The 45,805-nt window shown below is 72.8% G+C and carries 39 protein-coding genes and 2 pseudogenes; 23 read left to right on the top strand and 18 right to left on the bottom strand.

Annotation, left to right across the window (positions count from 1 at the left end):
- Window positions 1-71: 71 nt before the first annotated feature.
- Window positions 72-1,214: an NADH-quinone oxidoreductase subunit D gene (locus EAO76_RS37570; RefSeq protein ID WP_148840700.1), complete on the top strand. Its 1,143-nt coding sequence runs from the start codon at window positions 72-74 to the stop codon at window positions 1,212-1,214.
- A 32-nt stretch (window positions 1,215-1,246) separates the two neighbouring features.
- On the opposite strand, the pseudogene EAO76_RS37575 reads toward EAO76_RS37570, so the two are convergent.
- Together EAO76_RS37575 and EAO76_RS37580 are read right to left on the bottom strand one after the other, a co-directional pair.
- Window positions 1,247-1,555 (bottom strand): annotated as a pseudogene (locus EAO76_RS37575) (hypothetical protein); the annotation flags it as partial.
- A 172-nt stretch (window positions 1,556-1,727) separates the two neighbouring features.
- Window positions 1,728-2,711: an SAM-dependent methyltransferase gene (locus EAO76_RS37580; protein ID WP_148840701.1), complete on the bottom strand. Its 984-nt coding sequence runs from the start codon at window positions 2,709-2,711 to the stop codon at window positions 1,728-1,730.
- A 96-nt stretch (window positions 2,712-2,807) separates the two neighbouring features.
- Between EAO76_RS37580 and EAO76_RS37585 the strand changes: the two genes are divergently transcribed.
- Both EAO76_RS37585 and EAO76_RS37590 read left to right on the top strand, forming a co-directional pair.
- A complete protein-coding gene (locus tag EAO76_RS37585; protein ID WP_148840702.1) occupies window positions 2,808-4,010 on the top strand; it encodes a sensor histidine kinase in 1,203 nt (400 codons plus the stop codon).
- An 89-nt stretch (window positions 4,011-4,099) separates the two neighbouring features.
- Window positions 4,100-4,774 (top strand): response regulator transcription factor, encoded by a 675-nt coding sequence (locus tag EAO76_RS37590; protein ID WP_148840703.1) that lies wholly within the window; start codon window positions 4,100-4,102, stop codon window positions 4,772-4,774.
- Between the two features lie 103 nt (window positions 4,775-4,877).
- On the opposite strand, the gene EAO76_RS37595 is transcribed toward EAO76_RS37590, so the two are convergent.
- On the bottom strand, window positions 4,878-5,990 hold the full coding sequence (locus tag EAO76_RS37595; protein ID WP_148840852.1) for a DUF5937 family protein: 1,113 nt from the start codon (window positions 5,988-5,990) through the stop codon (window positions 4,878-4,880).
- Between the two features lie 104 nt (window positions 5,991-6,094).
- Here EAO76_RS37595 and EAO76_RS37600 point away from each other — a divergent pair, with 104 nt between their 5' ends.
- Complete coding sequence (locus EAO76_RS37600; protein WP_148840704.1) at window positions 6,095-6,388, top strand: hypothetical protein; 294 nt, start codon at window positions 6,095-6,097, stop codon at window positions 6,386-6,388.
- 62 nt (window positions 6,389-6,450) lie between these two features.
- Here the strand turns inward: EAO76_RS37600 and EAO76_RS37605 are convergent, their stop codons facing one another.
- Window positions 6,451-7,707: a low specificity L-threonine aldolase gene (locus EAO76_RS37605; protein ID WP_148840705.1), complete on the bottom strand. Its 1,257-nt coding sequence runs from the start codon at window positions 7,705-7,707 to the stop codon at window positions 6,451-6,453.
- A 193-nt stretch (window positions 7,708-7,900) separates the two neighbouring features.
- On the opposite strand from EAO76_RS37605, the gene EAO76_RS37610 reads away from it, so the two are divergent.
- The 10 genes from EAO76_RS37610 (at window position 7,901) to EAO76_RS37655 (ending at window position 16,240) form a co-directional block, all read left to right on the top strand.
- Window positions 7,901-8,845: a Rossmann-like and DUF2520 domain-containing protein gene (locus EAO76_RS37610; RefSeq protein ID WP_148840706.1), complete on the top strand. Its 945-nt coding sequence runs from the start codon at window positions 7,901-7,903 to the stop codon at window positions 8,843-8,845.
- The gene (gene panC, locus EAO76_RS37615; RefSeq protein ID WP_148840707.1) at window positions 8,842-9,885 is read left to right on the top strand and encodes a pantoate--beta-alanine ligase; all 1,044 of its coding nucleotides are present in this window, start codon (window positions 8,842-8,844) and stop codon (window positions 9,883-9,885) included. The genes EAO76_RS37610 and panC overlap by 4 nt, the downstream gene beginning before the upstream one ends.
- A complete protein-coding gene (locus tag EAO76_RS37620) occupies window positions 9,882-11,624 on the top strand; it encodes an L-aspartate oxidase (protein WP_148840708.1) in 1,743 nt (580 codons plus the stop codon). The genes panC and EAO76_RS37620 overlap by 4 nt, the downstream gene beginning before the upstream one ends.
- Before the next feature lie 2 nt (window positions 11,625-11,626).
- Entirely contained in the window at window positions 11,627-12,694 is a 1,068-nt protein-coding gene (gene nadC, locus EAO76_RS37625) for a carboxylating nicotinate-nucleotide diphosphorylase (RefSeq protein WP_148840709.1), read from the top strand.
- The gene (locus EAO76_RS37630; protein ID WP_148840710.1) at window positions 12,694-13,491 is read left to right on the top strand and encodes a type III pantothenate kinase; all 798 of its coding nucleotides are present in this window, start codon (window positions 12,694-12,696) and stop codon (window positions 13,489-13,491) included. The genes nadC and EAO76_RS37630 overlap by 1 nt, the downstream gene beginning before the upstream one ends.
- A 138-nt stretch (window positions 13,492-13,629) precedes the next feature.
- Window positions 13,630-14,214, top strand: coding sequence for a hypothetical protein (locus EAO76_RS37635; RefSeq protein WP_148840853.1), 585 nt, complete (start codon window positions 13,630-13,632; stop codon window positions 14,212-14,214).
- Between the two features lie 81 nt (window positions 14,215-14,295).
- Window positions 14,296-14,478, top strand: coding sequence for a hypothetical protein (locus EAO76_RS37640; RefSeq protein WP_148840711.1), 183 nt, complete (start codon window positions 14,296-14,298; stop codon window positions 14,476-14,478).
- A 146-nt stretch (window positions 14,479-14,624) separates the two neighbouring features.
- A complete protein-coding gene (locus EAO76_RS46925) occupies window positions 14,625-15,167 on the top strand; it encodes a BlaI/MecI/CopY family transcriptional regulator (protein WP_376038951.1) in 543 nt (180 codons plus the stop codon).
- Between the two features lie 9 nt (window positions 15,168-15,176).
- Window positions 15,177-15,734 carry an amino-acid N-acetyltransferase gene (locus EAO76_RS37650; protein ID WP_148840712.1) on the top strand — a complete coding sequence of 186 codons (558 nt, stop codon included), beginning with the start codon at window positions 15,177-15,179 and terminating at the stop codon, window positions 15,732-15,734.
- A 170-nt stretch (window positions 15,735-15,904) separates the two neighbouring features.
- A complete protein-coding gene (locus tag EAO76_RS37655; RefSeq protein ID WP_093894032.1) occupies window positions 15,905-16,240 on the top strand; it encodes an Lsr2 family protein in 336 nt (111 codons plus the stop codon).
- Here EAO76_RS37655 and EAO76_RS37660 read toward each other — a convergent pair.
- Window positions 16,219-16,827, bottom strand: coding sequence for an SCO3374 family protein (locus tag EAO76_RS37660; protein WP_148840713.1), 609 nt, complete (start codon window positions 16,825-16,827; stop codon window positions 16,219-16,221). The genes EAO76_RS37655 and EAO76_RS37660 overlap by 22 nt on opposite strands.
- A 428-nt stretch (window positions 16,828-17,255) precedes the next feature.
- Here EAO76_RS37660 and EAO76_RS37670 point away from each other — a divergent pair, with 428 nt between their 5' ends.
- Window positions 17,256-19,784, top strand: a complete 2,529-nt coding sequence (locus EAO76_RS37670; protein ID WP_148840714.1) for an ATP-dependent Clp protease ATP-binding subunit — start codon at window positions 17,256-17,258, stop codon at window positions 19,782-19,784.
- A 91-nt stretch (window positions 19,785-19,875) separates the two neighbouring features.
- Here EAO76_RS37670 and EAO76_RS37675 read toward each other — a convergent pair whose 3' ends face one another.
- Window positions 19,876-23,088 (bottom strand): serine protease, encoded by a 3,213-nt coding sequence (locus tag EAO76_RS37675; protein ID WP_262376085.1) that lies wholly within the window; start codon window positions 23,086-23,088, stop codon window positions 19,876-19,878.
- The gene (locus EAO76_RS37680) at window positions 23,085-23,447 is read right to left on the bottom strand and encodes a trypco2 family protein (protein WP_148840715.1); all 363 of its coding nucleotides are present in this window, start codon (window positions 23,445-23,447) and stop codon (window positions 23,085-23,087) included. Before EAO76_RS37680 ends, EAO76_RS37675 begins: the two co-directional genes overlap by 4 nt.
- 458 nt (window positions 23,448-23,905) lie before the next feature.
- Here EAO76_RS37680 and EAO76_RS37685 point away from each other — a divergent pair, with 458 nt between their 5' ends.
- Window positions 23,906-24,622 (top strand): M23 family metallopeptidase, encoded by a 717-nt coding sequence (locus EAO76_RS37685; RefSeq protein WP_148840716.1) that lies wholly within the window; start codon window positions 23,906-23,908, stop codon window positions 24,620-24,622.
- Window positions 24,623-24,781: 159 nt separating this feature from the next.
- Here EAO76_RS37685 and EAO76_RS37690 read toward each other — a convergent pair whose 3' ends face one another.
- A complete protein-coding gene (locus EAO76_RS37690) occupies window positions 24,782-25,372 on the bottom strand; it encodes a TetR/AcrR family transcriptional regulator (RefSeq protein ID WP_148840717.1) in 591 nt (196 codons plus the stop codon).
- Window positions 25,373-25,500: 128 nt separating this feature from the next.
- Here EAO76_RS37690 and EAO76_RS37695 point away from each other — a divergent pair, with 128 nt between their 5' ends.
- Window positions 25,501-27,105, top strand: coding sequence for an MDR family MFS transporter (locus EAO76_RS37695; protein WP_148840718.1), 1,605 nt, complete (start codon window positions 25,501-25,503; stop codon window positions 27,103-27,105).
- Window positions 27,106-27,268: 163 nt separating this feature from the next.
- Here EAO76_RS37695 and cseC read toward each other — a convergent pair whose 3' ends face one another.
- From cseC to EAO76_RS37730, 6 genes are all read right to left on the bottom strand, one after another.
- Complete coding sequence (gene cseC / locus EAO76_RS37705; RefSeq protein ID WP_148840719.1) at window positions 27,269-28,741, bottom strand: two-component system sensor histidine kinase CseC; 1,473 nt, start codon at window positions 28,739-28,741, stop codon at window positions 27,269-27,271.
- Complete coding sequence (gene cseB / locus EAO76_RS37710) at window positions 28,738-29,442, bottom strand: two-component system response regulator CseB (RefSeq protein ID WP_148840720.1); 705 nt, start codon at window positions 29,440-29,442, stop codon at window positions 28,738-28,740. Before cseB ends, cseC begins: the two co-directional genes overlap by 4 nt.
- Before the next feature lie 10 nt (window positions 29,443-29,452).
- Window positions 29,453-30,187: a hypothetical protein gene (locus tag EAO76_RS37715; protein ID WP_376038963.1), complete on the bottom strand. Its 735-nt coding sequence runs from the start codon at window positions 30,185-30,187 to the stop codon at window positions 29,453-29,455.
- Window positions 30,175-30,822 carry a SigE family RNA polymerase sigma factor gene (locus EAO76_RS37720; protein ID WP_148840721.1) on the bottom strand — a complete coding sequence of 216 codons (648 nt, stop codon included), beginning with the start codon at window positions 30,820-30,822 and terminating at the stop codon, window positions 30,175-30,177. Before EAO76_RS37720 ends, EAO76_RS37715 begins: the two co-directional genes overlap by 13 nt.
- A 288-nt stretch (window positions 30,823-31,110) precedes the next feature.
- Entirely contained in the window at window positions 31,111-32,013 is a 903-nt protein-coding gene (locus tag EAO76_RS37725; RefSeq protein ID WP_148840722.1) for an A/G-specific adenine glycosylase, read from the bottom strand.
- Between the two features lie 278 nt (window positions 32,014-32,291).
- Window positions 32,292-32,942: a phosphatase PAP2 family protein gene (locus tag EAO76_RS37730; protein ID WP_148840723.1), complete on the bottom strand. Its 651-nt coding sequence runs from the start codon at window positions 32,940-32,942 to the stop codon at window positions 32,292-32,294.
- Between the two features lie 239 nt (window positions 32,943-33,181).
- Here EAO76_RS37730 and EAO76_RS37735 point away from each other — a divergent pair, with 239 nt between their 5' ends.
- Window positions 33,182-34,003 (top strand): hypothetical protein, encoded by an 822-nt coding sequence (locus EAO76_RS37735; protein ID WP_262376086.1) that lies wholly within the window; start codon window positions 33,182-33,184, stop codon window positions 34,001-34,003.
- Between the two features lie 182 nt (window positions 34,004-34,185).
- Here EAO76_RS37735 and disA read toward each other — a convergent pair whose 3' ends face one another.
- Both disA and radA read right to left on the bottom strand, forming a co-directional pair.
- Window positions 34,186-35,310, bottom strand: a complete 1,125-nt coding sequence (gene disA, locus EAO76_RS37740) for a DNA integrity scanning diadenylate cyclase DisA (RefSeq protein ID WP_148840724.1) — start codon at window positions 35,308-35,310, stop codon at window positions 34,186-34,188.
- Between the two features lie 80 nt (window positions 35,311-35,390).
- On the bottom strand, window positions 35,391-36,803 hold the full coding sequence (gene radA / locus EAO76_RS37745; RefSeq protein ID WP_148840725.1) for a DNA repair protein RadA: 1,413 nt from the start codon (window positions 36,801-36,803) through the stop codon (window positions 35,391-35,393).
- 295 nt (window positions 36,804-37,098) lie between these two features.
- On the opposite strand from radA, the pseudogene EAO76_RS47825 reads away from it, so the two are divergent.
- A pseudogene (locus EAO76_RS47825) lies at window positions 37,099-38,940 on the top strand (hypothetical protein); the annotation flags it as partial.
- Between the two features lie 5 nt (window positions 38,941-38,945).
- Here EAO76_RS47825 and EAO76_RS37755 read toward each other — a convergent pair.
- Window positions 38,946-39,794 (bottom strand): hypothetical protein, encoded by an 849-nt coding sequence (locus tag EAO76_RS37755; RefSeq protein WP_148840726.1) that lies wholly within the window; start codon window positions 39,792-39,794, stop codon window positions 38,946-38,948.
- Window positions 39,795-39,995: 201 nt separating this feature from the next.
- On the opposite strand from EAO76_RS37755, the gene EAO76_RS37760 reads away from it, so the two are divergent.
- The 4 genes from EAO76_RS37760 to ilvD all read left to right on the top strand — a co-directional run bounded on the left by EAO76_RS37760 (window position 39,996) and on the right by ilvD (window position 44,674).
- Window positions 39,996-40,961, top strand: coding sequence for a Ppx/GppA phosphatase family protein (locus tag EAO76_RS37760; protein ID WP_148840727.1), 966 nt, complete (start codon window positions 39,996-39,998; stop codon window positions 40,959-40,961).
- 237 nt (window positions 40,962-41,198) lie between these two features.
- The gene (locus EAO76_RS37765) at window positions 41,199-42,026 is read left to right on the top strand and encodes a sugar phosphate isomerase/epimerase (protein ID WP_148840728.1); all 828 of its coding nucleotides are present in this window, start codon (window positions 41,199-41,201) and stop codon (window positions 42,024-42,026) included.
- Complete coding sequence (locus EAO76_RS37770) at window positions 42,023-42,622, top strand: TetR family transcriptional regulator (protein ID WP_148840729.1); 600 nt, start codon at window positions 42,023-42,025, stop codon at window positions 42,620-42,622. Before EAO76_RS37765 ends, EAO76_RS37770 begins: the two co-directional genes overlap by 4 nt.
- 201 nt (window positions 42,623-42,823) lie before the next feature.
- Window positions 42,824-44,674, top strand: coding sequence for a dihydroxy-acid dehydratase (gene ilvD, locus EAO76_RS37775; RefSeq protein ID WP_148840730.1), 1,851 nt, complete (start codon window positions 42,824-42,826; stop codon window positions 44,672-44,674).
- 118 nt (window positions 44,675-44,792) lie between these two features.
- Here the strand turns inward: ilvD and EAO76_RS46930 are convergent.
- On the bottom strand, window positions 44,793-45,805 hold a 1,013-nt coding region (locus tag EAO76_RS46930), incomplete at its 5' end, for a PQQ-like beta-propeller repeat protein (protein ID WP_262376088.1).

The raw sequence follows: 45,805 nt of genomic DNA on the forward strand, positions 1-45,805 counted from the left end.
GAGGGGGGAACGGGGCCGGGAACGGACGCCCCGGACCCGTGGTCCCGGCCCGTTCACGCGATACTGGCCGCATGACGGAGACGACAGTCGGCATCGGCGGCGCGGCGGAGAGCACCGACATGGTGCTCAACATCGGCCCCCAGCACCCTTCCACCCACGGCGTGCTCCGTCTGCGCATCGTCCTCGACGGCGAACGCGTCCAGCACGCCGAACCGGTCATCGGCTACATGCACCGGGGCGCGGAGAAGCTGTTCGAGGCCCGCGACTACCGGCAGATCGTGATGCTCGCCAACCGCCACGACTGGCTGTCGGCGTTCTCCAACGAACTGGGCGTCGTGATGGCCGTGGAGCGGATGCTCGGCATGGAGGTCCCCGAACGCGCGGTCTGGACCCGCACCCTGCTCGCCGAGCTGAACCGGGTCCTGAACCACCTGATGTTCCTCGGCTCGTACCCGCTCGAACTCGGCGGCATCACCCCGATGTTCCACGCGTTCCGGGAGCGCGAGGACCTCCAGGCCGTGATGGAGGAGATCTCCGGCGGCCGGATGCACTACATGTTCAACCGCGTCGGCGGCCTCAAGGAGGACCTCCCGGCGGGGTGGCTCGGCCGGGTGCGGGACGCCGTCGCCGCGGTCCGGTCCCGGATGGGCGTGTACGACGACCTGGTGCTCGGCAACGAGATCTTCCGGGGCCGCACCCGCGGCGTGGGGGTGCTGTCCGCCGCGGCCGTGCACGCGTACGGGGTGTCCGGGCCGATCGCCCGCGCCTCGGGCGTCGACTTCGACCTGCGGCGCGACGAGCCGTACCTCGCGTACGGGGAGCTCCGGGACACCCTGAGGGTGGTCACCCGCGACGCGGGCGACTGCCTGGCCCGCTTCGAGTGCCTGCTGGAGCAGACGCACAACTCCCTGGCCCTGGCGGACGCCTGCCTGGACCGGATGGCGGAGCTGCCGCCCGGCCCGATCAACCAGCGGCTGCCCAAGGTGCTGAAGGCCCCCGAGGGCCACACCTACGCCTGGACCGAGAACCCGCTCGGCATCAACGGCTACTACCTGGTGTCCAAGGGCGAGAAGACCCCGTACCGGCTGAAGCTCCGCTCCGCCTCGTACAACAACATCCAGGCGCTCACCGAGCTGCTGCCGGGCACGCTGGTCGCCGACATGGTGGCGATCCTGGGCTCGCTCTTCTTCGTCGTGGGCGACATCGACAAGTAGCCGACGGCCCCGGGTCCGGTGCCCGGTGGCCGCTACGAGATCGCGCTGCGCAGCTCCACCACGTCGAGCTGCTCGGTCTCGTCGTGCGCGGTGAGGTCGATGACCTTGCCGACGGCCCGGTTCGCGGCCGTGCCCGTGCGGTGCGCGGCCAGGGCCTCCTCGCCGACCACGTCCGCGAGGTCCTCGTCCTGCACGGACTCGATCGCGGCCTTCGCCGCCTTCTGCGTGCCGAAGAAGTCGAAGCTGCCCTGCGGCACCGGCTGGCGGCGGGAGGCCGCCTGCGGGGCCACGGGGCTCGCGGCCGGCACGGTGCGCGCCGCGGGGAGCGCAGCTGGGACCGGGAGGCGGGGCGTCAGGTCGCGGAGCTGACCCGGGCCCGTGCCGGTGACGAGTGGCGGGCCGAGGAGCGGCTGGCCGAGCTGGAGTCCGACCTGGAGGAGTCGCGGGAACTGCGCGCCCGGCTGGAGACGAAGCGTCCCGGCGCTTGCCCCTGCCCCTGCCCCTGCCCCTGCCTCAGCCCCTGCGCTGCATCAGCCAGCCGAAGTCGCCCAGGCCGCCCCGGGCCGTCAGCTCCGCCGCCTCGCCCGCCGAGGCGAGGGCCCGCACGTAACCGGCCGGATCGCTCGACGCCAGCGCCAGGGGCGGGCGCCCGCCGTCGACGCCGAGCCCGCGCAGCGCCTCGCGCTGGGTCAGGATCTCGGGCGGCACACCGGCCGCCTCCCCGCCCGCCGCCGCGCACGCGTCCAGGGCCACGTGCGAGGTGAGGTCGCAGCGGCCGTCCGGCACCGGCCGGACCTCGCGCCCGGCCCGGAAGCCGGTGAGCGTGCCGAAAGGGGGCCGGGCCTCCCGCCGGTGCGCGTAGTCCACCGCCACCGCGAGCCCCGCGGCCAGCGTGGACACCGCCGCCGCCCACGCCTCGTCCCGGGGGCGGCCGATCTCCGCCCGGCCGCCGGGACCGGCCGACGGCCACCAGCGGCGCAGCCACTCGGCGTCCGCCCCGGTCACCGGTTCGCCCAGCCGCTCCGCGCCGTCCGCCGTCCGCACGAGGACGTACCGCTCGACGCCGTCCGCGTCGGTCCCGGCCACCTCCGTCGGGACGTTGTCCAGCCACTCGTTGGCGAACAGCAGGCCGCGGGTCCCCGGCGGCGGCGCGGCGCGCCACTCGATCCGCGGGTCCAGGCCGGGCGGCCGGTCGGCCAGCTCCACGGCGTACGCCCGTACGGCGAGGTCCCCGGCGCCCGCGGCCGGCAACGCGGCCAGCACCCCGGTCAACAGCTCGCCCCGCCCGGCCCCCACATCCACCAGGTCGACCTCGTCGGTGCCCAGCTCCCGCGCCGTCCGGACCAGCAGCGCGGCCACGGCCGAGGCGAAGAGCGGACCTGTGTGGACGGAGGTGCGGAAATGGCCCGCGGGCCCCTCGGGGCTCCGGTAGAAACCCCCGTCCCCGTACAGGGCGGTCTCCGCCGCCGCACGCCACCCACGCCACTCATCCGTCACGGGGCCAAGTCTCCACCTTGGGGAGTACGGCCCCGGAAACCGGATCGACCCTCCGACTGACCCCGGCACCCATCGCCTGTCCCTACGCTGGGTCACGTGCAGCGTCTCTACGATTTTCTCCGCAGACACCCGCTGGGCGTCGACTGCTTCTGGGCCGTCGTCCTTCTCGGGGTCTCCGGCATGTCCATGGTGGCCATGCCGGAGAGCGGTATGGCGCGGGCCGCTGCCCTCCCGATCATCCTCGGCCTCTGCGTCGTCGTCGCGCTGCGCAGGCGCATGCCGGAGAAGATGCTGCTGCTCGCCATCGCGATGGGGATGGCGCAGCTGGTCACGGGGTTCGGACCCGGCCTCCAGAACTTCGCCATGCTGGTCATCGTCTTCACCGTGGCCACCGTGGGGGAGCGCTGGGCGTCCCGGCTCGCGCTGGTCTGCAGCCTGTGCGCGGCGGGCCTGGCCAAGCTGCGTTGGCAGGACGAGGTGCAGCAGAACAGCTGGGCCGAGGCGGTCTTCGTCGTCATCGTGCTGACCGTGCCGTTCGTGCTCGCCTGGGTGCTCGGCGACTCGATGCGGACCCGGCGCGCCTACTTCGACCAGCTGGAGGAGCGGGCCGCCCGGCTGGAGCGGGAGCGCGAGGCGCAGGCGAAGGTCGCGGTGGCGGCCGAGCGGGCCCGGATCGCCCGCGAGCTCCACGACGTCGTGGCGCACAACGTGTCGGTGATGGTGGTGCAGGCCGACGGTGCCGCGTACGTCATGGACGCGGCCCCCGACCAGGCCAAACAGGCCCTGGAGACGATCTCGGGCACCGGCCGGCAGGCGCTCGCCGAGATGCGGCGGCTGCTCGGGGTGCTGCGGACCGGTGACGCCCAGGAGAGCGGGGAGTACGTCCCGCAGCCCGACGTGGAGCAGATCGAGGACCTGATCGAACAGGTCCGGCAGACCGGCCTGCCCGTCGACTTCAAGGTCGAGGGGACCCCGCGCCCGCTGCCCAGCGGCGTCGAGCTGACCGCGTACCGCATCGTGCAGGAGGCCCTGACCAACACCCGCAAGCACGGCGGCCCGGACGCCGGGGCCAGCGTGCGGCTGGTCTACTTCGACGACGGACTCGGGCTGCTCGTCGAGGACGACGGGCGGGGCGCGGCGCACGAACTGTACGAGGACGGCGGCGCCGACGGCGCGGGGCACGGCATGATCGGCATGCGGGAGCGGGTCGGCATGGTCGGCGGCACACTGGACGCCGGGCCACGACCGGGCGGCGGCTTCCGGATCAGCGCGCTGCTGCCGCTGAAACCGGCCCACTAGGCGTTCTCGTCCCGGACGACCCCGGGACCGGACCGCGACCTCGATCCGCAAGCCGCGGGTGCGGGACAGAACAGGAGACAGGACACCTCATGGCGATCCGCGTGATGCTCGTCGACGACCAGGTGCTGCTGCGCACCGGCTTCCGGATGGTGCTCGCGGCCCAGCCGGACATGGAGGTCGTGGCCGAGGCCGGCGACGGCGCGGAGGCGATCGAGATCCTCCGCGCCACCGCCGTCGACGTGGTGCTGATGGACGTGCGGATGCCGAGGCTGGACGGCGTCGAGGCCACCCGCCGCATCTGTGCGCAGCCGGACGCCCCCAAGGTGCTCATCCTGACCACCTTCGACCTCGACGAGTACGCGTTCTCCGGGCTGAAGGCCGGGGCGAGCGGCTTCATGCTCAAGGACGTGCCGCCCGCCGAACTGCTCGCCGCCATCCGTTCCGTGCACAGCGGCGACGCGGTCGTCGCCCCGTCCACCACCCGCCGGCTGCTCGATCGTTTCTCCGCGCTGCTGCCGACCGGCGGCAGCGAGCCGCAGCACAAGGACGTCGCCCGGCTCACCGAACGCGAACGCGAGGTGATGCTGCTGGTCGCCCAGGGCCTGTCGAACGGCGAGATCGCGGCGCGCCTGGTGCTCTCCGAGGCGACCGTGAAGACGCACGTCGGCCGCATCCTCACCAAGCTGGGTCTGCGCGACCGGGTGCAGGTCGTGGTCCTCGCGTACGAGACGGGGCTGGTCCGGGCCGGGGGCGGGGCGGGCTGAACGGTACGGGCACGAGTACGGGGCCGGGAGCGGCCCCGTGCCGGGCACGAGTCCGGGGTCGGGCGCGAGTCCGAGGTCGGGGCGGGGCCCGTGCCGTCGGGCGTCAGCGCAGGATGCCCTCCAGGAAGTCGCTGCCGAGCCGGGCCACCGAGGTCAGGTCCAGCTGGTGCAGCACGTACCGGCCGCGCCGCCGGGTGGTGACCAGACCCGCCTTCTTCAGCACCGCGAGGTGCCGGGAGACCTCGGGCGCCGTGATGCCGTGCGTGTCGGCGAGTTCGCCGGTCGTGTAGAGGGAACGGGCGAGGTGGCGGCACAGGCGCATCCGCATCGGGTGGGCCAGCGCCTCCATGCGCAGCTGGAGCAGTTCCACGGAGGCGGGGGAGGGCAGTTCGGGCTGGTGCACCGGGTAGTGGATCACCGGCCGCCAGCCCGGCGCGTGCAGCAGGTTCAGGTGCGGCCAGCCGAAGGTGGACGGGATGAGGGTGAGCCCGGGGCCGATGGCCGGGTCGACCGCGCTGGTCCGGCCCTCGACCAACTTGTCGGCGTTGATCCGGGTCCCGGTTTCGTCGAGCGACAGCGCCGGGGACACCGCCGCCATCGCCTCGCCGATGCCCTTGCGCCGCAGCAGGTCCGTCTTGTGCCGGGCGTCGGCGACCAGCTGGACCCGCACCCGCTGCCAGGTGTCGGCGAAGAACGCCTGGTCGCAGTCCTCGAAGAGGCGCCGGATCCAGCGGCGCATGGGGGCGGGGTCGGCCAGCAGCTGCTGGGTGAACTCCACCTGCCGGGGGCCGCGTGCCGCCGCCATGTCCAGGGCGCGGGCGCGCATCGTCGCGTCGCTGAGCGGGGAGGGCGCGCCCGTCCCGTAGTGCTGGGAGCAGGTGAACTCCAGGGCGGCGGAGGCGAACCGCTCGTCGTCCATCCGGTCGAGGGTGTCCAGGTCCTCGGCGAGGGTCGCGCCCGTCCTGCCGTTGCTGTCGGGGACCCCGGCGAACGCCATGAAGACGTCCGAGAAGGTGTTGCGCCACAGGAACTCGGCCTCGTGGAGCCGGTCGGCGAGGTCGGGTTCCAGCGCACTGGCGGTCGCCGTCGCCCAGCCGTGCAGCCCCGGGTGGTGGCCGGGCTCGGCGAGGGCGTGCAGGGCCAGCCCCAGCTCGGCGAGGGGGGAGGTCTGGAAGACGATGTGCTCGGGCGCCAGCCCGGCGATGTCGATGTGCACGCTCACCCCTCCATGGTGCGGGGTGTCCGGGGAAGCGTCTCGGTCGTTTGACGGGGCCCGTCAAGTGACGGGCCGCCCCGGCCGGCCCGGACGACGCTGAGGCCATGGACGCCATTCAGCAGCACATGTTCGACAGCTACCGCGCGGCCCGGCTGGGGGAGGCGCCGCCGCCGGAACCGGGACGGCACGACTGGGCGGTGGTGCGCGGGATCCGGGACCACCGCCGTTTCGAGGCGGTGATCGCGGGCCGCCCGGCGCGCGGCCGGCTCCGGGCGGCACTGCGGGCGGTGCTGCGGACCCGGGCGGCCCGGGACGGAGCCCCCGTCGACCGGCCCGGAACGCCCGACCGGCCCGGAATGCCTGATCAGCCCGGAACGCCCGGCCGATGCGGCGCCTGAGCATGTGACCGCCGGAACCCCCGGCCGCCCCGGTGACGTACCGCCCGGGCCCGGGGCAGCCCTCAGGCCAGCCGCTTCATGAACTCCCCCACCGCGTCCCGCACATCCCGTGCCGTCCACTCCAGCCCCGCCCGCCCCACCGTGACCTCGGTGAAGGACAGTCCGGGCGGGCCGGAGGGCGCGGGGTGCCACGCGCGGAAGAGCGCCACGCCCGTCTCCTCCGCCTGCCGCACCGCCGCCTCCGTCAGGACGTCCGCCCCGTACGGCAGCCACACCTGGAACTGGTGGGTGTGCGGCGGTTCCGGATGCACCCGGAACCATCCGGCGCCGGCCGCCGCGAGGCCCTCGGCCAGCGCCCCGGCCACCATCCGCGCCTGCGCCACGTACGACGGCAGCCGCGGCAGCTCCCGGTCCAGTCCGATCAGCGCGGCGATCGCGGCCGGGAACTGCTGGAAGAGCTGGCCGCCGTACCGGTGGCGCCAGGTGCGGGCCTCCTCGACCAGGGACGCGGTACCGGCCAGCGCGGCCCCGGAGATCCCGCCGAGGGTCTTGTAGAACGACACGTACACGCTGTCCGCGAGCGCCGCGATCTCCGGCAGCTCCCGCCCGAAATGGGGGGCGCACTCCCACAGCCGCGCGCCGTCGAAGTGCACCACCGCGTCGCGTTCCCGCGCGGCCGCCACCACGGCCTCCAGTTCGTCCCAGGTGGGCAGCACGAAACCGGCGTCGCGCAACGGCAGCTCCAGCATCAGGGTGCCGAACGGCTCGGGGAAGTCGCGGACCTCCTGCGCCGTGGGCAGCCGGGGCTCGTGCGTCGGGTGGACGGTGCGCAGCCCGCTCAGCGACTCCAGCGCCCCGCGCTCGTGCACCTCGGGGTGGGCGAGCGGGTGCAGCGCCACCGCGGGGTTGCCGGTACGCCCCGCCCAGCAGCGCAGCGCGACCTGCTGCGCCATCGTCCCGGTCGGGAAGAACGCGGCGGCCTCCGTGCCCAGCAGGCCGGCGATCCGTTCCTCCAGGTCGGCGACGATGCCGTCGCCGTAGAAGTCCGAGGGCCGGTCGAGCGCGGTGACCGTACCGGCCTCCGCCGCCAGCCCGGCCAGCCGTTCGCCGAGCGGAAGGTCCGAGGACAGCCGGGCCAGGGACCGCTCGGCCGTCCGCCAGGCGTTCAGCCTGCGCAGCCGCCCGGCGTCCTCCCGGTCCTGTTCGGTCTCCGATTCCGTCCCCTGTTCCCGCCCCTGCTCCGGAGCCCGCTCCCGTTCCCGTCCCTGTTCCGGGCCCTGCTCCCGCCGCTGCCGTGCCTGCTCATCCGTCTCGGTCATGGGACGATCATCACGCAGGGTCCGGCGGGAACCATCTGGTTTTCGTGGTCACCGGCCGTCGGCCCCGAGGTGGCGGGCGGCCCGGAGTTTCCCACAGGCTGTGGACGGCCGGGGACCGGGCGAAAACGCTGGCGTAGCATGCAAAGAAATCGTCCGGTACCCCCTGCGGACTGGAACGGAAGGCCATCGCCGCGTGAACGCAACAGTTCCCAAGGAACCCCTCGACGCGAGGGACCGCCCCGCCCGTCTGACCGTCGGCGTCGTGGGCGCGGGCCGGGTGGGACCCGCCCTCGCCGCGTCCCTGCAGCTCGCCGGGCATCGGCCGGTCGCCGTGTCGGGCGTCTCGGACGCCTCCCGGCGCAGGGCCGCCGCCCTGCTCCCCGACGTTCCCCTGGTGCCGCCCGCCGAGGTCCTCGCGCGCGCCGAGCTGGTCCTGCTGACCGTCCCCGACGACACCCTGCCCGGCCTGGTCGAGGGCCTCGCCGGGACCGGTGCGGTACGGCCGGGCCAGCTGATCGTCCACACGTCGGGGCGGTACGGCACCCGGGTCCTGGACCCGGCGCTGCGGGCCGGTGCCCTGCCGCTGGCCCTGCACCCGGCGATGACGTTCACCGGCAGCCCCGTCGATGTCCAGCGACTGGCCGGCTGCTCCTTCGGCGTGACCGCCCCCGAGGAGCTGCGGCTCGCCGCCGAGGCGCTGGTCATCGAGATGGGCGGCGAGCCCGAATGGATCGCGGAGGAGTCCCGTCCGCTCTACCACGCGGCGCTCGCCCTCGGCGCGAACCACCTGGTCACCCTGGTCGCCCAGGCGATGGAGCTGCTGCGCACGGCGGGCGTCTCGGCCCCCGACCGGATGCTCGGCCCGCTGCTGGGCGCCGCGCTCGACAACGCCCTGCGCTCCGGCGACGACGCCCTGACGGGCCCGGTGGCCCGCGGCGACGCCGGCACGGTTGCCGCGCACCTCGACGAGCTGCGCAGGCACGCGCCGCAGACCGTCGCCGGGTACGTGGCGATGGCCCGCGCCACCGCCGACCGCGCACTCGCCCACGGCATGCTCAAGCCGGAGCCGGCCGAGGCCCTGCTCGGGGTCCTGGCCGACGGCACGGGCACCGGTACCGGCCCCCAGGAGTCCCGATGACCGACGCGACCGAAGCGACCACCACGACCGGCGCGACGACCGCGCCCGCCCTGCTCCGCACCGCCGCCGAGCTCGGCGCCTTCGCCCCCCTGCGGGGGCCGCGGGCCGTCGTCATGACCATGGGCGCCCTGCACGAGGGGCACGCCACGCTGATCCGCGCCGCCCGGCGGGCCGCGGGCCCGGACGGCCAGGTCGTCGTCACGGTCTTCGTCAACCCGCTCCAGTTCGGCGAGGCCGCCGACCTGGAGCGCTACCCCCGCACCCTGGACGCGGACCTCGCCGTGGCGGGCGCCGCCGGGGCCGACGCGGTCTTCGCGCCGTCCGTCGACGAGGTCTACCCCGGCGGCGAGCCGCAGGTCCGGATCTCCGCGGGCCCCATGGGCGAGCGGCTCGAAGGGGCCTCGCGCCCCGGCCACTTCGACGGGATGCTCACCGTCGTGGCCAAGCTCCTCCACCTGACCCGCCCCGACCTCGCGTTCTACGGGCAGAAGGACGCCCAGCAGCTGGCGCTGATCCGCCGCATGGTGCGCGACCTGAACTTCCCCGTGGAGATCGTCGGCGTGGCGACGGTCCGCGAGCCGGACGGCCTCGCGCTCTCCAGCCGCAACCGCTTCCTGGACGCGGCGGAGCGGCGCACCGCCCTCGCCCTGTCCCGGGCCCTGTTCGCGGCCCGCGACCGGCTCGCCGCCCAGCAGGCGCTGCACGCCCGCGCGCAGATCACCCCGGCCACCACCGGCCGGGCCGCCGCACTCACCGCGCTCGGCGAGGCCCGTGCCGCCGCCGACGCCCAGGCGGTGGCCCTGGCCCGTCCGGTCGACGGTCCGTCGGCGGTGCGCGCCGCGGCGTCCCTCGTCCTCGACGACGCGGCGGCCGCGCAGCCGCCGCTCGCCCTGGACTACCTGGCGCTCGTGGACCCGGCCGACTTCACCGAGATCCCCGACGACCGCACCACCGGCGACGCGATCCTCGCGGTCGCCGCACGGGTGGGCCGCACCCGCCTGATCGACAACATCCCGCTTACCTTCGGAGCCACCCCGTGACCGGAATACGGCTGACCGCCCCCGCCCCCGGCTGGTCCATCGACGCCGACGTCGTGGTGGTCGGCTCCGGCGTGGCCGGTCTCACCGCCGCACTGCGCTGCGCCGCCGCGGGCCTCGCCACCGTCGTCGTCACCAAGGCCCGCCTCGACGACGGCTCCACCCGCTGGGCCCAGGGCGGCATCGCGGCGGCCCTCGGCGAGGGCGACACCCCCCAGCAGCACCTGGACGACACCCTGGTCGCGGGCGCCGGGCTGTGCGACGAGGACGCGGTGCGCACCCTGGTCACCGAGGGCCCCGACGCGGTGCGCCGGCTGATCGCGACGGGCGCCCGCTTCGACACCACGGACGGCGGCGACATCGCGCTGACCCGCGAGGGCGGCCACCACCGCAGCCGCATCGCCCACGCCGGCGGCGACGCGACGGGCGCCGAGATCTCCCGCGCCCTGGTCGACGCGGTCCGCGAGGCCGCCCTGCACACCGTCGAGAACGCGCTCGTCCTGGACCTCCTCACCGACGCCGAGGGCCGCACCGCGGGCGTCACGCTGCACGTCATGGGCGAGGGCCAGCACGACGGCGTCGGCGCGGTCCGGGCCCCCGCGGTGGTCCTCGCCACCGGCGGCATGGGCCAGGTCTTCTCCGCCACGACCAACCCGGCGGTCTCCACCGGCGACGGCGTGGCCCTGGCGCTGCGGGCCGGGGCGGAGGTCTCCGACCTCGAATTCGTCCAGTTCCACCCCACGGTCCTCTTCCTCGGTTCCGACTCCGAGGGCCAGCAGCCCCTGGTGTCGGAGGCGGTACGGGGCGAGGGCGCCCATCTCGTCGACGCGTCCGGCACGCGCTTCATGCTCGGACAGCACGAACTGGCGGAGCTGGCGCCGCGCGACATCGTCGCCAAGGCCATCACCCGCCGGATGGAACTGCACGGCACCGCGCACATGTACCTCGACGCCCGCCACTTCGGCGCCGAGATGTGGGAGCGGCGCTTCCCCACGATCCTGGCCGCCTGCCGCGCCCACGGCATCGACCCGGTCACCGAACCGATCCCGGTCGCCCCCGCCGCGCACTACGCCTCCGGCGGCGTCCGCACCGACCTGCGGGGCCGTACGACGGTGCCCGGCCTGTACGCCTGCGGCGAGGTCGCCTGCACCGGGGTGCACGGTGCGAACCGGCTGGCGTCCAACTCCCTCCTGGAGGGGCTCGTCTTCGCCGAGCGCATCGCGGCGGACATCGTCGCGGACCGGCCCCGCGCGGGTGCCCCGGTCACCGCGTCCGGCTCCGCGCCCGTCCCGCTGATCGCTCCCGAGTCCCGGACCGCGATCCAGCGGATCATGACCCGGGGCGCCGGGGTGCTGCGCTCCGCCGGGAGCCTGACCGCCGCCGCAGCCGAGCTGGAGGCCCTGCACGAGGGCGCCGTCCCGGCGGTGGAGACGGCCGAGCCCAAGGCCGCGGTGCCCGGCGTCGAGGCGTGGGAGGCCACCAACCTGCTGCTCGTCTCGCGCGTCCTGGTCGCCGCCGCGCTGCGGCGCGAGGAGACCCGCGGCTGCCACTGGCGCGAGGACCTGCCCGAGCGCGACGACGAGAACTGGCGCCGCCACGTCGTCGTCCGGATCGCCCCGGGGCGCCGACCGGTCCTCCGCACGACACGGACCGAGGCATTCGGCCCCGTACACCCCGCGCGGGAACCGGACCGCGCGGCCGCACCCCAGACCCACTCCGCCGACGTCACCGAGGAGCCGTAACCGTGAGCACGCCCGAAGAGAACCCGCATCCCACCCCCGTGGACGTACCGCTGATCCAGATCGGCGCGTCCGCAGCCTCCGAGGGCGGCTGCGGGGACGGCTGCGGCTGCGGCGGCGACGAGTCCTACGGGCCCGACGCCATGGAGTGCGGCCTGGACCCGGCCCTCGCGCGGCTGCTGGCCGACGCGGGCCTGGACCCGGTGCAGGTCGAGGACGTCGCGCACGTCGCGATCGAGGAGGACCTGGACGGCGGGGTGGACGTCACCACCGTCGCCACGGTCGCCGAGGACGCCATGGCCACCGGCGACTTCACCGCCCGCGAGGCGGGCGTGGTGGCCGGGCTGCGCGTCGCCGAGGCCGTCCTGTCCATCGTCTGCACCGAGGAGTTCGAGGTCGAGCGCCACGTCGAGGACGGCGACCGGGTCGCCCCCGGCCAGAAGCTGCTGACGGTCACCACCCGCACCCGCGACCTGCTCACCGGCGAGCGCAGCGCGCTCAACCTGCTCTGCCGGCTCTCCGGGATCGCGACCGCCACCCGGGCCTGGGCCGACGCGCTCGAAGGCACCAAGGCCGAGGTCCGCGACACCCGCAAGACCACCCCGGGCCTGCGCGCCCTGGAGAAGTACGCGGTCCGCTGCGGCGGCGGCGTCAACCACCGCATGTCCCTCGCGGACGCGGCGCTGGTCAAGGACAACCACGTCGTCGCCGCGGGCGGTGTGGCCGAGGCGTTCAAGCGGGTGCGGGACGAGTTCCCCGACGTACCGATCGAGGTCGAGGTCGACACGCTCCAGCAGGTCCGCGAGGTCCTCGACGCGGGCGCCGACCTGATCCTGCTGGACAACTTCACCCCGCTGCAGACGGCCGAGGCGGTCGCCCTGGTCGCCGGGCGCGCGGTCCTGGAGTCCTCCGGGCGGCTCTCCCTCGACAACGCCCGCGCCTACGCCGAGGCGGGCGTCGACTACCTGGCCGTCGGAGCGCTCACCCACTCCTCGCCGATCCTCGACATCGGCCTGGACTTCCGAGACGCCGCCGACGACGCGGACGACGACACCGACGGGGCCGACGCCTGATGCTGCTCACCATCGACGTCGGCAACACCCACACCGTCCTCGGCCTGTTCGACGGCGAGGAGATCGTCGAGCACTGGCGGATCTCCACCGACGCCCGCCGCACCGCCGACGAGCTCGCCGTCCTCCTCCAGGGCCTGATGGGCATGCACCCGCTGCTGGGCATGGAGCTGGGCGACGGCATCGAGGGCATCGCGATCTGCTCCACGGTCCCGACCGTGCTGCACGAGCTGCGCGAGGTGACCCGCCGCTACTACGGTGACGTCCCCGCGGTCCTGGTCGAGCCCGGCATCAAGACCGGGGTGCCGATCCTGATGGACAACCCGAAGGAGGTCGGCGCGGACCGCATCGTCAACGCGGTCGCCGCCGTCGACCTGTACGGCGGTCCGGCGATCGTCGTCGACTTCGGCACGGCCACCACCTTCGACGCGGTCTCCGCCCGGGGCGAGTACACCGGTGGCGTCATCGCGCCCGGCATCGAGATCTCCGTCGAGGCGCTCGGCGTCCGGGGCGCCCAGCTCCGCAAGATCGAGCTGGCCCGGCCGCGCAGCGTGATCGGCAAGAACACGGTCGAGGCGATGCAGTCGGGCATCATCCACGGCTTCGCCGGCCAGGTCGACGGCGTGGTCACCCGGATGAAGAAGGAGCTGGCGGCCGACCCCGACGACGTCACCGTCATCGCGACCGGGGGCCTTGCTCCGATGGTGTTGGGCGAGTCCTCCGTGATCGACGAGCACGAGCCCTGGCTGACCCTCATCGGCCTGCGCCTGGTGTACGAGCGCAACGCCTCCCGGCTGTAGCGGAAACGGGTCGTACCTGCGGGAACGCGGCGCGGGGCGGGGTGGAGCCGCCGCGCCGCCGACGACCCGTTAAGCCGATTTTGTCCATTTAGCACGTATTGTCGCTTCATGCCCACGCCTTACGGAACACGGGGCGGCATGGCGTTCGGCGCGGATGAGCTGCGTGTGCTCCGACGCGCCCTCGCCACCGTCCTCCACCCCATGCCCCTGCCCGACGAGGACGTCCAGGACTGCTTGCGCCTGGCCGGCGCCGTGGACGAGGTGGTCGGCGAGGCCGGACGGATGCGTGCCTTCCTCCTCGCCGACCTCGCCCGCTACCGCAGCGCCCTCCCCGGCTCCGCCGCCGGCTACCTGGAGCTGCTCCAGGACGCCCTGGCCGGCGGGTACGACCCCGTTCCCGACGACCTCGCCGCGCTGCGCGCCCTGCGCCATCGACCGGTGGCCGCGGAGCTCCTGGAGCGCTCCCGGACGCTCGCGGAACGGTCGGTGCGGTCCCGCCTCGCCGGCCGCGCCGTCCCGGTGCCGGCCCCCGCGCCGCGCGGGCGGCTGCTCGCCCTGCCGGGCGGCAGGGCCGCGGCGGACGACGAACCCGAACGGCCGAAGGCCCCGACCGTGCCGCCCGGGCCCGCCGCGCCGCCCGGGCGCCCCGCGCCGAAGCCCTCGGAGGTCTTCCCGCCCCGCCGCCGCCCGGTCCCGCCGGTGAGCCGGCGCGTCGCGGGCTGAGGGCCGCGGCGCGGGAGGGGGCGTGCGGGCGGTGGAGGGGGTGCGCGGGCGGCCCGTACCGGCCTCGCTACCCTGGACGCCATGGACTACGTATCCGCGCTCGTGCCCCCCGTGGTGATGGCCGCCTTCTTCATCGGCCTCGTCGTGACGATCGTCAAGAGCCAGGGCGGTCCCAACAAGGCGAAGGAGGACGCGGCCGTGGACATGGCGATAGGGCGTTTCGGATCGTCGTCCCAGCAGTCCTCGAAGGACGGCGGCGTCTGATCGCCCGGCACCCCGCGGTACACGAAGGGCGCACGGCTCGTCTTGAGCCGTGCGCCTTTTTGTCGCACGAATAACCGGTCATTCCGGGCATATGGCACTAAAGTGACATTGTGCCCCGCCAATTGGGAGATCTCGAAGACGCCGTGATGACACGGGTCTGGCAATGGAACCGTCCGGTCACCGTGCGGGAAGTCCTGGAGGACCTTCAACAGGAACGCTCCATCGCCTACACCACCGTCATGACGGTAATGGACAATCTCCATCAGAAGGGCTGGGTGCGCAGGGAAGTCGACGGCCGCGCATATAGATATACGGCGGTCTCCACCCGGGCCGCCTACTCGGCCGCACTGATGAACGAAGCATGGTCGCGCAGCGACAACCCGGCGGCGGCTCTTGTCGCCTTCTTCGGCATGATGTCCCCCGAGCAGCGCGAAGCCCTTCAGGACGCCATGCGGATCATTCTTCCCGATCTCGCCGGACCCTCCGGAGCACCGGCCGGCGAACCCGGTGACGCACCCGCGGACGAAGGCGCGGACGAGGACGAACGGGCCGGGGAACACGGCGGCGCGGCAAGTGCCGGACCGACCGGCGGGAACGACGGGGACCGGGTCGGGGACCGGGCCGAAGAGACGTCCGGCACGACGGACGGAGATCCGGCCGATGGGGCGGACGAGGAGGCCGGGCGATAGCGTCGGGGTATGTCCTCAGAGCTTCCCCCGGCCGATTCCCGTACCGACCCGTCCGCCATAAACGTAGCCGTCACGGTCCGCCGTGCCAGGACCACCGATGTGGCATCCGTCCGCCGTCTCCTCGACGGCTACGTACGCGAAGGCATCCTGCTCGACAAAGCGACGGTGACGCTTTACGAGGACATCCAGGAGTTCTGGATCGCGGAACGCGACGAGGACGCCCGTGTCATCGGCTGCGGCGCACTGCACGTGATGTGGGAAGACCTCGCCGAAGTACGTACTCTCGCCGTGGATCACAGCATCAGGGGCGCCGGAGTCGGACATCAAGTGCTCGACAAGTTGTTGCAGACCGCTCGCTGGCTGGGTGTGCGCAGGGTTTTCTGTCTCACCTTCGAAGTGGACTTCTTCGCGAAGCACGGCTTCGTGGAGATCGGAGAGACACCGGTCGACGGAGATGTCTACAGTGAGCTGCTGCGTTCCTATGACGAGGGCGTAGCAGAGTTCCTGGGTCTCGAACGAGTGAAGCCGAACACCTTGGGCAACAGCCGGATGCTTCTGCATCTGTGAGCGCCATCTGTGGGGCCCATCTGTGAGCGCCACAAGAAGCCGGAACCCTATGTCCGAATCGCGCACGTTTCCCGTGCCCCCGCGATCCTGAACCTCTCCCGGGGGTTTGTGTTTTTCGGGGAAAAGCGGTTTCCTTTCCGCGTACTGCATTTTCGATGAAAGGGAATCCAGTGGCACAGAAGGTTCAGGTCCTTCTTGTCGATGACCTCGACGGCGGCGAGGCGGACGAGACGGTCACGTTCGCCCTCGATGGCAAGACGTACGAGATCGACCTCACGACCAGCAACGCGGACAAGCTCCGTGGCCTTCTCGAGCCGTACACCAAGGGTGGCCGGCGCACGGGTGGCCGCGCGGCGGCCGGTCGCGGCAAGGGCCGCGCCGTCACGGGTGGCAACAAGGACACCGCGGAGATCCGCAAGTGGGCCCGCGAGAACGGCCACAACGTGAATGACCGGGGCCGTGTTCCCGCGGAGATCCGCGAAGCTTACGAGAAGGCCAACGGCTGAGCGGTCGATCCACCGGTCGACCGCCCCGTTCGGGCACGCATCAACCGGGCACGGTGGCATTCCGTCGCCACCGAGTCCACCAGCCGTACGAGATCGGGAGCACTCCCGCCCCTGCTCCCGAGACCGGTGAGGGCCGGGAGTCCCGACCCTTCCTCGTGCCGCAGTCCGGGGGGCCGCAGCCATACGGCGGCCCCCGGTCGGCCCGCCGCCCGTCCCGGCGGCGCGGGGGCGGTGATCCGGCCGCCCGCGCCGAAGGCGGTCAGCGAGAGGGTGATGCCTCCCCACTCCAGCCAGTCGAGCAGTCCGGGCAGTTCCTCGGCGCTCCCCGCCGCCACCAGCAGGTTCATCCGCGCTCCCGACAGTGCCACGGGTCCGGTGCGGTCCACCCGCCGCAGCACCGCGTGGCCGACGGCCGCGGGCACCTGGAGCACGTCGAACCGCAGCCCGGTCAGCAGGCGCACCGGCTCGGTGCCCGCCGTCGCCCAGCCGAGCTCTCGTTCGTACCACCGCGCCCACCGGGCGCGGTCGCCATGGATCTCCCGCCCGCCGCTGACCGACGACGGGGGAGACGGGATGGTGATGGCCATGCCGGAAGAACGGCCCGGACGCCCCGGGGGTTACGCAGGGTCCACCACCGGGTGCGCAATGTGTCCGGGATGGGGGCGTAGGGACGTATTCGGGAGCGTGAAGATGTTCGCCCGTAGCGGAGGGAACCGGCGCGCGCCGCATGGACTGTCTGTAATTGCGGGTAAGACATCCCTAGTGGGGAGGGACGACACGCAGGTTCGGGCATCTCACGTTCGCCATCGGCGTACTGGCGAAAGGGGTATCTGCCTGGCCTGCGGGAACATCGTCTCGCACCATCGGGTTGGAGAAGTTGTCGGCGTTCGGGGCAGGAGGCCAAGGACGGTGTCGGCAGTTGGAATGAGCGGTCCCCGCTTGCGGGACTAAGCTGCGGAAGGACAGGGAGGGGACCGACCCCTAACTGCCTGACCGCTCTGAGGAGCGATTAACGATGTTCGAGAGGTTCACCGACCGCGCGCGGCGGGTTGTCGTCCTGGCTCAGGAAGAAGCCCGGATGCTCAACCACAACTACATCGGCACCGAGCACATCCTCCTGGGCCTTATCCACGAGGGTGAGGGTGTCGCCGCTAAGGCCCTGGAGAGCCTCGGGATTTCGCTCGAGGCGGTCCGCCAGCAGGTGGAGGAGATCATCGGCCAGGGCCAGCAGGCCCCGTCCGGGCACATCCCCTTCACGCCCCGGGCCAAGAAGGTCCTGGAGCTCTCGCTCCGTGAGGCCCTCCAGCTCGGCCACAACTACATCGGCACCGAGCACATCCTGCTCGGCCTGATCCGCGAGGGCGAGGGCGTCGCCGCCCAGGTCCTCGTGAAGCTGGGCGCCGACCTGAACCGGGTGCGGCAGCAGGTCATCCAGCTGCTCTCCGGGTACTCGGGAAGCAAGGAGGCGGCGACCGCGGGCGGCCCCGCGGAAGGCACGCCCTCCACGTCCCTGGTGCTCGACCAGTTCGGCCGGAACCTCACCCAGGCCGCCCGCGAATCCAAGCTCGACCCGGTCATCGGGCGCGAGAAGGAGATCGAGCGGGTCATGCAGGTGCTGTCCCGCCGTACCAAGAACAACCCGGTCCTCATCGGCGAGCCCGGCGTCGGCAAGACGGCGGTCGTCGAGGGCCTGGCGCAGGCCATCGTCAAGGGCGAGGTGCCCGAGACCCTCAAGGACAAGCACCTCTACACCCTCGACCTCGGCGCGCTGGTCGCCGGCTCCCGCTACCGCGGTGACTTCGAGGAGCGCCTGAAGAAGGTCCTCAAGGAGATCCGCACCCGCGGCGACATCATCCTGTTCATCGACGAGCTCCACACGCTGGTCGGTGCGGGTGCCGCCGAGGGCGCCATCGACGCGGCCTCGATCCTGAAGCCCATGCTGGCCCGCGGCGAGCTGCAGACCATCGGCGCCACCACGCTCGACGAGTACCGCAAGCACCTGGAGAAGGACGCCGCGCTGGAGCGCCGCTTCCAGCCCATCCAGGTCGCGGAGCCCTCGCTGCCGCACACCATCGAGATCCTCAAGGGTCTGCGCGACCGCTACGAGGCCCACCACCGCGTCTCCATCACGGACGAGGCGCTGGTCCAGGCCGCGACGCTGGCCGACCGGTACATCTCGGACCGCTTCCTGCCGGACAAGGCGATCGACCTGATCGACGAGGCCGGTTCCCGGATGCGCATCCGCCGGATGACCGCGCCGCCGGACCTCCGCGAGTTCGACGAGAAGATCGCGGGCGTCCGCCGCGACAAGGAGTCGGCCATCGACTCCCAGGACTTCGAGAAGGCGGCTTCCCTCCGTGACAAGGAGAAGCAGCTGCTGGCGGCGAAGGCCAAGCGCGAGAAGGAGTGGAAGGCCGGCGACATGGACGTCGTGGCCGAGGTCGACGGCGAGCTGATCGCCGAGGTCCTCGCCACCGCCACCGGCATCCCGGTCTTCAAGCTGACGGAGGAGGAGTCCTCCCGTCTGCTGCGCATGGAGGACGAGCTCCACAAGCGCGTCATCGGGCAGAAGGACGCCATCAAGGCCCTCTCGCAGGCGATCCGCCGTACGCGGGCCGGTCTGAAGGACCCGAAGCGCCCCGGTGGCTCGTTCATCTTCGCCGGCCCGTCCGGTGTCGGTAAGACGGAGCTCTCCAAGACGCTCGCCGAATTCCTCTTCGGCGACGAGGACGCACTGATCTCCCTCGACATGTCGGAATTCAGCGAGAAGCACACGGTTTCCCGGCTCTTCGGTTCTCCCCCCGGTTACGTGGGTTACGAAGAGGGCGGGCAGCTCACCGAGAAGGTGCGCCGCAAGCCGTTCTCCGTCGTCCTCTTCGACGAGGTCGAGAAGGCCCACCCCGATATCTTCAATTCCCTGCTCCAGATTCTGGAGGACGGTCGCCTGACCGACTCCCAGGGCCGGGTCGTGGACTTCAAGAACACGGTCATCATCATGACGACCAACCTCGGGACGCGGGACATCTCGAAGGGCTTCAACCTGGGCTTCGCCGCCCAGGGCGACGTCAAGACCGGCTACGAGCGGATGAAGAACAAGGTCAACGAGGAGCTGAAGCAGCACTTCCGCCCCGAGTTCCTCAACCGTGTCGACGACACGGTCGTCTTCCACCAGCTCAGCCAGGAAGACATCATCCAGATCGTCGACCTGATGATCGCCAAGGTGGACGAGCGCCTGAAGGACCGCGACATGGGCATCGAGCTCAGCGCGGAAGCCAAGACGCTCCTCGCCAAGAAGGGCTACGACCCCGTGATGGGCGCCCGGCCGCTGCGCCGGACGATCCAGCGCGAGATCGAGGACATCCTCTCCGAGAAGATCCTCTTCGGCGAGCTGCGTCCCGGCCACATCGTGGTCGTCGGCACCGAGGGCGAGGGTGAGGAGAAGAAGTTCACCTTCCGCGGCGAGGAGAAGTCGGCCCTGCCCGACGTCCCGCCGATCGAGCAGGCCGCCGGTGGCACGGGCCCGAACATGTCGAAGGACGTGTGAGGCTCCGCAGAGCCGAGCCGAGCGACTGAAGGGGCTGCCCCGGACCGTGCGAACGGTCCGGGGCAGCCCCTTTTTCCGGTGGGGTGCGGTGTCAGGAGGGTGGGGCGTCGTCGCCCACGACTGCTGCGGAGCCGAACACTCTCACCTCACAGTTGGGGATCGCCCGGATCGGGGAAATGTCGATGCGGTCGACATGCCTGGGCGTAGTGAGCGTCAACTGCCTCAGAGCAGGAAAGACCCGGGGGATCTGCTCCATCCCGAGCGCGTCGGTCTTGAGGAAGAGGTCCAGGCCGCTGAGGGAAGGCACCGGCTGTTCGTCGGCAAGTTCCGTCGCGGACGATCGGGCCAGGGCCAGGCGGGTAACCTGCGGGGTCTGCCGAAGAGCGGCGAGCAATGACCGGACCGAGGCCAGAGCCCTTACTTCGAGCCTGTGGAGCTTGGTCCAGCCGCGGAGCGAGTCGACCTCCAGCGCGACCTGCTGATCGATGGCCAGTGATTCCAGCTCGGGGTGGGCGGGCAGTTGGGAGAGCCTTTCGGCTGCCAGGCCGCCGAGCCGCAGGGACAGCAATTTCCTCGAAGCCGTGCCGGTGAGTGCGGCGCCGGAAAGGTGACTCATGCTCAGCTCGACTTCTTCCAGTGCGGGAAGTCCGGCGAGCGGCCCGAGGTCCCGTACACCAGAACAGTCGCTCAGCGACAGGTGCTTGAGCTGCTCGGCGCAGTCCGCCAGGAACGAGAGGCCGGTCAGGCAAGGGTTTTGCTGGAAGGCCAGTGCGGTCCATGGGCGGCCGCGCAGAGCGGCGTGGAGTTCGGCGACGGTGAGACTTCCGACGATCTCCAGGTTCGTGGCGGACGGCAGATCGCGCAGTGCCGCCAGCTTCTCCGGGGTATCGATGCGCAGAGTGGCGTACGTCAGATCGAAGGTGGCGAGGACCTGCCGGGCGTGTGCCCGTGCCGGATACCTGTCCCAGTGCGACTCGAACATGCGGCCCGGTACCGGATGGGCGAGTGCCCAGCGACGGGCGTGCGGTACGGCTTCCGCTCCACCGATTGCGTTGATCAGGCTGATGGACAGGTCGACCTGCTCCGGTCCGGCCACGTGGGCCGGGTCGGGCATGTGGGTCAGGGCGGCCGGACCGAGGCGGGCAAGCAGCCTCACACGCCCGTAGTTCGTCGGCGGGAACAGTGCCGCGACGGCGGTGCGGACCCTTTCCCGGGTCGTCTCGTCCAGCCAGGTCGCGTGCTGGGCGCAGAGGGCGGCCAGGACCACGTTCTCGCCCCGGGCGATGGTGTCGGCATGGCCGGGGGCGAAGTCCAGCAGGCCGTTGACCAGTACGGGGTGGTCCCGGCGGTCGCAGTGGCCGGCGGCGAGCAGGATGACGTCGTACCAGTTCTGGGAGCCCGCCCGGCCGAGCAGTTCGTGCAGGTGGTCGCCCTCGACGAACTCCTTCGCGGCGAGGAAGTCCTGGAAGGTGCGGTGGGCGAACTGGTAGACGCCGTCGGCGCGTTCCTGGAGGACTCCGCTGCGGTTCAGCAGATGGGTCAGGATCTTTTCGGCCGAGCCCTGGTTGCGCAGCCGCTCCATGCCGGGCAGGGCTCGTTCCAGTTGGTGCAGTGCCGCCGAGCGGTACAGCTCCGACTGGCCGCACCGCACCAGCCAGACCGCGATGCGCTGGAGGAGCTGGGCCTGTTCCTCCACGGTCATCGTGATGCCCTCGGGGGCGTCGATCCTGCGCTGCTTGTCGCGGTCGCCGAGCAGCATGGTGAGGGCCGAGTCGTACAGGCTCCAGCGGGTCTCCGGCAGGAGGCCCTGGCGGCGCCGGTGCAGGGCACAGATCACCGCGCAGAGCAGCGGGGTGCGGGCCAGGTCGCGCAGGGCCGGGTTCTGGGCGAACTGCTGGACCAGGTCCCGTTCCAGCGTGCCGAGCGTCTCGTGGTCGTCGTCGTCCAGCCGGGCGGCCCGGTGCCAGGCGGCGACGAAGGACTCGATGTCCCGGTCCCCCATCGGCAGCAGCCGCAGCTCCTCGAAGTCCCGGGAGCCCAGCCAGCCCGGCTCGACGGCCAGCGGGCGCACGGTGGCCACGCAGCGGATGTCCGGGTAGCGGTCCAGGAGCCGGGAGAGCCACTGGTGCGCCTGTTCGCGGTCCTCGGCCGGGACCTCGTCCAGGCCGTCGACCAGCAGCAGGGCCCGGCCGGACTCCAGTACCCGGCCCACCCAGCCCTCGGGGGCCCGGTCGACCACCAGCCGGGCCGCGTCGGGCAGCTGGGCGGGGGAGGGGAACGTACCGCCCTCGGCGCGCAGGGTGCGCAGCGGTACGACGAACGGGACCAGGCCGTTGAGCGGGGCCAGCTCCGGGCTCAGCGTGCCGGCCGAGGCGTGTGCGGCCAGCCACCACAGCAGCGTGGTCTTGCCCGCGCCCGCGTCGCCGCGCAGCAGGACCCGGGGGCGGTCGGGGAGCAGCGAGTCGATCCGGCGGGGCGCCGGGCCCGCGTGCCCGGAGGTCTGCTGGGCCTCCAGGCTCAGGTACGCGGTGTCCAGGTCCCACTCGGAGTCGCGCCGGCCCAGTTCGTCGAGGCCGAAGATCTTCGTACGGCGGTACGCGGCCCCGAGCGCCGCCGCGTACTCCTCCTCGTACCGTGCGTCCCCGGGGAAGCGGCCGTGCACCCGCTCGTGGCGCAGGGGCGTGCCGGTCTGCCCGTAGACCAGCTCGAACGGCTTCGAGGCGAGCAGCGGGGCGAGCGGTACGCACTCCACGCGCCGGCCGTCGCGCTGCCGGGGGATCTGCCGGGCGATGCCGACGAGGACGTTGCCGGCGAAGACCGGGCCGCCGGACATGCCGCGCAGCGACGGGGCCCTCGTGTCGTTCACCGGGGGCGGGCCGTCCAGCTCGCAGACCAGCAGTCCGCGCAGGAGTCCGGCCATCGGCAGGGCAGTGGCCGTGTACTGGTCGGCCTCCAGATGCCGCTCGGAGCCGTACCGCTGGATGTCGGGGAAGCCGGTGATCTCGCATCCGGCGACGGCGTGCTCGGAGTGGAGGACGCCCAGCCGCACCGGGGCGACCGGGAGCACCGGGTCGGCGGTCAGCAGCAGGGCGGCGTCGAGATCGTGGTCGATCCAGGCGACCGTCGCCGTCGTGCCCGCGGCCTGCCGGGGGTGGGCGACCGTGGCCCGGCCGCTGCCCCGGACCACATGGGCGCAGGTCAGCACGAGCCGGTCGGTGAGCAGGACGCCGCTGCCCTGGGTGGTTCCGGCGCCGAGGACGACGACCGTGCGGATCACGGGTGCGGCGGGCGGTGCGGGGCTCACGGCCGGTCGGCCCCACCGCCGAAGTGTGCCGTACTGCCCTGCTCGTCGTTGCCGATCCGCCAGGCCCCGCCGGTCGCGGCGTCGCGCGGCTTCAGGGTGAACGCGACCCTGTGCGTGCGGCCGGTCGCGCGGGAGGCGTCGGCGCCGGCCTCGACCACCCACGCCTTGACCTTGCCGCCGCCCTTGATCTCCTTGCGGAGTTCGAGGGTGAACTCCATCTGGATGTCGCCGACCTCGAAGGCCAGGGGGTGGTCGGTGGCGCGGCCCGCGGCGTCGATGAGCTGGTTGCGGATCGACTCGACGGCATCGGCGAGCTCGATGCCGTCCATGTCGTTGGTGCCTGCGGCGTCACCGGTCATGGCCTTGTTCCCCCTTGGAGCCGAGCTGGTCCCGTCACCCTAGCCAGGATGGGGGTCGAAGGTCCTGAAACGGACAGGTCTCCGGCCCGTCGGCGGTGACAAGGCGCACAGCCCGCCATGGGCCTACTAGTGGCGGTAGGAGGCGGTGCCCGGGTCGGTGCGGGGGACTTCGGGCCCGGGACTGCAAGGTTGCTCGACTCCGGGGGGAGACGGGGCCGGATCGCCGGGATCTGTCCGTTTCGAGTGGTTTGGAGCTGGGGTTAAACCTGTCCGCGGCCAGACTTTCGGCAGGTGTGAGCCGGGCGTGCGCCGGGTGGGTATGGGGGAATTCCCTGTGCCCCATGTACGGCTTTTGTTCGTAGATGGGGTGTTTGAGTGGAAGTGGGGGTGGGGGTTACCAAGGGATGGCCAGCCCGGCCGGAGCGCCGGGATCAGTCGTTCTTGGAGGATTCCCGCCCATGTCGAAGCGTGTCTCGTTCCAGCACTCCCGCCGCCCGTCCCTGTCCCGTGTCCGTGGTGCCGTCGTGGCGGCCGGTCTGGGTACGTCGATGGTCCTCGGCGCGGGCGCTGCGTTCGCGGCCGGCACGACGGGCGCCCCGGACCTGAACCTCGCGGACCTGACCGGTGCCACCGCGGCCGAGTCGGTCGCCGAGCAGGCGGCCGTGCAGGGCAAGGTGGCGGCCGAGAAGGCCGCTGTGGCGAAGAAGGCGGCGAAGAAGGCGGCCGCGGCGAAGAAGGCCGCCCTGAAGAAGGCCCACGGCTGGTCGACCCCGGTGGACCGCTACGAGCTCAGTGCGAGCTTCGGCAACGACGGCAGCCGCTGGGCCCACAAGCACTCCGGCCAGGACTTCGCCGTGCCGGTCGGCACCGAGGTCGAGGCCGCGCACGGCGGCACCGTCGTGAAGGCCGGCCCGAACGGCGGCGGCGACGGTCCCGCGTACGGCAACGCCGTCGTGATCAGGCACGCCAACGGCACGTACTCGCAGTACGCCCACCTGTCGAAGATCGAGGTGCGCGTCGGCGAGGCCGTGAAGACCGGCGAGAGGATCGCGCTCTCCGGCAACACCGGCAACTCCAGCGGCCCGCACCTGCACTTCGAGATCCGGCACAGCGCCGACTACGGCTCCGCGGTCAACCCGGTCGGCTTCCTGCACAAGAAGGGCGTGCGCGTCTGACCCGGGCCGCCCGGTCCCGCGCCCCCGGCCCCGTACGTACCTTCCTGGGCTCGTTCGGCCCCGTACGCCCCGTACCGTCGAGGCCGCTCGGGCCCGCTCGGTCCCGTACCGCTGGGGCCGCTCGGGTCCATGTCCCCGGGCCCGCCCCTCGCGCCCGTACTACTTCCCGGGCTCCGGTTCCGGGGTGTGTGCCCGGGTGATCAGTTCGAAGGCGACTTCGAGGACGGCCGCGTGCTTCTCCTCGATGCTGCCCTCGGCGTCCTTGAGGGCGAACATGCCGGAATGCATCGCCAGGAGCGCGGTGAAGCAGCGCGTCTGGTCGGCCAGTGACGTACCGGGGTCCATGAACAGGTCGATCAGGCCCATGACGCGTTCCTTGACCGTCCGGCCGATGCTGAGCTCCCGCACGGACGCCTGGTTCTCCTGCACGAACCGGAAGAGCGGGGCGGCGTCCTTCAGTGCCTCGCTGTAGCGCCGGAGGATCTCCTTCTTCGTCTCCAGGGTGCGGGGCTGCTTCTCGCCCCAGGCGATCAGCTCCTCGAGCGGACGGTTGAGGTCCTCGAAGACGCCGATCAGGATGTCTTCCTTGGTCTTGAAGTGGTAATACAGTGCGGCCTTCGTCACATCCAGCCGCTCGGAGATCTCGCGGAGCGAGGTCTTCTCGTAGCCCTGTTCGGCGAAGAGTTCCAGGGCAACGTCCTGAATGCGCTGACGCGTGTTGCCACGGCGCGGCTGCGGCGTGCTGCCCATGAAGCTCTCCCTCAAAAACTTACTTGACGCCCGGCTAGTTGGGGGTCTACTTTCCCCAGTGTAGTCAACTAGCCGGGCGGCAAGTAAGTGTGCGGGCCGGTGCAGGGGATCAGGGGAGTGGGGACCGAATGACCGATCTGAAGAAGGCGGCCGACGGGAAGGCGCCCGGCGCCGACCGTCCGGCGGGGGAACCCGGGGCGCCGCAGCGCAGCGTCCGGGTGGTGATGCTCGCCCTGATGATCACGATGCTGCTCGCCATGCTGGACAACCTGATCGTCGGCACGGCCATGCCGACCATCGTCGGCGACCTCGGCGGTCTGGAGCACCTGTCCTGGGTCGTCACCGCGTACACCCTGGCCACCGCCGCCTCCACCCCGATCTGGGGCAAGCTCGGCGACCTGTACGGACGCAAGGGCATCTTCCTCACGTCCATCGTGATCTTCCTGATCGGCTCGGTGCTGAGCGGGATGGCCCAGGACATGGGTCAGCTGATCGGCTTCCGGGCGGTTCAGGGACTCGGCGCGGGCGGCCTGATGGTCGGCGTCATGGCGATCATCGGTGACCTCGTGCCGCCCCGTGAGCGCGGCAAGTACCAGGGCATGATGGCCGGCGTCATGGCCATCGCCATGATCGGCGGACCGCTGGTCGGCGGCACCATCACCGACCACCTCGGCTGGCGCTGGAGCTTCTACATCAACCTGCCGCTGGGCGCGGTCGCCCTCGCCATGGTCACCGCCGTGCTGCACCTGCCGAAGCGGAAGCGCACCGAGGCGAAGGTCGACTACCTCGGCGCGGCACTGCTGACCATCGGCATCACCGCGATCGTGCTGGTCACCACCTGGGGCGGCTCGGAGTACGACTGGAACTCCGCCGTGATCATGGAGCTCATCGCGATCGGCGTCGCCTCGCTCGTCGGCTTCCTCTTCGTCGAGACGAAGGCGGCCGAACCGATCATGCCGCTGCACATCTTCCGCAACCGCAACTTCACCCTGATGTCCGTCCTCGGCTTCATATCGGGGTTCGTGATGTTCGGCGCGGTGCTCTTCCTGCCCCTCTACCAGCAGTCCGTCCAGGGCGCTTCGGCGACCAACTCGGGCTTGCTGCTCCTGCCGATGCTGCTGGCGATGATGGTCGTCTCGCTGGTCGCGGGGCGGATCACCACCAGCACCGGCAAGTACAAGGTCTTCCCCATCGCGGGCTCCGCCCTGATGGTGGTCGGCCTGTTCCTGCTCTCGCGGATGGACGTCGAAACCACTCGGCTCACCTCGGGCGTCTACATGGCGGTGCTCGGCGCGGGCATGGGCTTCCTGATGCAGATCACGATGCTCGTCGCGCAGAACAGCGTGGAGATGCGGGACATGGGCGTCGCCTCCTCCGCGACCACCCTCTTCCGCACGCTCGGCAGCTCCTTCGGTGTCGCGATCATGGGCGCGCTGTTCACCGGCCGGGTGCAGGACGAGATGGTGGCCCGCGGCGGTGGCGCGGCCACCCGGCAGTCCGCGCAGCTGGACGCGGACAGCCTGGCGAAGCTGCCGGAGGCGGTGCGCGAGGCCTACCAGTTCGCGGTCTCGTCCGGTACGCACATCGCGTTCCTGGTGGCCGCCTCGGTCGGCGTGATCGCGCTGGTCGCCTCGGTCTTCGTCAAGGAGGTGCCGCTGCGCGGGGCGGGCCCGGAGGCCAAGTCGCCGACGGACGTCCCGCCCGCCGGAGTCAGGCAGACCGAGTCCGTCTGATCCCCGCCACGCGCGAGGACCGGTGACGGTCGTACGAGGAGGCTCCCGGGGCGTGCCCCGGGAGCCTCCTTCCGTCGTTCGGCCCCGACCGGCGACCGGCGACCGGCGACCGGCGACCGGCGACCGGCGATCGGCGACCGGCGACCGGCAACCGGTATCCGGATCAGTCGCCGGACCGCGGCCTGCGGCCGGCCGGCTCCTTGCCGCTCCTGTTCGTCCGGCCGCTCCTGCCCGCGCGGAGAGCCCTGCCCGCCCTGCCCGTCCGGCGGTTCTCCTCGCCGGGCCCGTCCGCCCCGTCGTCCTCGTCCGGCTTCCGCTGCTCGGCCAGCGGGAGCATCGGGAAGCTGCCGGTGTTCGTCGGCGCGTGTTCGGGCAGCCACAGCACGGCGATCGCCCCGCCCGTGCCCTGCGCCGCCCCTTCGGGCGCCGCGTTGCGGAAGGTCAGCCGGGCCCCGAGGACCCGCGCCTGTCCGGCGGCGATCGTCAGGCCGAGGCCGTGCCCGCGCCCGGCCCGGTCGCTGCTCCCGGTACGGAACCGGCTCGGCCCCTCGCGCAGCAGCGCCGCCGGGAAGCCGGTGCCGTGGTCGCGGATCCGCACCACCCGGCCCTCGACCGTGACCTCCACCGGGGTGGCGCCGTGCTTCGCGGCGTTGCCCAGCAGGTTGCCGAGGATGCGCTCCAGCCTGCGCGGGTCGGTGTTGACCCAGGACTCGTGGACGACCCGCACCCGCGCGTCCGGGTCCAGCAGCGCGATCCGCCGGCTGACGAACTCGCCCAGCGCGATCTCCTGGAGCTCGGCCCGCTCCGACGCGCTGTCCAGCCGGGCCACCTCCAGCACGTCCTCGACGAGCGTCCGCATCGCCTGCGCCCGGTCCCGCACCAGCTCCGTGGGGCGGCCCGGCGGCAGCAGCTCGGCCGCCGTCAGCAGGCCCGTCACCGGGGTGCGCAGCTCGTGCGCGATGTCCGCGGTGACCCGGCGTTCCGCCTCGATCCGCTCGTTCAGCGCGTCGGTCAGCGCGTCCACGGCACCGGCCAGCTCGTCGGTCTCGTCCTGGACGACCCCGCCGACGGCCTCCCTGACCCGTACGTCCGTGTTGCCCTGCGCGACCCGGCCCGCCGCGGCCGCCGCCTTGCGCAGCCGGCGCGACAGCTGCCCGCCGATCAGCACGCCCAGCGCGCAGCCGCCGAACACCACCGAGACCGAACCGATGATCAGCGCCCGGTCGAGGTCGCCCATGATCGTGGCGCTGCGGTCCGCGAACGGGGTGTGCAGCGAGAGCACGTTCCCGTTGCCCACCGGTACGGCCGCCCACACGTCGGGGGTGCCGTCCTTGAGCTCCTCGACATGGGTGGCCCGCCGGTTCCGGTTGGTCTCCGCGCGCAGGCTGCGCGGCATCGTCGGGTCGTTGAGCTTGGCCCCGAACCGGGGGTCGGCCTTGCGGGGCTTCGTCGCCTCGTACAGCAGCTGCGCGTGCGTCAGCCGTTCCAGCTGCACCTCGCGGGCGTTCTCCAGCATCGAGACCCGGGCGGCGTTGTGGACGACGAAGCTGAGGGCGATCGCGGTCAGCGCACCGACCGCCGCGATCGCGATGCTGATCTTCCAGCGGACCCCGGTCCGCAGCTCCGGCAGCCTCATGGCCTCAGCTTGTAGCCGAAGCCGCGGACCGTCTCGATCCGGTCCTGGCCGATCTTGGTGCGCAGCCGCTGCACATGGACGTCCACGACCCGGGTGTCACCGCCCCACCCGTAGTCCCAGACCCGTTCCAGGAGCTTGTCGCGGGAGAGCACCGTGCCGGGTGCCGCGGAGAACTCCAGCAGCAGCCGCATCTCGGTCGGGGTCAGCGACACCCGCTCGCCGCCGCGGTGCACCGCCATGCCCTCGGTGTCGACCTCCAGGTCGCCGAAGACCAGCACCCCGCCCACGGCCTGCGACTCCGGTTCCCCGTTGCCCGGCTGTCCGCCCGAGGCGTGGCCGAAGCGGCGCAGCACGGCCCGGATGCGGGCGACCAGGACCGCCCCGTCGAAGGGCTTGGTGACGTAGTCGTCCGCGCCGGCCTCCAGGCCGAGGACCACGTCGATCGAGTCGGCCCGGGCCGACAGCATGATCACGGGGACGGTCGACTCGTCGCGGATGCGGCGGCAGAGGCTGACCCCGTCCAGCCCCGGCACCATCACGTCGAGCAGGGCGATGTCCGGGCGGTTCGCCCGGAACGCGTCGAGGCCCGACAGTCCGTCGGGCATCGCGGTGACCGCGAAGCCGTCGCGCTCCAGCGCCAGCTGGGTGGCCTCGCGGATGACGTCGTCGTCCTCGACGAACAGGACGTGGGTCTCGGCCATCGAACAGCTCTCAGTTCTCCGCCGGTTCGGCGGAGAGTTCTGTGTCCCCGTTGCCGACGGCTCGGTTGAAGTCGTTGTGCACCCGGTCGTGTTCGGTGAAGCGGTTGGCCGTCCAGCGGTAGGTGATCACTTCCTCGCCGGAGGGGTAGGAGACCGAGTCCTTCTGCCCGTACACCTGCGTCGTCACCACGAGGTCGCCGCGGTCGATGGTGCCGTACACCGCGGGCTGCTCGATGGCGAAGACGTTCTCGTACGAGCCGCTGCCCCGCGAGCGGTACACGTACGTGCCGACGCCCACCGAGTCCCCGCAGGTCATCACGTTCACCACGACATCGGCCGAGGGGCCGCCGGTCAGGGTGCCGTACGAGGTGTCCACCGGGTACTCGGAGCCGGTGCAGGGCTTCAGGACCGTCCGGACCCGCTCGCTGACCTTGGGGTCGCCCTTGAGCAGCGTCACGGCGTCGACCCGCGGGGGCCGTTTCGCCGACGAGGCGTCGGCGCTGGGGGTGGCCTGCATGATCGGCTGGGTACCGGCCGGGCCCTCGTCCCGGGTGCCGGTCCCGCCGGTGGAGCAGCTGACGGTGAACAGCCCGAAGGCGGCGAGCCCGACCAGGGTCGTGGCGCTCGCCGCCCAGCCGGTCAGCGACCGGCTCCGTCTGCCGGTGGCCGTGCGGCCACCGCCGTCTCTCCCGCGGCCACGGTCGCCACCGTGGCCGCTGTCATCGCTGGCTGTCAGGCCGCGCACCGCTCCCGCCCCCGTTCGTCCATACGCCTGCCCGCCTGCACCCGTACCCGCGCGGTCTCCCGCGCACGTGCCGGGGCGCCGGCGGCCGGAGCGCGGTCGGCCGTCGTGGCCCGCTCCTCGCGGAGCCGGTCCTCCCTGCTCGCCGCCTCGCGGCTCTCCAGCTCCTGGCGCAGCCGTGCCAGTGCGCGGTGCAGGGTGCTCTTCACCGTACCGGCCGACATGCCGAGCGCCGCGGCCGTCTCCTCCGTGCTCATCTGCTCCCAGTGTCGCAGCACGACGACACTGCGCTGCTTGGGAGCCAGCACGCCCAGCACGTCCATCAGCAGGGCGCGGTCGGCGCGCTGCTCGGTGCCGTCCTCGACGCTGGCGTCGGGCAGCTGCTCGGTGGGGACCTCGTCCAGCTTGCGGGCCCGCCACCACTCGGTACGGGTGTTGATCATGACGCGGCGCAGGTAGGCGTCGGCGAGGGACTTGTCGGCGATGCCGTCCCAGCGGCCGTACGTACGGGCCAGCGCGGTCTGCAGCAGGTCCTGCGCGTCCACGGGGTCGGGCACCAGCCGACGCGCGCTGCGCAGCAGCGCGTCCTGTCGGGTGCGTACGTACTCCTCGAATTCGAGCACCTCGCCGTGCGCCATTCCAACCGCCTCCGTCCCCGTGTATCCCCGTAGAACCGCCGTCAGCCATCGTTCGGTCGGGCTGACGTCGAAGACGCTACGGAGCTGTTGTCACGAGGCTGTGCGGAGCAGCCATACGCCTACGCACGGCTGTCCATCGGTTGTGTAACAGCGCTGGACCGGTGGGGGTACGGATCTCGGGTCGCGAGGAGTACGGATACGGGTCGTGGGGTACGGAACGCGGGTCGTGGGGGTACGGAACGCGGGTCGTGGAGGGTGTGGATCGAGGAACGTACGGGGACCGGGGGATCAGGTCAGCGGCAGCCGGTACAGCCCGCCGGCCAGCGGTTCGACCAGGCCGTCGGAGACCAGGCCGTCCAGCGCGCGGGCGCGCTGCACCGGTTCGTCCCACACCGCGTCCAACGCCGACTGCGGCACCGGTGTCACGGCCTCGCGCAACACGGCGAGCAGCCGTCCGCGCACCTGCCGGTCGGTGCCGGCGTAGGTCTGGCCGCGCCGCGGGGGCCCCTGGTGGGCGGGCTTCCCGGCCAGCCGCCAGGCGCACTGCGCGGCGATCGGGCACCGGGTGCAGTCCTCGTTCTTGGCGGTGCAGACGAGGGCGCCGAGCTCCATCGTCGCGGCGGCCCAGCGGGCCGCCCGTTCGTCCTCGTCGGGCAGCAGCGCGCGGGCCAGCTTGCGCTCGGCGGCCGTGGTCGCGTTCGGCGGGTACTGGATGCCGGTCGCGGCCCGTGCGAACACCCGGCGGACGTTCGTGTCGAGCACGGCGTGCCGCTGCCCGTACGCGAACGAGGCCACGGCCGCGGCGGTGTACTCGCCGATGCCGGGCAGGGCGAGCAGCTGGCCGTGCTCGCTCGGTACGTCGCCGCCGTGCCGCTCCGTTATGGCCTGCGCGGCCCCGTGCAGCCGCAGCGCCCGGCGCGGGTAGCCGAGCCGGCCCCAGGCGCGGACCGCCTCGCCGGGCGGTTCGGCGGCCAGGTCGGCGGGGCGGGGCCAGCGGGCCAGCCACTGCTCGTACACCGGGAGGACCCGGTTGACGGGGGTCTGCTGCAGCATGAACTCGCTCACCATCACACCCCAGGCGCCCGCTTCGGGGCGGCGCCAGGGCAGATCGCGGGCGTGCTGTTCGAACCACCCGATCACGGGGGAATGGAGGGAGGTGGGGGGCGTCTGTGTCGCAGTCATGGCAGTCATCGCACTGCCGATCCTGGCACGGAAGAACGGAAGACGGTTCCGCGTACGGTGGTGTCGCCCCGCCTGAGGGCCCTTGGGGTGATAATGCCACCCGTCTGCGCCCCGATGTCCGGCAACCGGCCCACACGGACCCGGCCCGACCGGCCCAAGCCGCTCCGGCCGCCTCCCGGCACCTTCCTCCCGGTCGCCGCCCGACGTCCTCCCCCGGTTGCCTTCCGGTTCCCCCCGGGCGCCTCCCTCCGGCCGTCCTTCTTCCCGGCCGCCCCGCTCCGGGTGCGTCAGCCCCGGCCGTGCCGCCGCCGGGGGCGTACGTCCGCGCCGCCCGTGCCGGGCCCCGACGCCCAGGCGGCGACCGGTGCGGCGCTGTCCCGTACGGTCCGGGCGAGCGCCCGCGCCGGACGGTTCAGTACGGCGATCGCGGCGGCCGACACCGCGGCGCCCAGCAGCAGGCCGACCGCCACGTCGTGCGGGTAGTGCACCCCGACGAAGACCCGGGAGAAGGCCATCAGCAGGGCCAGCGGCGCGGTGAGCCAGGCCAGCCGGGGCCGGGCGACGGCGATGGCGACGGCCGCGGCCCCGGCGATCGCGGAGTGGTTGCTGGGGAACGACCAGTCGCCCGTCGGCGGACACGTCACCAGCGAGGCCGCGGCCCCGGCGACCGTCCGGCAGGGGCGCTCCTCGTCCACCACCGACTTGAGCACCTCGCTGCACACGTAGCCGAAGGCCGTCGCGACGGGGGCGAGCACCGCGAGTGCCAGGGCGCCGTCCCCCTGGCGCCGGGCCCGCCACCACCCGGTGACGAACAGGACACCGAAGACCAGAAGCCCGAGCTCCGTCCATATCTCGGCGAGGTGCTGGACCCATGACGGCATGTCATGCGCGAAGTCGGTGATGTCCCGGTAGAGCGGGGCGGTAACTGAACTATCCATGTACACAGAGGGTAGTGAGTGGAAACGGGAGGCCGACGGGGGCCGTCGAACGAGGTCCGGGGCGATGGAATTCAGGACTCCGGCTGACGGAGGCAGGGGCTCCGGCCGGCGGGGGCGGGGCTCCGGCCGACGGACACAAGGGTGAGAACCGGCCATCCCGGGATGATGATCCGTAAAACTTGGGGTTCAGGGCGGCGGGTGGGCGGGAGAGCGCACCGATCTCTCGTACAGTTTGAGCCGTGGGATCTCTGCGTAATCCGATCGGGCCGCTTCCCTCCAGCATCTACTGGCGGCGGAGGGCGGTGGCGGCGACGCTGGTCGCGCTGCTCGCCCTGCTGATCGCATGGGTCGTCACCTCCGGCAGCGGCAAGGAGGACAAGGACGACTCGCGGCCGGGCGGCTCGGGTCCCGCGCATGCGATCACACCCGGACCCGGCGGTTCCGGCCCGGCCATCAGCCAACAGCCGGGCGGGCGCGACGAGTCGGACGAGTCGGGCGGAAGCGACGGCGGTGCGTCCGCGGGCTCCGGCGACGGCACGACCGGTGGTTCCGGCGGCAACGGCGGTACGGGGACCGGCGACGGCACGGATGTCGGGCCCGGCGGTACGGGCGGCGACGGCACGGCGGTCGGCCGGCGCGTTCCCGCGTCCTCCCCGCTCCCCGACTGCGTCCCTGCGGCACTCCAGCTGAGCCTGCGCACCGAACTCGACTACGGCCCCGGCGAGAAGCCGGAGTTCCGGCTGATCGCCAAGAACGCCTCGGCCACCGCCTGCAAGGCCGACCTCGGCCCGAAGAGCGCGGTGCTCACCGTCACCGAGGCCGGTGGCGACGACAGCCAGGTGTGGTCCTCCGAGGACTGCCCGCGCGACACGGGGAGCCTGCTGCTGGAGGTCCCTGCGGGCGAGACCGTCGTGCACGTCGTGGAGTGGGACCGCCGGAAGAGTTCCCCGAAGTGCGCGACGCCGCCCGCGGCGGCAGTGGGCCCGGGGACGTACCTGGTCGAGGCGAAGGCGCCGGGCGAGCCGGTGCAGCGTGCCTCGTTCGTCCTCGCGAAGGACTGACCGCCGAGGCCGACGGGGCCGCCGGGCGGAGACACCGGGCGGTACTCCGGCGATGATCCGGCCGGGAGCCGGGAGCCGGGAGCCGGGAGCCGGGAGCCGGGAGCCGGGAGCCGGGCCGGGGTGAACTCCCGGACCGCGCGGGGGACTACGGGTTCACGGCGCGTACGGGTACGCGCGCGCCGTCACACGTACCGTTCGAGGATCGACGACTCGGCCAGCCGGGACAGGCCCTCGCGCACGCTCCGGGCCCGCGCCTCGCCGACGCCGTCCACGGTCTGGAGGTCGTCCACGCTGGCGGCGAGCAGCTTCTGCAGGCCGCCGAAGTGCTCCACCAGCCGGTCGATGATCGCCCCGGGCAGCCGGGGCACCTTCGCCAACAACCGGAAACCGCGCGGCGAGACCGCCGAGTCCAGCGTCTCGGGCGAGCCGCTGTAGCCCAGCGCCCGTGCCACGACCGGGAGTTCGAGCAGCTCGGTGTGGGAGAGCGCGTCGAGCTCGGTCAGCGCCTCGGCGACCGTGCGGGAGCGCTTCGCGGTCGGCTCCGGCACGTAATCGCGCACGACCAGCTCGCGCTCCGGCTCGACGCCCGCGATCAACTCGTCGAGCTGGAGCGAGAGAAGCCGGCCGTCGGTGCCCAGCTCGACCACGTACTCCGCGATCTCGGTCGCGATCCGGCGGACCATTTCGAGCCGTTGGGCGACGGCCGTGACGTCCCGGACCGTCACCAGGTCCTCGATCTCCAGCGCGGAGAGCGTGCCCGCGACCTCGTCGAGCCGGAGCTTGTACCGCTCCAGGGTGGCGAGCGCCTGGTTGGCGCGGGAGAGGATCGCGGCGGACTCCTCCAGGACCCGGCGCTCCCCGTCCACGTAGAGCGCGATCAGGCGCATCGACTGCGAGACCGAGACGACCGGGAAGTTGCACTGCTTGGAGACCCGGTCCGCCGTGCGGTGGCGGGTGCCGGTCTCCTCGGTGGGGATGGAGGCGTCCGGGACCAGCTGCACGCCGGCCCGCAGGATCTTGGTCATGTCCTTGTCGAGGATCAGGGCTCCGTCGAGCTTGGCCAGCTCGCGCAGGCGCGTCGCGGTGAACTCCACGTCCAGCACGAATCCGCCGGTGCACATCGACTCGACGGTCTTGTCCATGCCGAGCACGATCAGCCCGCCGGTGTTGCCGCGGAGGATGCGCTCCAGGCCGTCCCGCAGCGCCATTCCGGGCGCGACGGCGCTCAGCGAGGCGCGCATCAGCGCCTCGTTACCGGTGCCTTGGCCGGACTTTCCGGGCGCTGCTGCCCGGTCGTTGGCTGCCACTGCACTCCTCCGGTCACAGGTTCGCGGTGCCCTTGCGTCCCTCGTTCCGTTCGTACGGACGGTCGAGACCAGGGCAAAGTCTACCGGCGCGCGTTCTCCTCCTGGGGGGCCTGTGCGCGGGACCGGCGCGGGAGGACCCTCAGCGCATCACCCATGTTGGCGACTTCTGTGACCTTCATACCGGCCGGGACCTTGCCCGGGTCGGTCGGGACCAGCGCGTGCGTGAAGCCCAGCCGGTGCGCCTCGGCCAGCCTGCGCTGGACCCCCGTGACCCGTCTGACCTCGCCCGCGAGGCCCACTTCGCCGATCGCCACGAGGTTCTTGGGCAGGGGGGTGTCGCTTGCCGCGCTGGCCAGTGCCAGCGCGACCGCGAGGTCCGCCGCGGGCTCGGAGAGCTTCACGCCGCCGACCGTCGCGCTGTAGATGTCCCGCTTGCCGAGCGCGCTGATCCGGCCGCGCTGCTCCAGCACGGCGAGCATCATCGACACCCGGGACGTCTCCAGGCCCGAGGTGGTGCGCCGGGGCGAGGGGATCTGGGAATCGACCGTCAGCGCCTGCACTTCGGCGACCAGCGGGCGCTTGCCCTCCAGGGTGACGGTGAGGCAGGTGCCGGGCACGGGCTCGTCGCGCCGGGTGAGGAAGAGGCCGGAGGGGTCGGCGAGGCCGGTGATGCCCTCGTCGTGCAGTTCGAAGCAGCCGACCTCGTCGGTCGCGCCGTACCTGTTCTTGACGCCGCGCACGAGCCGCAGGCGGGCGTGGCGGTCGCCCTCGAAGGACAGCACCACGTCCACGAGGTGCTCCAGCAGCCGGGGGCCCGCGATCGCCCCGTCCTTGGTGACGTGACCGACCAGCAGCGTGGACATGCCGCGTTCCTTGGAGGCCCGGATGAGGGCCCCGGCGACCTCCCGGACCTGCGCCATGCCGCCCGGCGCCCCGTCGATCTCGGGCGACGCGACGGTCTGCACGGAGTCGAGGACGAGGAGCGAGGGCTTGACCGCGTCCAGATGACCGAGGACGGCGGACAGGTCCGTCTCCGCGGCGAGGTAGAGGTGGTCGTTGATCGCCCGGATCCGGTCGGCGCGCAGCCGCACCTGGCTCGCGGACTCCTCGGCCGTGACGTAGAGCGTGCGGTGGTCGTCGCTCGCCGCCTTCGCGGCGACGTCCAGCAGCAGCGTCGACTTGCCGACGCCCGGCTCGCCCGCCAGGAGCACCACGGCCCCGGGCACGAGGCCGCCGCCGAGCACCCGGTCCAGCTCGCCGACGCCGGTCGACCTGGCGGTGGCCTGCCGGCTGTCGACCTGGCCGATGGGGAGCGCGGCGGCACTGACCCGGCCTGCCGCGGTGGTCCGCACGGCGGGGGCGCCGCCGAACTCCTCGACCGTCCCCCACGCCTGGCATTCGGGGCAACGGCCGAGCCATTTGGCGGTCGTCCAGCCGCACTCGGTGCAGCGGTAGGACGGCCGGTCCTTCGCGGATTTCGTACGGGCAGCCATGTCGCAACCGTATAGGTGGGGTCCGACAGTCCCGCGGTCCCGCCGGGTGCCGCCGTCGGCCGGGAGCCGCCGGAGGCCGGCCGGCGCGGGGGAAACGGACGCTCCGGCGCGGGTGGACGTGCGCCCCGGAGCGGACGGATGCGGGCTCCGGCGCGGGCGGGTGCGCGCTCCGGAGCCGCTCGGCTTCGGCGGAATGAGGTATTCCTGTCCCCTTTCGAGGGATACGTTCACCCGTAAGGGTTAAAACTGCCGAAGGGTGGCCAAAGGTGTGCCTTGCGCTGCCTACGGTCGCAAGGTGACGAGCAGCAGTCTGGAGCCACCCACACATACCACCGGCGCACACCGGGCGAGGCACGGTGCGCCCCACCGCTCGACGCACTCCTCGCCATGCCACCCGCCCGCTCGTTACGAACCGCATCTCGACGGCCTGTTCACCTACTGCCTCTCCGTGCTCTGCGACCACGACGCCGCCACCGAGGCGCTCGGCGGGGTGCTCGCGATCGCGGAGCGACAGGAGAGCCGGTGCCCGGCGGGCGAGGAGGAACGTAAATCCTGGCTGTACGCCCTGGCCAGGTGGATGTGCATGCGCAGGCTCGCCGAGCAGAAGCAGGACAGCAGGCCGCACCGGCACAAGGCCGGGAAGCGGCCGGGGCGGCTGCCGGCGCAGCAGGAGACGAAGGGGGCGGGCGGTCCGCCCGGCAAGCAGCCGGGCGGCTCCCCGGCCAAGCAGCCGGGCGGTACGGCCGCCCCGGGGGCGCGCACCGGACGCCGCACGCCCCCGGCCACCGTCGCGAAGAACCCCGCCGCCCCCCTCGTGCCGGCCGGCGCGCAGGGCGGCCCCGGGCGCGTTCCCGAGTCCGACGCCGCCGCCGAGGCGCACCGCCGCGAACTCGCCCAGCTGGCCTGGCCCGAGGCCGCGGGCACCACCCCCGAGCAGCGCGAGGCGCTCGAACTCGCGGTGCGCCACCGCCTCGCCCCGCGCGCCGTCGCCTCCGTCCTGGGCCTCGCCCCGGCGGCCGCCCGCGAGCTGCTGGCCGCAGCGGCCTGCGAGGTGGAACGCACCCGCGCCGCCCTCGCCGTCGCCGAGACCGGCGACTGCCCGCTCGTCGCCCGGCTCACCGGCGATCGCCGCGTCCTGCTCTCCGCCACCCTGCGCCGCGAGCTCGTCCGGCACGTCGACGACTGCCCCCGTTGCCGCAGGGCCGCCGAGCGGGCCGGTGCCCGGGGGCCGTGGCCGGGAGCCGCGGTCGCCCAGGCCGCCGCGCTGCCGGTCGTCGAGGCGCCCCGGCCCTCCGCGTACGTCGCGCTGGCGCACGCCCGGCGCAACCGCTCGGGCGGCCCGCGGTTCGACCGGGCGGGCTTCCCCATGGACCCGAAGGACCACGCCGCGCGTCGGGACCGGCTGCGGGCCAGGGTCGTCACGACGACGGTGGTCGCGACGGTCGTCGCGGCCCCGATGATCGCGCTGTGGACGGCCTACCGGGGCGCGCCGCAGACCGGCGAGGGGCACGACGGCTCGTCGGTCGCCGCCACCGAGACCGACGCCCGGCACGACGACGCCCCGGGCGGCCGCTACGAGAACGCGGGCAACGCCCGGCCCCGGCCCGACGCCCGTTTCGAGGACGGCCGGGCCCCGGACGTCTCGGCGGAGGTGGTCAGCGCGGGCCGGGACGGTGCCGGCGGGCTCACCGTCGAGGCCCGCTCGTCCGGCGGCACGACCCTGATCCGGCTGACCGCGTCGGGCGGTGCCCCCGTCGCCTGGTCGGCCCGCCCCGACGTGTCCTGGCTGGGCCTGAGCCGTTACTCGGGCACGCTCGCCGCGGGCGAGAGCGTCACGGTCCGCGTCCTCGTGGACCACCGGCGGGAGCCGTCCGGCCCGTGGAGCGCGCGGGTCGAACTCGCCCCGTCGGGGGCCGCGGTGGTGATCCGGGGGCACGGGACGGCGGAGCCGTCGCCCGGCGGACCCGGCCCGGCCGAACCCTCCGTGACCCCCGGCCCGTCCGTCCCGCCCACGTCCTCGCCGCGGCCCACGCAGTCGACCGGGCCGACCCCCGGCCCCAGCGACACCGCACCGTCGCCGACCGACCCGGGCCCGGTCGCGTCCTCACGCCCGTACGGTCACGCCGTCACGCCGTCACGCCGTCATGCCGGATCGACCGGGTCCGCCGGGTGCGGGGCCATCGGCAGGAGCGCGGACAGGCGCTCCTCGCACAGCTCGACCAGGCGGGCGTACGCCTTCTTGCCCATCAGCTCGACGAGTTCGGGGCGGTAGGACACGTAGACCGGCTCCCCGGCGCCGTGCGCGGAGGTCGCCGACGTGCACCACCAGTGCAGGTCGTGGCCGCCCGGACCCCAGCCCCTGCGGTCGTACTCGCCGATCGACACCTGGAGCACCCGGGTGTCGTCGGGCCGGTCGATCCAGTCGTACGTGCGCCGGATCGGCAGCTGCCAGCAGACGTCCGGCTTGGTCTCCAGGGGCTCCCGCCCCTCCCGCAGCGCCAGGATGTGCAGCGAACAGCCCGCGCCCGCCGCGAAGCCGGGGCGGTTCTGGAAGATGCAGGAGCCCTCCCAGCGCCGCGTCTGGCGTTCCCCGTCGTCGTCGACCTGGACCCAGCCCGTCTCCGTGCCGACGTCGTGGAACTGCCACAGCTCGGGGGTCAGCCGCGCGACGTGGCCCGCCACCCGCTCCTCGTCGCCCTCGTCCGAGAAGTGCGCGCCCAGCGTGCAGCACCCGTCGTCCGCGCGCCCCGCCTGGATGCCCTGGCAGCCGCTGCCGAAGATGCAGGTCCACCTGGAGGTCAGCCAGGTCAGGTCGCAGCGGAAGATCTGTTCGTCGTCCGCGGGGTCCGGGAACTCGACCCAGGCGCGCGCGAAATCGATCCCCTTCTCGTCCCCGACCCGGTCCGGCCCGTTCACTTCCTGCCGCATCTCCTGCTTCGTTCTCTGCTTCTTCGTGTTTTTGCCCGGCTTCGCCTTTTTCGTCTTTGGCACGCGCCAAGGGTAAGGCCGACCGGCAATCGGGAGGTGGGAGAAGGGGCGGAGCCGGGTGCGTGCAGATGCGAGGCGGAGGATCGAGGCAACGCGGAGCGTTGTTGATCGACGACAACGCCGCAGATGTGCGTGCCCGGCCCCGCGATGCCGCCTCCCGATTGTCGGTCGGCCCGGGTCCGCGGGGCCGGTAGCGTTCCGGGTATGAGACTCGGAGTCCTCGACGTGGGTTCGAACACGGTGCATCTGCTGGTGGTGGACGCGCATCCCGGTGCCCGCCCCCTGCCCGCGCACTCGCACAAGGCGGAACTGCGCCTGGCCGAACTCCTCGACGGGGACGGGGCGATCGGGCCCGAGGGCGTGGACCGGCTGGTGGCGACGATCACCGACGCGCTCCAGGCCGCCGAGGACAAGGGGTGCGAGGACGTCCTGCCGTTCGCCACGTCCGCGGTGCGCGAGGCGAGCAACGTCGACCAGGTACTGGCCCGGGTGCGCGACGAGACGGGCGTCGAACTCACCGTCCTCAGCGGAGCGGAGGAGGCCCGGCTCACCTTCCTCGCCGCCCGCCGCTGGTACGGCTGGTCGTCGGGGCGGCTGCTGGTGCTGGACATCGGGGGCGGTTCGCTGGAGATCGCCTACGGCATGGACGAGGAGCCGACCGCCGCGGTGTCGCTGCCGCTCGGGGCCGGCCGGCTCACCGCCGGATGGCTGCCGGGGGACCCGCCGGACCCGGCGGAGGTGAAGGCGCTGCGCCGCCACGTGCGGGCCGGCATCGCCCGCAGCGTCGGGGAGTTCACCCGCCTCGGCCGCCCGGACCACGTCGTGGCCACGTCCAAGACCTTCAAGCAGCTCGCCAGGATCGCGGGCGCCGCGCGCTCCACCGAGGGCCTGTACGTGCAGCGCGGCCTCACCCGCAAGGCGCTGGAGGACTGGGTGCCGAAGCTGGCGACGATGACCGTCGAGCAGCGGAGCACCCTGCCCGGCGTCTCCGAGGGCCGCGCCGGACAACTGCTCGCCGGGGCGCTGGTCGCCGAGGGGGCCATGGACCTGTTCGGGGTCGAGGAGCTGGAGATCTGCCCCTGGGCGCTGCGCGAGGGCGTCATCCTGCGCCGCCTGGACCACCTGCCGGCGGAACGGGCCGCGCTGGGCCGAGCGGGGGCGCCGGGCTGATCGGGGGCGTGGAGCCGAGCGGGGCGCCGGGCTGATCGGGGGCGCGCCGGTCGCGGACGAAGGACCCGTACGGAACCCGGTCCGGGACCGTGCGGAGGACCGCCCCGCAGGCCGGGCCGGAGCCCGTGCGGGAGGCGGTCCCGGGGGCCGTGCGGCGGCCGGAATCCGTCGGATGGCCCTTCTCACTTTCCGCCCGGGACCCTCGGTCCGGCGTACGGCTGCCCGTACGCTGTTCCAGTGGCAGAACCAGTGGTGCGCATCCCGGATGCGAAGGTCGCCCTGTCGACGGCCTCCGTCTACCCGGAGTCGACGGCGACGGCCTTCGAGATCGCCGCGCGTCTCGGTTACGACGGTGTCGAGGTCATGGTGTGGACCGATCCGGTCAGCCAGGACATCGAGGCGCTGCGCAGGCTCTCGGACCACCACGGGGTACCGATCCTCGCCGTCCACGCGCCCTGCCTGCTGATCACCCAGCGCGTCTGGTCCACCGATCCGTGGGTGAAGCTCCAGCGGGCCCGGAACGCCGCGGAGAAGCTGGGGGCGACGACCGTGGTCGTCCACCCGCCGTTCCGTTGGCAGCGCAACTACGCGCGCGACTTCGTCAACGGGATCTGGCGCATGGCCGACGAGACCGACGTGCGGTTCGCCGTCGAGAACATGTACCCGTGGCGCTACCGGGACCGCGAGATGCTCGCGTACGCCCCCGACTGGGACGTCACCAACAACGACTACCGCCACTTCACCGTGGACCTCTCGCACACCGCGACGGCCCGCACCGACGGCATGGCCATGGTCGAGCGGATGGGCGACCGCCTCGCCCACATCCACCTCGCCGACGGCAAGGGCTCCAACAAGGACGAGCACCTCGTGCCCGGCCGGGGCGACCAGCCCTGCGCCGAACTCCTGGAGCACCTGGCCCGCACCGGCTTCGACGGCCACGTCGTCATCGAGGTCAACACCCGCCGCGCCATGTCCACCGCCGAACGCGAGGCCGACCTGGCGGAGGCCCTCGCCTTCACCCGGCTCCACCTGGCGTCGTCCCCGGACCGGGCGCCGCGCCCGTGACCGACGGCCCCAAGCGCCGCGGCCGTCCCTCCCGCACCACCGGCCCCGACGCGCGCACCCGCATCCTCGACGCGGCCCGCACCGAATTCGCGGAGCGCGGCTACGACAGGACGTCGATCCGGGGCGTCGCCAGGGCGGCGGGCGTGGATTCCGCCCTGGTCCACCACTACTTCGGCACGAAGGACGAGGTCTTCGCCGCCGCCGTCGAGCTCTCCTTCGAACCGGCCCTGGTGATCCCGGCGGTCCTGGGCGAGGGCACGGACGGCCTGGGGGAGCGGCTGGCCCGCTACTTCCTCTCCGTGTGGGAGAACCCGGCGTCCAGGGCCCCGCTGCTGGCGATCATGCGGTCCGCGCTGACGCACGAGGCGGCGGCGAAGGTGCTGCGGGGCTTCGTGCTGCGCCGGCTCCTGGAGCGCGTGGCGGAGGAGCTGGACGTACCGGACGCCACGTTCCGCGCGGAGCTGGCGGCCTCGCACATGATCGGGATCGTCATGCTGCGGTACGTGCTCCGGACGGAGCCGCTGGCGTCGGCGCCGCCCGAGAGGATCGTCGAGATGGTCGCGCCGACGCTCCAGCGCTATCTGACGGAGACCTGAGCCCCGCGGGCYCCCGCGGCGCGGCAGGCGCGGCACCCCGTCGCGGCCCGCCCGGTCGCCGGCCCCGCCCCCGGTCCCGTAGCGTTTCCGTCCAGCCCACCCATCGAGCACCCCGTCCCGCATGGCGGACGATGTGTCCAGATCTTGGAGCCGGGGGCGTACGCTCGGAGGCAGTCTTTGATGTCGAAGGAGCGAGAGACGATGCCCCAGCTGAGGTCCCGCACTGTCACCCACGGCCGCAACATGGCGGGCGCCCGCGCCCTTATGCGGGCCTCGGGCGTAGCGAGCGAGGACATCGGCAAGCCGATCATCGCGGTCGCCAACTCCTTCACCGAGTTCGTCCCCGGCCACACCCACCTGGCGCCGGTCGGCCGGATCGTCTCCGAGGCCATCAAGGCCGCGGGCGCCGTGCCGCGCGAGTTCAACACCATCGCCGTCGACGACGGCATCGCGATGGGCCACGGCGGGATGCTCTACAGCCTCCCCTCCCGCGACCTGATCGCCGACTCCGTCGAGTACATGGTCGAGGCGCACTGCGCGGACGCGCTGATCTGCATCTCCAACTGCGACAAGATCACCCCCGGCATGCTGATGGCCGCGATGCGCCTCGACATCCCGACGGTCTTCGTCTCCGGCGGTCCGATGGAGGCCGGCAAGGCCACCCTCGTCGACGGCACGGTCCGCAAGCTCGACCTGGTCAACGCGATCAGCGACGCCGTCGACGAGAGCATCTCGGACGAGGACATCCTCCGCATCGAGGAGAACGCCTGTCCCACCTGCGGCAGCTGTTCCGGCATGTTCACCGCCAACTCGATGAACTGTCTGACCGAGGCCCTGGGCCTGTCCCTGCCGGGCAACGGCTCCGTCCTCGCCACGCACACCGCCCGCCGGGCGCTGTACGAGGAGGCCGGCCGCACGGTCGTCGAGATCACCAGGCGCTACTACGAGCAGGACGACGCGACGGTCCTGCCCCGCTCCATCGGCACCCGGGCCGCGTTCGACAACGCGATGGCGCTCGACATCGCGATGGGCGGCTCCACCAACACGATCCTGCACCTGCTGGCCGCCGCGCAGGAGGCCGAGCTGGACTACGACCTCGCCGACATCGACGCGGTCTCGCGCCGCGTCCCCTGCCTGGCGAAGGTCGCGCCCAACGTGGCCCCCGGCGGCACGTACTACATGGAGGACGTGCACCGGGCCGGCGGCATCCCCGCCATCCTCGGCGAACTGCACCGGGCCGGCCTGCTCGACGAGAACGTGCACTCGGTCCACTCCGGCTCCCTCGCCGAGTGGCTGAAGAACTGGGACGTCCGCGGCGGCTCGCCGTCCCCCGAGGCCGTCGAGCTGTGGCACGCGGCCCCCGGATGCGTCCGTTCCGCCACCGCCTTCTCGCAGTCCGAGCGCTGGGACTCCCTCGACCTCGACGCCGCCGGCGGCTGCATCCGCGACCTGGCGCACGCGTACTCCGAGGACGGCGGCCTGGCGGTCCTCAAGGGGAACCTCGCGGTGGACGGCTGCGTCGTGAAGACGGCGGGCGTCGACGAGTCGATCTGGACCTTCGAGGGCCCGGCGGTCGTCTGCGAGTCGCAGGACGAGGCCGTCGACAAGATCCTCCGCAAGGAGATCAAGGAGGGCGACGTCGTCGTCATCCGCTACGAGGGCCCGCGCGGCGGTCCCGGCATGCAGGAGATGCTCTACCCCACCTCCTTCCTCAAGGGCCGCGGCCTCGGCAAGAGCTGCGCCCTGGTGACCGACGGCCGCTTCTCCGGCGGCACGTCGGGGCTGTCCATCGGCCACGCGTCGCCGGAGGCCGCGTCGGGCGGCACGATCGCGCTGGTCGAGGACGGCGACCGGATCAGGATCGACATCCCGAACCGCTCGATCGAGCTGCTGGTCCCCGAGGCCGAGCTGGCCGGTCGCCGCGAGGCGCTGAACGGCGTGTACGCGCCGAAGAACCGCGAGCGCAAGGTCTCGGTGGCGCTGCGCGCGTACGCCGCGATGGCCACGAGCGCGGACCGGGGCGCGGTGCGGGACGTGACCAAGCTCGGCTGACGCCCCGCCGGGGCCCCCACGGCTCATCGACCGGGAAGGCCCGGCCCCGCTTCCACCCGGGGACCGGGCCTCTCCCACGGGCCGTTCCGGGGTCCGGTACCGCCTGCCCGCCCCGTGGTCACCAGTCGGCGGGGTCCTTCCCGTCCACGGCGAACACCGATCCGTCGGGCGCCGTCCCGAAGACGGTCCGCTCGGCGGCCACGGGCGCGGGCAGCGCCGAGGAGTACGTGAGCTTCCCGCCCCGCAGCCGCGGGCCCGTCTGGCCCAGCAACGTGCCGTGCTCGGTGTCCACGGCGAGCAGCCGCCCGTCCGCCGCGGAGAAGTACAGCCGGTTCCCGGTGGCGAGCACGGGGGCCGACGTCCGTCCGGCAGCGGTCTCCAGCTGCCAGCGCACCGCCTTTCCGCCCCCGGGACGGGTGTCGACGGCGACCAGGGTCCCGCCGTGCGCCAGCAGATAGGCGGTGTCACCGCCCACCACGACCTCCGGCTCGTTCATCCGGAACGGCAGTGCCATCCGTTCGACGTGCCGCCGCCCGGGGTCGTAGCGGACCAGCCCGACCGTCTGGGCGTCCCCGTTCATGGCGGTCAGGACGAGCGCGCCGGCCGCGGACCCCACCGGGGTCAGCATCCCGTCCAGCCGCCGCTGCCACGTCGCGCGCCCCGTCTTCGCGTCCACGGCCGTGATCAGCGTGGTGGACCCGTAGGCCGAGTGCTCGAACGCGTAGGCCAGCCCCGTCGACCCGTCGTACAGCGCGTAGTCCGGGCGCTGGTGGCCGGTGAGCGGATGCCGCCACAGGGACACCCCGGTCGCCGCGTCGAGCGCCTCGGTCGTGCCGTCCTCGGCGACGAGCAGCAGCGAGTCGCCCGCGGCGAACGGCGTGCCCGCGTACGCGGAGAGGTCCGCGTCCCAGACCTGCTCGCCCCGGGCGGGGTCGTACGCCCGGAGCTTCCCGCCCGGCACCGCCGTGTGCACCAGGCCGCCGGAGACCGACACGACACCGACCGCCGAGGCGTCGTCGGTCCCGGAATCGGCCCCGGCCCCGGCCCCGGGATCGGCGTCGGCCGCCGCGGTACGGGACCACAGCACCCGGCCGTCCGAGGGGTCCAGCCGGGCGACACCGACACCGCCCG

Source organism: Streptomyces sp. sk2.1, assembly GCF_008120935.1.
Taxonomy (GTDB): Bacteria; Actinomycetota; Actinomycetes; order Streptomycetales; family Streptomycetaceae; genus Streptomyces.

What these genes read in the sequence shown, in the direction of transcription:
- EAO76_RS37725 (WP_148840722.1), bottom strand. Translation starts at nt 32,013, where the DNA reads ATGACTGCCATGACTGCGACACAGACGCCCCCCACCTCCCTCCATTCC.
- EAO76_RS37600 (WP_148840704.1), top strand. Translation starts at nt 6,095, where the DNA reads ATGGACGCCATTCAGCAGCACATGTTCGACAGCTACCGCGCGGCCCGG.
- EAO76_RS37570 (WP_148840700.1), top strand. Translation starts at nt 72, where the DNA reads ATGACGGAGACGACAGTCGGCATCGGCGGCGCGGCGGAGAGCACCGAC.
- EAO76_RS37685 (WP_148840716.1), top strand. Translation starts at nt 23,906, where the DNA reads ATGTCGAAGCGTGTCTCGTTCCAGCACTCCCGCCGCCCGTCCCTGTCC.
- EAO76_RS37640 (WP_148840711.1), top strand. Translation starts at nt 14,296, where the DNA reads ATGGACTACGTATCCGCGCTCGTGCCCCCCGTGGTGATGGCCGCCTTC.
- EAO76_RS37695 (WP_148840718.1), top strand. Translation starts at nt 25,501, where the DNA reads ATGACCGATCTGAAGAAGGCGGCCGACGGGAAGGCGCCCGGCGCCGAC.
- EAO76_RS46925 (WP_376038951.1), top strand. Translation starts at nt 14,625, where the DNA reads ATGACACGGGTCTGGCAATGGAACCGTCCGGTCACCGTGCGGGAAGTC.
- EAO76_RS37690 (WP_148840717.1), bottom strand. Translation starts at nt 25,372, where the DNA reads ATGGGCAGCACGCCGCAGCCGCGCCGTGGCAACACGCGTCAGCGCATT.
- EAO76_RS37670 (WP_148840714.1), top strand. Translation starts at nt 17,256, where the DNA reads ATGTTCGAGAGGTTCACCGACCGCGCGCGGCGGGTTGTCGTCCTGGCT.
- EAO76_RS37635 (WP_148840853.1), top strand. Translation starts at nt 13,630, where the DNA reads ATGGCGTTCGGCGCGGATGAGCTGCGTGTGCTCCGACGCGCCCTCGCC.
- ilvD (WP_148840730.1), top strand. Translation starts at nt 42,824, where the DNA reads ATGCCCCAGCTGAGGTCCCGCACTGTCACCCACGGCCGCAACATGGCG.
- EAO76_RS37605 (WP_148840705.1), bottom strand. Translation starts at nt 7,707, where the DNA reads ATGACCGAGACGGATGAGCAGGCACGGCAGCGGCGGGAGCAGGGCCCG.
- EAO76_RS37730 (WP_148840723.1), bottom strand. Translation starts at nt 32,942, where the DNA reads ATGGATAGTTCAGTTACCGCCCCGCTCTACCGGGACATCACCGACTTC.
- cseC (WP_148840719.1), bottom strand. Translation starts at nt 28,741, where the DNA reads ATGAGGCTGCCGGAGCTGCGGACCGGGGTCCGCTGGAAGATCAGCATC.
- EAO76_RS37590 (WP_148840703.1), top strand. Translation starts at nt 4,100, where the DNA reads ATGGCGATCCGCGTGATGCTCGTCGACGACCAGGTGCTGCTGCGCACC.
- EAO76_RS37650 (WP_148840712.1), top strand. Translation starts at nt 15,177, where the DNA reads ATGTCCTCAGAGCTTCCCCCGGCCGATTCCCGTACCGACCCGTCCGCC.
- EAO76_RS37660 (WP_148840713.1), bottom strand. Translation starts at nt 16,827, where the DNA reads ATGGCCATCACCATCCCGTCTCCCCCGTCGTCGGTCAGCGGCGGGCGG.
- EAO76_RS37720 (WP_148840721.1), bottom strand. Translation starts at nt 30,822, where the DNA reads ATGGCGCACGGCGAGGTGCTCGAATTCGAGGAGTACGTACGCACCCGA.
- cseB (WP_148840720.1), bottom strand. Translation starts at nt 29,442, where the DNA reads ATGGCCGAGACCCACGTCCTGTTCGTCGAGGACGACGACGTCATCCGC.
- EAO76_RS37760 (WP_148840727.1), top strand. Translation starts at nt 39,996, where the DNA reads ATGAGACTCGGAGTCCTCGACGTGGGTTCGAACACGGTGCATCTGCTG.
- radA (WP_148840725.1), bottom strand. Translation starts at nt 36,803, where the DNA reads ATGGCTGCCCGTACGAAATCCGCGAAGGACCGGCCGTCCTACCGCTGC.
- panC (WP_148840707.1), top strand. Translation starts at nt 8,842, where the DNA reads ATGACCGACGCGACCGAAGCGACCACCACGACCGGCGCGACGACCGCG.
- EAO76_RS37630 (WP_148840710.1), top strand. Translation starts at nt 12,694, where the DNA reads ATGCTGCTCACCATCGACGTCGGCAACACCCACACCGTCCTCGGCCTG.
- EAO76_RS37680 (WP_148840715.1), bottom strand. Translation starts at nt 23,447, where the DNA reads ATGACCGGTGACGCCGCAGGCACCAACGACATGGACGGCATCGAGCTC.